Origin of the sequence: Streptomyces sp. NPDC050485, assembly GCF_044458185.1 — a bacterium.
Taxonomy (GTDB): Bacteria; Actinomycetota; Actinomycetes; order Streptomycetales; family Streptomycetaceae; genus Streptomyces.
Genome location: NZ_JBITHR010000010.1, coordinates 244,067 through 290,402 on the forward strand (window position 1 = coordinate 244,067; position 46,336 = coordinate 290,402).

Genomic DNA, 46,336 nt, shown 5'->3' on the forward strand with positions numbered 1-46,336 from the left:
CCCGCCGCGTCCTCGTCGCTCACCACCGGCGGCCGCAGAAACCCGGCGGTGACGGCCTTCAGCCAGTCGGTGTACTCGCCGTCGGTGATGGTACGGACGTCAATGTGCTGCTCGGCCGGGGCGCTCATATCGCCCACGCTAAGCGGCCCCCGCGCGGAATGTCGCCCCAATTTCCCCGACGCCCCGGCTCAGAACACCGCCCGGTTTCCCCCGGAGCCCCCGCTTGGGACGTCTAGAACATCGCCCGGATTTCGCCGACCACGGCGGCCCCGCCGAGCAGCGGTGCCCGGCCGATCCGGTCGACCACCGGGCTGTCCACGCCCAGGAGTTGGAGCGCGCGGGCCAGGATCGGGCCGAGCGAGCGGATCGCGCCGTCGTCGACCTTGAAGGCGAGCGCGCGGCCGTCGGGCAGGGCCACCGCCTGCACCGCCTCCGCGCCCATCTTCGACAGCGCCCCCGGCACCTCGCGCATCAGCCAGGTGTCGGGCCGCCGCGTACCGGCCACGTACTCGGGGTGAGCCCGCATCGCGGCGGCGACCCGGCCCTCGGGCGAGCCCGCCTCGGCCGTCGCGAAGGTACGGAAGGCGCGGGCGAGCCCGGTCAGGCTGATCGCCATCAGGGGCGCCCCGCAGCCGTCCGTGCCGACCACGGAGACCGGCTCGCCGGCCGCCGACTCGACGCAGTCGTGGACCAGCCGCTGGAGCGGGTGCGCCGGGTCGAGGTATCCGGCCAGGTCCCAGCCGTTGAGCTTGCAGGCCGCGAGCATCGCCGCGTGCTTGCCCGAGCAGTTCATGGTGAGGCGCTCGCGGATGTGGCCCGCCGCCAGGTACGCCTCGGCCTCGGCCGCGTCCAGCGGCAGGTCGGGCGGGGTCTGGAGGTCGTCCGGGGTCAGGCCGTGCTCGGCCAGCATCGTACGTACGAGATCGAGGTGGAAGCCCTCGCCCGAGTGGCTCGCGGCGGCGATGGCCAGGCGCTCGCCGGACAGGTCGAGGCCCGCCCGCAGCACGGCGGCGGCCTGCATCGGCTTGTTGGAGGAGCGGGGGAAAACGAGCGCGGCCGGGTCGCCGAGCGCGAGCTCGACACTGCCGTCGGCCGCAAGCACCACCAGCGAGCCCCGGTGACGGCCCTCGACGAACCCGGAACGTACGACTTCGGCGAGGACCGGGGGTATCGGGGACGTCGAGGACACGGCGGTCATGGGGTGCGGCCTTCCGGGCAGGTGACCTGCGCCGGAGGGTTCGCTTCCGGACGGGCGGGTCAGATGAGCAAATCGTCTACTTGTGCTTCCCCATCACGGTACCTGCGGGCGATCTCGGCACTGCAATCGTCGGCGGTCCGCTGGACCTCCTTGCGGCACCGCGAGACCTGCTGCTCGTAGCGGATCAGCCGCCCGGTCGCGGTGTGCAGCTCCTCGTCCGTGCGGGCTGCCAGATCGGAGAGCTCGACCTCGGCGTCCATCTCGGCGGCCAGCCGCCGGTACTCCTCGCTGCGCGGCGCGGACAGCGTGACGTGCCGGGCCGAGGCCCGGTGCGAGGAGGGCGCGTCCGTGAGGATCTCGGCGAGCCGCTCCACCACCGGTGCCTGCGGCCCGGTGCGCCGGGCCAGCTCGGCCCGCAGGATGTCGATCCGGCCGTGCAGCAGCCGCCGCACATAGCTGAGGTCGGCCTCGTCGCGCTGCGACTGCCGCCGCAGCGTGCGCAGCTCGACGAGGCGGAGCGCGGCCATGTCGTGGTCGCGCTGGGGCGGCAGGGCGTGACCGGTCCGCTGCACGGGAGGCCGCACGGCGGTACGCGGGTTGGTCCGGGTCAGCGATACGGGACCGGGCGACTGCCCGGCGCCTGGTGTGCTCATGGGTCTTTCCGTCCCCTCGACCGGTGCTCGGGGTCCCCCGGGCCCCAAGGGCCGAGGTGTGCACCGCCTGTACGCATCGTGCCACTCCGGATGCGCACGTGCAGGTGCACTGCACCCGTTCAGCCGCTCGGAAAACGAACTCGTCTGTGGCATAGGTTGGGGCGCATGCGAGCGGTGGTGCAGAGGGTGGACGGCGCGAAGGTCGTCGTGGCGGGCGAGACGGTCGGCGAGATCACCGGCGAGGGCCTGTGTGTGCTGGTCGGGGTCACCCACGGGGACACCTCGGACAAGGCGGCGCAGCTCGCCCGCAAGCTCTGGTCGGTTCGCATCCTTGAGGGCGAGAAGTCCTGCTCGGACGTGAATGCGCCCTTGCTGGTGATTTCGCAGTTCACTCTCTACGGGGACGCCCGCAAGGGGCGCCGCCCCACCTGGAACGCGGCCGCCCCGGGCGAGGTGGCCGAGCCCCTGGTCGACGAGGTGGTGGCCCAACTGCGGGCGCTGGGCGCCCAGGTGGAGACGGGCCGGTTCGGCGCGGACATGCGGGTGTCACTGACGAACCACGGCCCGTTCACGGTGCTGGTGGAGGTGTGAGCCGTACGGCTCGACCACGACCAGGCCCGTTCACGGTGCTGGTCGAGGTCTGACCACCCGGCGGCCCTACGGCTCGACCACGACTTCCTGGGCAGCGGCGGTCTTGCCCGCGAGCAGCTCCGCGTCCACCGGAACGTTCCGCTTCACCAGCGCGAGCGCGATCGGGCCCAGCTCGTGGTGGCGGGCCGAGGTGGTGACGAAGCCGAGCTGGCGGCCCTCCTCACCGTCCGCCGCGAGCCGGACCGGCGTGCCGCGCCCGGGCAGCAGCACCTCGCTGCCGTCCAGGTGCAGGAAGACCAGGCGGCGCGGCGGCTTCCCCAGGTTGTGGACCCGGGCGACCGTCTCCTGGCCCCGGTAGCAGCCCTTCTGGAGGTGCACGGCCGAGCCGATCCAGCCCACCTCGTGCGGGATCGTCCGGTGGTCTGTCTCGAAGCCGAGCCGCGGCCGGTGCGCCTCCACCCGGAGCGCCTCGTACGCCAGGATCCCGGCGAGCGGGCCGGCCTCGGCGGCGTACTCCTCCAGGTCGGCGCGCGGCAGGAACAGGTCGCGTCCGTACGCCGTCTCGCGCACGACCACCCCGTCCGGCACCTCGGCAATGGACCCGGCGGGCAGGTGGACGACCGCGAACTCCCCGGTGCGGTCGGCGACTTCGACCCGGTAGAAGAACTTCATCGACTCCAGGTAGGCGATCAACTCGCCCTGCGTGCCGGGCTCGACGTGGATCCACACCGTCGTGCCGTCGTCCACGAGGTACAGGGCGTGCTCGACGTGCCCGTGCGCGGAGAGGACAAGGGCTTCGGTGGCCTGCCCGGCGGGCAGCTCGCTGACGTGCTGGGTGAGCAGCAGGTGCAGCCAGCTCAGCCGGTCGTCGCCGGTGACGGTGACGACACCGCGGTGCGAGAGGTCGACGAGACCGGTGCCGGCGGCCAGTGCGCGCTGCTCGCGGAACAGGTCGCCGTAGTGCGCGGCGACGTCTTCGTCAGGCCCTTCGGCGGGGACGGCGCCGGGCTGGGACAGCAGGGGGCTCTTCATGTACGCAAGCCTACGACTCGGTGATCGCGGCCTTCCCGGCACAGGCCTTGCAGCGCCCGAAGATGGCGAAATGCTTCATGTCCGTATCGAAGCCGAAGGTGTCCTTGAGCTTCGCGGTGAAGTCCGCGGCCACCGTCACATCGGCCTCGATCACCTGGGTGCAGTCGCGGCACACCAGGTGGATGTGGTGGTGGCGGTCGGCCAGGTGGTACGTCGGGGCGCCGTGGCCGAGATGGGCGTGCGAGACCAGACCCAGCTCCTCCAGGAGCTCCAGGGTCCGGTACACGGTGGAGATGTTCACGCCGCCCGCCGTCTTCCGCACCTGGGTGAGGATGTCGTCGGGCGTCGCGTGTTCGAGTACGTCGACGGCCTCAAGCACGAGCTGCCGCTGGGGGGTCAGCCGGTAGCCGCGCCTGCGGAGGTCGCTCTGCCAGTCGGTGGTCACCACGCTCCCAGTGTAGGAGTGATCCGCGCCACGCCTACGGGATGCGGGCGATCCGCCTACTTGAAGAAGGCGATTCCGTCGTCCGGGAGGTCGCCGAGGCCCCGCGCCATCTCCGCGACCTGCTCCGGCGTGACGACCTTCTTCAGGTGCGCCGACATGTACGGACGGAGCTCGACCTCGGGGGTCGCCTTCTCGCCGACCCACATCAGGTCGCTCTTGACGTAGCCGTAGAGCCGCTTGCCGCCGGTGTACGGGCCGGAGGCGCCGGTGCGTGCCACGGCATCCGTCACCAGGTCGATCTGCGGCTTCTGGTGGGCGAGGTCGCCGTACCAGATCTCCACGATGCCCTGGTCGCGGACCATGACGACCTCGACCTTGCGGTCCTTGTCGATGCGCCAGTAGCCCGACTCGGACTCCAGCGGCTTCACCTTCTTGCCCTCGGCGTCGAGGATCCAGGAGTGCGAGACGTACTCCAGGAAGTCGCGGCCGTCGTGGGAGAAGGTCACGGACTGCCCGAAGTTCGCCTTCTCGGCGCCCGGGAAGTCGGTGACGCCGGCGCCCTCCCAGGTCCCCAGGAGGAAGACGAGGGGCACGAGGTCGGGGTGGAGGTCGGACGGAATCTCGATCATGAGGCTGCGATCTCTTCGTTGCGGGGAGGGGTTAGCGCTGACCCTGGTAGAGCTTCTTGACGGCCAGAGCCGTGAAGGCGAGGACGCCGACGCAGACCAGAACAAGAAGGGTGGAGAAAACAGCCTCAAGCACGGGGGGCTCCTCGCATGAGCGGGTGTAGGGGCGGTCAGGGCCGGCCCCCAGCCTAATGGGTGGGGGGCGGGCTCTCGCTGTGAGGTACGCCGCCGGCGGGGTAGGGGCGCGGGGCGGGCGGGGCGGGGCGGATTACAGTTCGGCCCATGCCGAAGCAGAAGCTCGTGATCAAGGTGACCGCCGGTGCCGACGCGCCCGAGCGGTGCTCGCAGGCCTTCACCGTCGCGGCCGTCGCCGTCGCCAGCGGGGTCGAGGTCTCCCTGTGGCTGACCGGCGAATCGTCCTGGTTCGCCCTGCCGGGCCGGGCCGCCGAGTTCCAACTCCCGCACGCCGCGCCGCTGCCCGACCTCATCGAGTCGATCCAGGCGGGCGGGCTGATCACCCTGTGCACCCAGTGCGCGACCCGCCGGGACATCACCGAGCAGGACGTCCTGGACGGCGTACGCATCGCGGGCGCGCAGGTCTTCGTGCAGGAGATCATGGGGGACGGCGTACAGGCGCTCGTGTACTGAGGTTCCGATCCGCTGCTAATGGCGCTTCTTGCCGTCCAGCTCGTCCCACCACTCGTCGGACTTCGGGTCGCCGGAGGGGTCGTCCCACCAGCGGTCGTCGGGGCCGCGCCGGTTGGCGACCATCGCGGCGACGGGCGGGATCACCATGGCGACCACGCACATCCCCACCGCCACCGGGACCGACCACAGGCGCACGAAACTCCAGGCGGACACGAAGAGCAGGATGCAGCCGCCCATCATCCAGAAGTAGCCGCGCCGGCGCCGGGCGTACATAAGTCCAGCGTACGACCGGAATGCCCGGCCGGAAACGGCACGGAGGGCCGCACCCCATTCCAAGGCGTCCAACCCCCGGGGTGCGGCCCTCCGGCCGGTACAGCGGTGCCGTCGGTCAGACGGCGATGGCGACCTCCGCGAGGCCTCCGGTCTGGGCGACGACGGTACGGTCCGCGGTGCCGCCCGGCACCAGGGCGCGCACGGTCCAGGTGCCCTCGGCCGCGTAGAAGCGGAACTGGCCGGTGGCCGAGGTGGGCACCTCGGCGGTGAACTCGCCGGTCGAGTCCAGCAGGCGCACGTAACCGGTGACGGGCTCGCCGTCGCGGGTCACCTGGCCCTGGATGGTGGTCTCACCGGGCTTGATGGTCGAGGCGTCGGGGCCGCCGGCCTTCGCTCCACACATGGGTTCTTCCTTACGGTCTACGGTCGGGTGGTGTGCGGGGGCTGATCGCCCGGGTTACTTGTTGGCGCCGAGCTCGATCGGCACGCCGACGAGGGAGCCGTACTCGGTCCACGAGCCGTCGTAGTTCTTGACGTTGGTCTGGCCGAGCAGCTGGTGCAGCACGAACCAGGTCAGGGCCGAGCGCTCGCCGATGCGGCAGTACGCGATGGTGTCCTTCGCCAGGTCGACCTGCTCGTCCTCGTAGAGGGCCTTGAGCTCGTCGTCCGACTTGAAGGTGCCGTCGTCGTTGGCGTTCTTCGACCACGGGATGTTGCGGGCGGACGGGACGTGGCCCGGACGCTGCGACTGCTCCTGCGGGAGGTGCGCCGGGGCGAGCAGCTTGCCGGAGAACTCGTCGGGCGACCGCACGTCGACCAGGTTCTTGCTGCCGATCGCGTTCACCACGTCGTCGCGGAAGGCACGGATGGAGGCGTCCTGCGGCTGGGCCTGGTAGTCGGTGGCGGGCCGGTTCGGGACCTGGTCGCCGTCCACGAGGTCGCGGGAGTCGAGCTCCCACTTCTTGCGGCCGCCGTCGAGGAGCCTGACGTCCTGGTGGCCGTAGAGCTTGAAGTACCAGAAGGCGTAGGAGGCGAACCAGTTGTTGTTGCCGCCGTACAGGACGACGGTGGTGTCGTTCGCGATGCCCTTCTTCGACAGCAGGGCCTCGAAGCCGGCCTGGTCGATGAAGTCGCGGCGGACCGGGTCCTGGAGGTCCTTCGTCCAGTCGATCCGGATCGCGTTCTTGATGTGGTTCTTCTCGTACGCCGAGGTGTCCTCGTCGACCTCGACGATGGCGACCTTCGGGTCCTCGATGTGGGCCTCGACCCAGTCGGCGTCTACCAGGACGTCGCTGCGGCTCATGTTGATCTCCTCCGGGGCAGTCTGCGGGGGGTGGTGCGGGTGTGCGGGTACGCGTCCGCGGCGCGCGTACGCGGCACGGGGTGGCCCAGATGACGCCCTGATCACGGTCAAAGGGCCCGGGGAATGCGGGAGTTGAGCGTCCCGCTCAGAAGGGGCGACAGAGCATGGCGGCGACGCGGCACAGGTCTACTGCCCGCCGCTTCGTGAGGTCCGCCTGTCGCTTCATGCGTCCGATCGTAGGGAGGCATACCGGGGCGTGTCACCGGCGTGTCGCATCCTGAGACACGATCATCCACATACTGGTACGCCCGCCGACCCGGGGCATCCCCGGCCCCCTCCCGGGGTGGGGGGTTCGGGGTCTGCATCTGCCCTGCGGACGGGGGTGTCTCACGATGCGGGCGGGCGGGGGCGTGGAGGGCGTTTTCCCACCCGCCCGCCCGTGACTCGGGGTTGGGAAGGCTGACCCCTGGGGCTCCGCCCCCGGACCCCCGCTCCTCAAACGCCGGAGGGGCTGGATTTGGCTGAGCTGGCCCTTTCCGCCCAACCGGGACGACGGGCCGCTGCCCAAGGGCATGGGGGCGCAGCCCCCAGGAAGGGGGTCGTCAGCCCGCCAGGCGGACCTCTGTGCCCTCGCCCGAGAACCGCAGCCCCGCCTCCGTCGCCGTCACCTTGTTCAGCTTGATGCTCGACGGCATCCCGGCGATCTTCAGGTCGTAGTCGACGGCCTTGCGCAGGCGCTGGTCGAACCCCGGCACCGGCAGCTGCGGCAGCGCCTCCGCGCGGAGCTGTACCGAGCCCGAGCCGGTCAGGCTCACCGTGCTGTACGCCGACACCGTCCGCCCGGCCAGCAACGCCTTGATCGTCGGCGGCAGCGTCACACCCTGGCCCTCAAGCAGGTCGGTGAGCGGGCCGGTCACCTTGACCTGGCCCTTGGCCGCCCGGTCCGCGCCCGCGTATTCGACCGTCGCCCCCTTGGGCGCCGCCTTCGAGAGGTCGGCGTACGAGATCTGCGCCGCCCCGACCGCGCGCCCCGCGACCGCCGAGGAGAAGCTGCTGTCGATCCGTACGGAATGCAGCTCCGCCGTCACCTCGGTGACGTTGACCGAGTGGCCGCCCGCGGTGGCGGTGACCCCGGACAGCGACACGTCGACCTCGTCCAGTTCCTTGCCCAGGACCTGGGTGAGGAAGGGAAAGCCCTTGATGCTGACGTCCGGCGTCGACCCGAGCCGCTGACTGCTCTTGATCTTGTCGGCCGTCTTGGACTCGGCGATGTTCACCGCGATCCGGTCCACGGCGACGAAGATGCCGCCGAGAACCACCGCGATGATCAACAGTATTCGCAGTGCGCGCATTACGTACGTGTCCCCCAACCGTCGGCCGTCGAACGTCGCGACCGTCGATGTCGTGTCGATGTCGATCGGTTTTGATCAATTCCGGAATCCGGAAAGACGATCGCGAGCCTAGCTCCGGTTCCCTACCCGACGGCGCGCCCGATGAGATAGAGCACAGGGACGGCCGCGGTGAGCGGCAGGGCGACGCCCGCCGTCAGGTGGACGAACCGGGACGGGTAGTCGTACGAGGCGACCCGCAGCCCGATCAGCGCACAGCCCCCGGCCGCGAGGCCGAGCAGCGCACCGCTCGCGCCGATGCCGGTCAGGCCGCCCACCGCGATGCCCGCGCCCGCGGCCGCGAGCAGCGCGACAGCCACGGAGGCGCCCGACGGCAGCGGCAGCGCCCGCGCGAGGGCGGCGACGGCCACGGCCACGGCGCCGACGGAGACCGCGTGCGGCGGCGCGGCGAGGTAGCCGCCCGCCAGGATCGCGAACGCCGCCGAGGCGACGGTCGCCATCAGCCCGTACATCCGCTCGTCGGGGTCGGCGTGCGACCGCAGTTGGAGTACGAGGGTGAGCAGCACCCAGACGCCGAGCGTGCCCAGGATCGCGGCGGGCGCGTGCTCCCGGCCGAGCGCGAGGAGCGCGACATCGGCGACCAGGCCGCCCGCGAAGGCGAGCGCGATCCCCTGCCGGGCCGGCCACATCCCGTTCAGCCGGAACCAGCCCGCCGCCGTCACGGCCTGGAGCAGGATGAGCGGCACGACCAGCGCGTACGCGCCGAACGCCGCCCCGGCCGCGAGCAGCAGGCCGAGCACCGCGGTCAGCGCGGCGGGCTGCATTCCGGGCGCGATGACCGGCGAGCGGCCCTCCGCGCGGGCCCGCTGGGCGTCGGTGACGCGGGCGTTGCCGACGGTGGTGGGCGAGCTGTACGCCGGGCCCTGCGCAGACGCGCCGACCGGCTCGGGCGACCCGTACGCCGGGCCCTGAACGGGCGCGGGGGCGGGAGCGGACATAGGCGCGGGCGACTGTGCCATCGGCATCTCGGGCGGCAGCGGCACCGACGTGGTCCCCGCGCCGTGCTGCGGCGGCAGGTACGCCGCCTGCTCGCCGCCCTGCTGCCAGGGCTGCGCGTGCCGCCCCCGGCTCTGGGCGGGCCCGGCCGGGTGCTGCACGGGCGGGATCACGGGCTGGTACTGGGTGTCCCAGGTCTGCCCGTCCCAGGTCTGCGTGTACTGCTGCTGGTCCTGGTACGGCTCGTACGGGAACGGCGGCTGGGGCTGCACGGGCTGCCCGTACTGGTCGTACTGCGGCTGCTGCTGATACGGGTACTGCTCGCTCATGACGTGGGGGTCACCCTCCTGCGAACGGCGGGAGCACCTCGACCGTGCCGCCCTCGGCAAGGCGTACGGTCTCATGGTTCCGCTTGCCGACGGGGTCACCGTCGACCAGGAAGGAACACCTCTGCAGTACGCGCGTCAGCTCCCCGGGGTGCCGTTCGCGCACCGCGTCGAGTGCCTCGGCCAGCGTCCCGGCGGTGTACGGCTCCTCGGCGACACCGGCGGCGGACTTGGCCGCGGCCCAGAAGCGGATGGTTCCCGCTGCCATGGTGAGGCTCCTTTCGTCGCCCTCCATGATGGGCTACGCGGCGGGCCGGGCGGCCGTCAGCCAGCCCGCGATACGGGTGAGCAGCGCCTCGTCGGCCGCGTTCTCGGCGTGGCCCATGCCCGGCTCCAGCCACAAGTCCGCAGGTCCGGCGGCCGCCAGCATGCGCGGGTGGTCGACTGGGAAGTACGGGTCGCGGTCGCCGTGCACGATCAGCAGCGGGGTCGGCGCGATCAGCGGGACGGCCTCGACGGGCGAGAGCGGCACCGGGTCCCAGTCCTCGGGATGGATCCGGGTGGCGAAGCCGAACCGGCCGACCAGCCGTCCGGCGCGCCGGGTCACCAGCCAGTGCACCCGCCGCATCGCGGGCGTACCGCGGTAGTACCAGCGGGCGGGCGCGCTGACCGCGGCCACTGCTTCCGTGCGCCCCCGCGCGCTCCCCCTGTGCGTCGCCGCGTGCCGCAGGACCACGGACCCGCCCATCGAGAAGCCGACGGTCACCACGCGCCCGTACCCGAGTGATCTCGCCCACTCGACGGCCGCCGCGAGATCGAGCACCTCGCGGTCGCCGACGGTGGAGCGGCCCGCGGACTTCCCGTGCCCGCGGAAGGAGAAGGTCACCACGGCTGCGTACCGTGCGAACACGTCTGCCGCCCTTCGTACGGCGGGCCGGTCGGCCGATCCGGTGAATCCGTGCGCGACCACGATCGCGGTGTCGGTGGCACCCGTACGGCACGGTTCATAAACCGCCTCGATCCGGACACCGTCAGAGGTACACAGGGTTGCGCGCCGGGGTCCAGGAGTGATCGAGGAAACAGCTGAAGTGTGAAATCGGTCCTCTGCCCCGGAACTCATGTGGGCTATTCTCCTAGGCAGAGGATCCGGGCAACGCAGCCCCCGGGTCCTTTTGTGTTTCCCCGTCGTTGTTACGGATGGGTGAACAAACGCTCACAAAGGAACTGCACCCGGGGCGTGGGGGCAGGACCGACAGCAGTAACCGTACGAAGCAGTGCCGCAACGCCCCCGGGCTCTTGAGGAGCAGGGGGGACCCCCTCCGCAGGGACCGAGGAGGAACCGACGTTATGGGCGAGCGAACCGTGCACGATCCGAAGACACCGATGATGCTGACCCAGGCATGGGGACACCCCCCGCTCAAGCGAAGCCGCGAGCTTGGGGGCGGGGCGCGATGAGCTCTCTGCTGCTCCTGACCAATGCCCTTCAGCCGTCGACGGAGGTGCTCCCCGCCCTCGGCCTGCTTCTGCACAGCGTGCGGGTGGCCCCCGCCGAGGGCCCGGCCCTGGTCGACACCCCTGGTGCCGACGTCATCCTGATCGACGGCCGCCGCGACCTCCCCCAGGTCCGGTCGCTGTGCCAGCTGCTCCGCTCCACCGGACCGGGCTGTCCGCTGGTCCTGGTCGTCACCGAGGGCGGTCTGGCCGCCGTCACCGCCGACTGGGGCATCGACGACGTGCTGCTCGACACCGCGGGCCCGGCCGAGGTCGAGGCCCGGCTGCGGCTGGCCACCGGCCGCCAGCAGATCACCTCGGACGACTCCCCCATGGAGATCCGCAACGGCGACCTGTCCGTGGACGAGGCGACGTACAGCGCGAAGCTGAAGGGGCGGGTCCTCGACCTGACCTTCAAGGAGTTCGAGCTGCTCAAGTACCTCGCGCAGCACCCGGGCCGGGTGTTCACGCGCGCCCAGCTGCTCCAGGAGGTCTGGGGCTACGACTACTTCGGCGGCACCCGCACGGTCGACGTCCACGTACGGCGGCTGCGGGCCAAGCTGGGCCCCGAGCACGAGTCGCTGATCGGTACCGTCCGCAATGTCGGATACCGCTTCGTGACGCCGGAGAAGGTCGAACGCGCGGCCGAGGAGGCCAAGGCGCGGGCGGTCGTGGACGCGGCCACCGCCGAGGCGAAGGAAGCAGCGGTCCGCTCCCAGAAGCAATAGGGCGGAGGGGTTGGGCCAAGCGGGTAGGTCACACGTAGGGTACGACCTGCGATAAGGCCTGCCCAGCGGGTGGTCACCCCGCGTAGACTGCCGCGCGTGGCCAAGGTGACGCGGGACGATGTGGCGCGACTGGCGGGTACTTCGACCGCGGTCGTGAGCTACGTCATCAACAACGGACCCCGGCCGGTCGCCCCGGCCACGCGCGAGCGTGTCCTCGCCGCGATCAAGGAGTTGGGGTACCGGCCCGACCGGGTCGCCCAGGCGATGGCCTCGCGCCGCACCGACCTCATAGGCATGATCGTCCCCGATGCGCGGCAGCCGTTCTTCGCGGAGATGGCACACGCCGTCGAACAGGCCGCCGCCGAGCGCGGAAAGATGGTCCTGGTCGGCAACTCCGACTACCTGGACGACCGCGAGGTGCACTACCTGCGGGCCTTCCTGGGCATGCGGGTCGCCGGTCTGATCCTGGTCAGCCAGGGCCCCAGCGAGCGGGCCGCGGCCGAGATCGACGCCTGGGACGCCCGGGTGGTGCTGCTGCACGAACGCCCCGAGGCCATCGACGACGTGGCGGTCGTCACCGACGACATCGGCGGCGCCCAGCTCGCCACCCGCCACCTCCTCGAACACGGCCACGCGTACGTCGCCTGCCTCGGCGGGGTCGAGTCGACCCCGGCCGTCGGCGACCCGGTGGCCGACCATGTGGAGGGCTGGCGCCGGGCCATGCTGGAGTCGGGCCGCTCGCTGGAGGGCCGGCTCTTCCAGGCCCCGTACAACCGGTACGACGCGTACAAGGTGGCGCTGGAGATCCTGGCCGGGCCCGAGCGGCCGCCGGCCATCTTCTGCTCGACCGACGACCAGGCGATCGGGGTGCTGCGGGCCGCCCGCGAGCTCCGCATCGACGTGCCGGGCGAGCTCGCCGTGGCGGGCTTCGACGACGTCAAGGAAGCGGCGCTGACCGATCCGCCGCTCACCACGATCGCCTCCGACCGGCCCGCCATGGCGCGGGCCGCCGTCGATCTGGTCCTGGACGACGGGCTGCGGGTGGCGGGGTCGCGCCGGGAGCGGCTGAAACAGTTCCCCTCGCGGCTGGTCGTGCGCCGCTCCTGCGGCTGCGGATAGGCTGCGCCGCAGACCGGGAGGCGTTTCCCCGCCCTCCCCCGAGCTCTTGAGGAGCAGGGGGACCCCCACCCCGTTGCGCGGAGTTGGAGGGGGAAAGATTCTTCTGGGGCTGCGCCCCAGACCTCCCTCGCGACGCTCCGCCAGCCGTGAACCCCGCGCCTTTATTTCGGGCAAACGCGGTTCTGCCGGGCTTCTTAACCGGTCTTCAGACTGCTCTCATGATGCGTCGCGATGGTCGGAGACATGACCGAGAGCCCCCGCCACAGCGGCGAGTACCCCGAGCAGCAGCCGAACCACTCTTCTGAGTCCTGGCAGCGAGCCAAGGACGACGCCCGGCGAGAGGCCGAGGCCTACGCGGCCGCCTACCCGCCGCCGCCCCCGTACCAGCCGACCGCCCCCCTCACGACCGGCCCGGGCACCACCGTGTGGCCGGGCAGCGCGTCCGGCCACCCCGAGACCGCCGGGTTCCACGGGGGCGGCGACGGCAGCGGGGCCGGCCACCACCTGGCCGGGGCGGACGCGGGCGCACCGAAGCCGCCCCGCGCCAAGCGTTCGGTCGGCCTCCTCGCCGCCGTCGCCATCATCGCCGCAGCCATCGGCGGCGGTACCGCCAGCGTGGTCGAGCACTACGTCAGCAACGACGGCACCAGCGTGGCCTCCGGCGTCAGCGGCACCAACGCCGCCAACAGCACCAACGGCACCGTCTCCGGCGTCGCCAAGGCCGTCATGCCGAGCATCGTCGAGATCAACGCGACCTCCGGCTCGGGCGCGTCGACCGGCGCCGGCGTGATCATCACCTCCGGCGGCGAGGTCATCACCAACAACCACGTCATCGCGGGCGCGAGCCAGATCAAGGTGAAGCTCAGCAACGGCAAGGCGTACACCGCGAAGGTCGTCGGCACCGACCCCGACAAGGACCTCGCGCTGGTCAAGCTGGACGGGGCGAGCGGCCTCAAGCCCGCCAGTCTCGGTGACTCCGGCAAGCTCGCGGTCGGCGACCAGGTCGTCGCCATCGGCTCCCCCGAGGGCCTCACCGGCACCGTCACCAGCGGCATCGTCTCCGCCCTCAACCGCGATGTCACCGTCGCCAAGGAGCAGGGCAACCAGGGCCAGGGGCAAGGACAGGGCCAGGGGCGCGGGAACGGCGGCTGGCCGTTCGAGTTCGGCGGGCAGCAGTTCAACGGCGACACCGGGTCCTCGAAGACCACGTACAAGGCGCTCCAGACCGACGCCTCGCTCAACCCGGGCAACTCCGGCGGCGCGCTCATCGACATGAACGGCAACATCATCGGCATCAACTCCGCGATGTACGCGCCGAGTTCGGGCAGCGCGGGCGGCTCGTCGGCCGGCAGTGTCGGGCTCGGCTTCGCCATCCCGATCAACACCGTCAAGTCCGACCTCGCCAGCCTGCGCGGCGGCGGCAGCGGCGGCGCCAGCACCGGCGGCAACAGCAACCAGGGCGGCAGCGGCTCCGGGAACGGCTTCGGCGGCAGCTACTGACCCGCGCGGGGCCGTCAGGGTCTGTCCCGCGGATCTTGTCTGGGACGCGCGGCCCTGGCACGCCCACCAGCATCGAAGAGCTGAGCCGCATCGCGGGCGACCAGATCCGCCGGACAGACCCTAGCCGCCCCGCGCCCCGCCGTCCGCGTGCGAGGCTGATGTCACCGAGCCGAAGAGAAGCAGAAGAAGGAACCCGCTCATGAGCCCCGCCGAGGACGACCCGCAGCGCATCCTGATCGTCGACGACGAGCCCGCCGTCCGCGAGGCGCTCCAGCGCAGTCTCGCCTTCGAGGGGTACGGCACCGAGGTCGCCGTCGACGGACTCGACGCCCTCGCCAAGACAGAGGCGTACCGCCCGGAGCTGATCGTCCTCGACATCCAGATGCCGCGGATGGACGGCCTGACCGCCGCCCGCCGGCTGCGCGCCGCCGGCGCCACCACGCCCATCCTGATGCTGACCGCGCGCGACACGGTCGGCGACCGCGTCACCGGGCTCGACGCGGGCGCCGACGACTACCTGGTCAAACCCTTCGAACTGGACGAACTCTTCGCCCGTATCCGGGCGTTGCTCCGCCGCAGCTCGTACGCCGTGGACACGGGGGCGGCCGGGCGGGACGAGGCCAACGTCCTCACCTTCGCGGACCTGCGGATGGACCTGTCGACGCGGGAGGTCAAACGCGGCGGCCGGGTGGTGGAGCTGACCCGCACCGAGTTCACCCTCCTGGAGATGTTCCTGGCCCACCCCCGCCAGGTGCTGACCCGCGAGCAGATCCTCAAGGCGGTCTGGGGCTTCGACTTCGAGCCGTCGTCCAACTCCCTCGACGTGTACGTGATGTACCTGCGCCGCAAGACGGAGGCGGGCGGCGAGCCCCGGCTCGTGCACACGGTGCGGGGTGTGGGATACGCGCTCCGGCCGGGCGGCGCGGAGTGAACCGTCTGGTCCGGCGGTACCGCTTGATGCCGCTCCGCTCCCGCCTCGCCATGCTGGTCGCGACGGCGGTCGCGGTGGCGGTGGCGGCGGTGTCGGTGGCGTGCTGGCTGATGACCCGCGCCCAGCTGCACGCGGAACTCGACACGACCCTGCGCAACAGCAGCGCCCCCACCGAGTCGGTGGATGCCGCCCTGCGGAACTGCCTTGGCCCCGGCGGCAGTTCCACCGGCGCCGGGCAGCGGTACAGCTTCGCCTACATCCAGGTCGTCCTGCCGGACGGCACGCGCTGCCTGGCACCGAACTCGCAGCCCGTGAAGGTGCAGCGGCAGGACATCGCGGTGGCCGAGGGCCCGCGGGGGGACACGCTGCACGACGGCTTCACCGACAGGGGCGAGGCCGTACGGGTCCACACGGTGCGCGAGCGCCTGCCCGGAGGGGTCGGTTCGATCGGCGTCAGCGTCTCCCGCCCGCTCACCGAGATCGACGCGGCGCTCAACCGGCTGGCCGTCCTGCTGCTCGGTCTCGCCGGGATCGGGGTGCTCGGCGCGGGCGCGGCCGGCCTCTGGGTCGCGCGGACCGGGCTGCGGCCGGTGGACAAGCTGACCGGGGCGGTCGAGCACGTGGCGCGGACCGAGGACCTGACCGTCCGCATCCCCGTCGAGGGGGAGGACGAGATCGCCCGGCTCTCGCGTTCCTTCAACGCGATGACCGCCGCCCTCGCCTCCTCCCGCGACCGGCAGGCGCAGCTCATCGCGGACGCCGGGCACGAGCTGCGCACCCCGCTCACCTCGCTGCGTACCAACATCGAGCTGCTCGCCAGGAGCGAGGAGACCGGGCGGGCCATTCCGCCCGCCGACCGCAAGGCGCTCATGGCGTCCGTCACCGCCCAGATGTCCGAACTCGCCTCTCTCATCGGCGACTTGCAGGAGCTGTCCCGGCCGGACGCGGTCCGCGAGGGGCCGCTGGAGGTCGTCGGCCTGCACGACATCACCCGGATCGCGCTCGACCGGGCCCGGCTGCGCGGCCCCGAGCTGACGATCACGGCGCAGCTCGCGCCCTGGTACGTACGGGCCGAACCGGCCGCGTTGCAGCGGGCGGTCGTGAACGTGCTGGACAACGCCGTGAAGTTCAGCCCGCCGCGCGCCACGGTCACGGTCACCCTGGACCGGGGCATCCTGACCGTCCGCGACCACGGCCCCGGCATCCCCGCCGATGAACTCCCGTACGTCTTCGAGCGGTTCTGGCGCTCCCCGTCGGCCCGCGCGCTGCCCGGCTCCGGGCTCGGCCTGTCGATCGTGGCCCGTACGGTGCAGCACGCGGGCGGCGAGATCAGCCTCGCCCCGGCCGACGGCGGCGGCACGGCGGCCACCATCAGGCTGCCGGGGGCGCCGACCCCTCCCCCCGAGCTTCGAGCAGGTTAGCCAGCGCGCGAAGCCCGGCCACGATCTCCCGCCCGCCCGGGGCGTGCTCGGGATCGGTGAGCCACTGGATCATCACGCCGGACATCAGCGCCAGGTGTACGGAGCCGAGGGTGCGCACGTCCGCGTCCTCGACCGCGTCCTCGGGCCCGCCGGTGAGCTGGGCGGTCACCCCCCGCCGCCCCTCGCGCTGTCCAACGGCGAGGATCTCGCGCAGTTCGGGCGAGGTCTGGGCGTGCACGAAGGCCTCGACGCTCGCGAGCCACAGCCAGCGGTGGCTCTCGTAGGTGCTGATCGTGCCGTCCCACAGGGCCGCGTACCGCTCGGCGGCCGAGCCGTCCCGGCCGTCCGGCCCGCCGCCCAGCGCGCCCCATTCCTCGATCGCCGCGATCAGCGCCTCGTTGAGCAGGGCCTCGCGGGAGCCGAAGTGGTAGCCGATGGCGGCCATCGACACCTTCGCGGCGGTGGCGATGTCGCGCACGGTGGTGCGCAGATAGCCCTTCTCCTCCAGGCAGCGCCTGGCGCCGGCCAGCAGATCCTCACGGTTTCCCATGTCAGGGATGGTAACCAGCCGCCTTGCACAATCGCCTTATACAAACGTATTGCGCGCTTGCCCAAATCCTGCGTACAGTCATGTCCGCCACCAAACGAGGGAGCCGGACACCATGGACCGCCACGAGATGACGACCGCCGACGGACGCCGCCTGTCCTACCTGGACTTCGGCCCCGCCGACGGCCGCCCGCTGCTCGCCCTGCACGGCCACCTCTCGGAGGGCGCCTCCTTCGCGGACCTCGCGGCCGAACTCGGCCCCCAATGGCGGGTGATCGCACCCGACCAGCGCGGCCACGGCGACTCCGACCGGGCCGCCGACTACACCCGGGCCGGGTACGTCGCCGACCTCCTCGCGCTCCTCGACCACCTGGGCCTGGACCAGGTCGTCGCCCTCGGCCACTCGCTGGGCGCCATCAACGCCTACCACCTGGCGGCCGAACACCCCGCGCGCGTCACGGCGCTGGTCAACACCGACGCCCCGGTCGACCTGCCGCACCTGGACCCGGGCCCCTTCGCCTTCCTCGCCCGCTTCCCCTACACGGCCGCCAGCGAGGCCCAACTCATCGCCGCCACCGCCCCGTTGGGCGCGCTGACCGCCGCCACGATGCGCCCGCACCCCGACGGCGTACGGCTGGCCTTCCACCCGCAGGACACCATCGACTCCGAGAACCTCGTGCACGGCGACCACTGGGCGGCCTGGCTGGGCAGCGACTGCCCCGCTCTGCTGATCCACGCCGCCCGCAGCCAGGCGCTCCCGGCCGAGCAGGCCCGCGCGATGGCCGAACGCCGGCCGCGCACCACCGCCGTCACCCTGGACACCGACCACTTCGTACAGCAGCAGGACCCGAAGGGCTTCGCGGCGGCGGTACGGGACTTCCTCGCCACGCTGTGAGATCCACGCTCTGAGATCCACCCCGCGCGGAACGACGGCCGCGCGGACCCGGATCCGCGCCCGCCCCATCCGCGCACCGCCCCGCCGTACCCTCGTAGACATGACAGACGCAGCCCTCCCCGCCCCGGCCTCGCGCGACATCCAGACGCTCGACGAGCTCAGCCACTCCCAGGCCCAGGCCGTCCTCGACCTGCTCGCCGAAGCCGCCCGCGGCGACGGGCAGCAGGCCGTTTCCGAGCAGGGGCGGCTCCAGTTGCGCGGCGGGCGGCGCGAAGGCGTCCGGCATTTCCTGCTGACCACCAGCGGCGTGCTCGCCGGGTACGCCCAGCTGGAGGACACCGACCCGGTCGAGGCGCCCGCCGCCGAACTCGTGGTGCACCCCGCGCACCGCGGCCACGGGCACGGGCGCGCGCTCGGCAGCGCGCTGCTCGGCGCCACCGGCAAGCGGCTGCGGGTCTGGGCGCACGGCGGGCACTCCGCGGCCCGCCACCTCGCGCAGGTCCTCGGCCTCACCCTGTTCCGCGAACTGCGCCAGCTGCGGCGCCCGTTGAGCCCGCTCGACATCGCGGAGCCGGTCTGGCCCGCGGGCGTCACCGTGCGCACCTTCACGCCGGGCGACGACGACGCGGCCTGGCTCGCCGTGAACGCCGCCGCCTTCGCCCACCACCCCGAGCAGGGCTCCCTCACCCAGCGCGACCTGGACGACCGCAAGGCCGAGCCGTGGTTCGACCCCAAGGGCTTCTTCCTCGCGGAGCAGGACGGCGAGATCGTCGGCTTCCACTGGACCAAGGTGCACACGGCGGAGCAGCTCGGCGAGGTGTACGTCCTCGGGATCCGGCCGGACGCGCAGGGCGGCGGCCTCGGCAAGGCCCTCACCGCGACCGGTCTGCGCCACCTCGCGGCCGAGGGCCTGCCCACCGCGATGCTGTACGTCGACGCCGACAACACCGCGGCGCTCAAGGTGTACGAGCGCCTCGGCTTCACCACCCACGAGGTGGACCTGATGTACCGCGCGGAGTCCTGAGCCTCCTTCCCCTTGCAGCAACCCGGCCGCCGCCGCATCCTGGGTGGCGGCCGCGCGCGCCGCGCACCGCGGCCCCCGGCCGACGCCCGGGGGCCCGGGTTCGCTTGCCCGCACGTCATGTCCTCGTAACCGGCCATTCAGACACGCTTGCGACGCTCACACAATGAAGCCGCCGGCGCCCGCCACCCGGAACGGAACTGTTCCCCCGCCCAGATCCTCCAGGGCGCTCACTCCCGCACTCTCCGACGCGCTGGACGCACCCGGCACGCGGAACAATGGGTACATGAGCCAGCAGCCCAGCGCCGAGGTCCCGCTCCAGCCCGCCCAGCCGTCCGTCGGTTCCATAGCCGCGCACCGGCCGCACACCCTCGCGGCCGCCGTCTCCGACCTGGAACCGGACATCGACGCCGATCTGGACTCCTACGTGGACGAGAGCGAGGGCGAGGAGCTTCCCTCGGGCCGCTTCCTGGACCGCGAGCGCAGCTGGCTCGCGTTCAACGAGCGCGTCCTGGAGCTGGCCGAGGACCCGGCGACCCCGCTCCTCGAACGGGCGAACTTCCTGGCGATCTTCGCCTCGAACCTGGACGAGTTCTTCATGGTCCGGGTGGCCGGCCTCAAGCGCCGCATCGCGACCGGCGTCGCCACCCGCTCCGCCTCCGGCCTCCAGCCGCGCGAGGTGCTCGACCTGATCTGGACCCGCTCGCGCGAGCTCATGGCCCGGCACGCCGCCTGCTACCAGCAGGACGTGGCCCCGTCGCTCGCCGAGGAGAACATCCACCTGATCCGCTGGCCCGAGCTCACCGAGAAGGAGCAGGCCCGGCTCTTCACCCTGTTCCGGCAGCAGATCTTCCCCGTGCTCACCCCGCTGGCCGTGGACCCCGCGCACCCCTTCCCGTACATCTCGGGACTCTCGCTCAACCTCGCCGTGGTCGTCCGCAACCCGGTCTCCGGGCACCGCCACTTCGCCCGGGTGAAGGTGCCGCCGCTGCTCTCCCGGTTCCTGGCGGCCTCGCCGCAGCGCTACGTCCCCCTTGAGGACGTCATCGCCGCGCACCTGGAGGAGCTCTTCCCCGGGATGGAGGTCCTCGCGCACCACATGTTCCGGGTAACGCGCAATGAGGACCTGGAAGTTGAGGAGGACGACGCGGAGAACCTGCTCCAGGCGCTGGAGAAGGAGCTCATGCGGCGCCGGTTCGGCCCGCCGGTCCGCCTGGAGGTCGAGGAGTCCATCGACCCGTACGTACTCGACCTACTGGTACGGGAGTTGAAGATCTCCGACGCCGAGGTGTACCCGCTGCCGGGGCCGCTCGACCTCACCGGGCTCTTCGGGATCTCCGCGCTCGACCGGCCGGAGCTGAAGTTCCCCAAGTTCGTCGCGGGCACCCACCGCGACCTCGCCGAGGTCGAGTCCGCCTCCGCGCCCGACATATTCGCCGCGCTGCGCGAACGCGACGTGCTGCTGCACCACCCGTACGACTCGTTCTCCACCTCGGTGCAGGCCTTCCTGGAGCAGGCCGCGGGCGACCCGGACGTACTCGCCATCAAGCAGACGCTGTACCGGACTTCGGGCAGCGACTCGCCGATCGTGGACGCGCTGATAGACGCCGCCGAGTCGGGCAAGCAGGTGCTCGTCCTGGTGGAGATCAAGGCGCGCTTCGACGAGCAGGCCAACATCAAGTGGGCGCGGAAGCTGGAGGAGTCCGGCTGCCACGTCGTCTACGGCCTGGTCGGCCTCAAGACGCACTGCAAGCTGTCCCTCGTGGTGCGCCAGGAGGGCGACCTGCTGCGCCGCTACTCGCACGTCGGGACCGGCAACTACCACCCCAAGACGGCCCGCCTGTACGAGGACCTGGGGCTGCTCACCGCCGACCCGCAGGTCGGCGCCGACCTCTCCGACCTCTTCAACCGGCTCTCCGGCTACTCCCGCCGCGAGACCTACCGGCGCCTGCTCGTCGCCCCCAAGTCCCTGCGGGACGGCCTGATCGCGCGGATCAACAAGGAGATCGCCCACCAGCACGCCGGGCGGCCCGCCTACGTCCGCATCAAGGTCAACTCGATGGTCGACGAGGCCGTCATCGACGCCTGCTACCGGGCCAGCCAGGCGGGCGTGCCCGTCGACGTCTGGGTCCGCGGCATCTGCGCGATCCGGCCCGGCGTCACCGGGCTCTCCGAGAACGTACGGGTCCGGTCGGTCCTCGGCCGGTTCCTGGAACACTCGCGGGTCTTCGCCTTCGGCAACGGCGGCGAGCCCGAAGTCTGGTTCGGCAGCGCCGACATGATGCACCGCAACCTCGACCGACGCATCGAGGCACTGGTCCGGGTCGCCGACCCGGCCCACCGCGCGGCCCTGAGCCGGCTCCTGGAGACCGGGATGTCGGACACCACCTCATCCTGGCACCTGGGCGCCGACGGGAACTGGACCCGGCGTGCGACCGACGCCGAGGGCCAGCCGCTGCGGCACGTACAGGAGATGCTGATAGACGCCCGGAGGCGCCGGCGTGCAACGCCCTGAGAACATCCCGGGACCCCAGGCGGCGGGCGAGGTCCTGGCCCCCTACCTCCACGCGCAGGCGGGGGAATTCCTGCGCAGCCTCCGCCTCCACCGGGAGGCGGGGCCCGACAACCACTCCACCGAGGAGGCCGCCCGCGCCCTGCGCGCGGCCGCCCGCCGCATCAGCGGCACCCTCCACACCTTCCGCCCGCTCCTCGACGGGGTGTGGGCCGACCAGCTGCGTGCCGAACTCGCCTGGCTGTCAGGCACGTTGGCGGCCGAGCACTCCCTGGCGGCCCGGCTCACCCGGCTCCTGGACGCCCTGCACCGGCTCTCCGGCAGCCAGGTGCCGCCGCCCCGCGGCGACACCGGCTCCCTCACGGTGGGCGCCGCCCGCGCCGGGGCGCTGCTCGACCGCCAGCTGACGCTGGCCCGCACCCGGGCCCACTCGGCGACGCTCCAGGCGCTCGGCTCGTCCCGGTTCCACGCCGTGGCGGACGCGGTCGCGCTGCTGGCCAGCGAGGTGCCGCTGGCGCCCGCGGCCACCGCGCACGCCGCCGAGGTGCTGGCGCCGCCGGCCCTGGACGCGGAGGACCGCCTTGAGCGGGCGGTGGCCGCGCTGCCGCTGGCCCGCGCTGCCCATCCGTACAACGCGGAGGCCCTGGTCCAGCAGAGCGAGAGCCAGGACAGCCCCTGGCACCAGGTGCGATTGCTGCTGCGGCTGCACCGGTACGCCCAGGACGTGCTGCACCACGGGCTCGGCGACGGCCTGCCCCCCGAGCGCCTGCTGGCCGCCGGCCGGGCCCTGGACCGGCACCGGGACGCCGCCGAGGCCGCCTCGGCGGCCGCCGCCGCGGCCCGCACCCCCCGGATCGCCCCGGCCACCGCGTACGCGCTCGGCGTGCTCCACGCCAACCAGCGGCACGAGGTGGAGGCGGCCCGCTTCGCCTTCCAGCGCGTCTGGCAGCCTGTGGCGGTGACGACAGCACCCTCGGCGACCACGGCCGCACCATGAGCACCGCACCCGACGGGACCGTCCTCGCGGCGGGGTGCGTCCTGTGGCGGCGCGCCACGTGGGGCGACGGCGGGCTTGAAATCTGCCTCGTGCACCGGCCGAAGTACGACGACTGGTCCCACCCCAAGGGGAAGCTGAAGCGGGGCGAGGGGCCGCTCGCGGGTGCGCTTCGGGAGGTACTCGAAGAGACTGGGTTCGCGTGCCGGCCCGGCACGCGGCTGCCCACCGCCCACTACACGGACTCCCAGGGCCGGCCCAAGCGGGTCGACTACTGGGCCGCCGAAGCGGGCGAGGGCCGCTTCACCGCGTGCGCCGAGGTCGACCGGCTGCTCTGGCTGCCCCCGGCGGCCGCCCACCACCGCCTCACCCAGCCGCGCGACCGCCAGCTGCTGCTGGCCCTGCTCGACAGGCTCCACCAGGCCTGACCCCGGGGCGCACTCCGGCGGCCGTATCCGTTCCGTACGCCAGCTGAACACGAACCGGTAACGGTCGGCACCGCACTGCCCGCCACGGTTCACCTCCCGTTAACTCTCTCCCGCAGGCCGCTTCACCTGTTCTGTCTAATTTCGGCCTTACACGGTGCACGGCACCCCGCCCTCACCGCCCATCCACGCACGCCGCCGTACAACGAACGGAAACCGGCGGCTCCCGGAAGGAACACCCGAAAGTGAAGCTTCAGCGCAAGAACCGGCTCCGCGCCACCGCCCTCGGCGTCATCGCCGTGTCCAGCGCCCTGGCCCTCACGGCGTGCGGCAGCGACAACAACAGCGGCGGCGGGACCACGGGCGGCACCGGCGGCACGGCCTCCGGGGCGGCCTCCAACGTGAAGTGCGACGGCGCCAAGGGCCAGCTCCTGGCCTCCGGCTCCTCCGCGCAGAAGAACGCCATGGACCTCTGGGTCAAGAACTACATGGCGGCCTGCAAGGACGCGCAGATCAACTACAAGTCCTCCTCCTCCGGCGAGGGCATCGTCGCCTTCACCCAGGGCACGGTCGGCTTCGCGGGCTCCGACTCGCCGCTCAACGCGCAGCAGGTCGCGGACTCCAAGAAGGTCTGCACCGGCGGCGGCCAGGGCATCAACCTCCCGATGGTCGGCGGCCCGATCGCGATCGGCTTCCACGTCGAGGGCGTCGACAGCCTGGTCCTGGACGCCCCGACCCTCGCCAAGATCTTCAACGGCAAGATCACCAAGTGGAACGACGAGGCGATCGCCAAGCTGAACCCGAGCGCCAAGCTCCCGGACCTGGCGATCCAGGCCTTCCACCGCTCCGAGGACTCCGGCACCACCGAGAACCTCACCAAGTACCTCAGCGCCACGGCCAAGGCCGACTGGTCGTACGCGCCCGCCAAGAAGTGGGCCGCCCCCGGCGGTCAGGCCGCGTCCGGCTCGGCCGGTGTCGCCGCCCAGGTCAAGCAGACCAACGGCGCGATCGGCTACTTCGAGCTCTCCTACGCCTCCTCCCAGTCGATCAAGACCGTCGACATCAACACCGGCGCCTCCGCCCCGGTCAAGGCCACCTCGGCGAACGCCTCGACCGCCATCGCCGCCGCGAAGATCGCCGGCACCGGCAAGGACCTGGCGCTGAAGCTGGACTACACGACCAAGGCCGACAACGCGTACCCGATCGTCCTCGTGACGTACGAGGTCGCCTGCGACAAGGGCAACAAGCCCGCCACCCTCGCCGCGGTCAAGTCCTTCCTCTCCTACACCGCCGGCGCCGACGGGCAGAAGCTGCTCACCGACGCCAGCTACGCGCCGATCCCGGCCGAGATCAACTCCAAGGTCATCGAGACCGTCAACTCGCTCTCGTAGAACGACAGTTGAGCCGCCGGGCCGAAGACCCGGCGGCTCGCGTGGGGCGGGGGCCCCGATCCGGCCCCCCAGCCACACCATCCGGTGCACCGCCGCCAGGGGACCCACCAGGTCCCCGCCCACAGACCGGAAAGACCATGGCTTCTTCCATAGCAACCGACACACCACCACCCGCCGCGCCGGCCCGCCGCAAGCAGTCCACCGGCCGCGCGGGCGACAAGATCTTCCTCGGGCTCTCCCGGGGCTCCGGCATTTTCCTGCTGGTCGTCATGGCGGCCATCGCCGTCTTCCTCAGCGTCCGGGCCGGCATCGCGATCTCGGCGGACCAGGGCAACTTCCTGACCACCTTCGACTGGAACCCGGCTGGCAGCCCGCCGGTGTTCGGCATCGCGGTCCTGCTCTTCGGTACGGTCGTCAGCTCGGTCATCGCGATGGCCATCGCCGTGCCGATCGCGGTCGGCATCGCCCTGTTCATCTCGCACTACGCGCCGCGCAAGCTGGCCGCACCCCTCGCGTACGTCGTCGACCTGCTCGCCGCCGTCCCGTCGATCGTCTACGGCATCTGGGGCGCCCTGTTCCTGGTGCCCTACCTCGGCGGGCTCAACGACTGGCTCGACAAGTACATGGGCTGGACCTACCTCTTCCAGAAGACCGAGGTCGGCGTCGCCCGCTCCATCTTCACCGTCGGCATCCTGCTAGCGATCATGATTCTGCCGATCGTGACCAGCGTCAGCCGCGAGGTCTTCCTCCAGGTCCCGCGCATGAACGAGGAGGCGGCACTCGCCCTCGGCGCGACCCGCTGGGAAGTCATCCGCCTGTCGGTGCTGCCCTTCGGCCGCTCGGGCGTGATCTCCGCCTCGATGCTGGGCCTCGGCCGCGCGCTCGGCGAGACGATGGCCGTCGCCACCGTCCTGTCCCCGAGCTACCTCATCTCGCTGCACCTGCTCAACGCGGGCGGCGGCACCTTCGCGCAGAACATCGCGGCGAAGTTCGACGAGGCCAACCAGCTCGGGCGCGACGCCCTGATCGCCTCCGGCCTCGTCCTCTTCATCCTCACCCTGCTGGTGAACGGCGCCGCCCGCATGATCATCGCGCGCCGCAAGGAGTACTCGGGGGCCAACGCGTGAGCGCCCCGCTGTCCCGGGTGACACCCCCCGGAACCCACCGAGACCTCCGCCCCGAAGGGAGCCCCGCATGAGCGCTGCGTTCTCCCGGGGGACAACCCCCGGACCCCCGGCCGCAGCCCGCCGGGGCCTCCCCCACCCAAACCTCCGCCCCGTCGGCCGAGCCTCCGAAGGGAGCCCCGCATGAGCCACGCAGCCGTACAGGAAACCCGGCCGGCCACCCCGGCCCCCCGCAAGGGCAGCCTCAGCCACCGCGCGCTGCCCCGCTGGGCCGGCGCCGGATTCGCGGTCGCGGCCCTCGCCCTCGCCGTCGGCATCGGCCTCGCCTTCGACCTGCAGAGCAAGGTCCAGTGGGGCCTGATAGCCGCGCTCCTGTTCATCCTCATCTCGTACGCGGTCACCTCGGCCGTCGAGAACAAGCGGCAGGCCAAGGACCGGGTGGCGACCTCCCTGGTCTGGGTCTGCTTCATCCTCGCGGTGATCCCGCTGTTCTCCCTGCTGTGGACGACGATCAGCCGCGGCAGCAAGGTCCTCAACGGGTACTTCCTGTCCCACTCGATGGCCGGCGTCCCCGGCTTCGAGGCGGGCGGCGGTGTCTACCACGCGCTGATCGGCACCCTGGAGCAGGTCGGCCTGGCCACCCTGATCTCCGCGCCGCTCGGCCTGCTGACCGCGGTCTACCTGGTCGAGTACGGCAAGGGCGCGCTCGCCAAGGCCGTCACCTTCTTCGTGGACGTGATGACGGGCATCCCGTCGATCGTCGCCGGTCTCTTCATCCTCACGCTGATGCTGATGTTCCAGCTGGAGCCCTCCGGCTTCATGGGCTCGCTCGCGCTGTCGATCCTGATGATGCCGGTCGTGGTCCGCTCCACCGAGGAGATGCTCAAGCTCGTACCGAACGAGCTGCGCGAGGCCTCGCTCGCCCTCGGCATACCGAAGTGGCGCACGATCCTGAAGGTGGTCATCCCGACCGCGCTCGGCGGCATCACCACGGGCGTCATGCTCGCGATCGCCCGCATCGCCGGTGAGACCGCCCCGATCATGCTGCTCGTCTTCGGCAGCCAGCTGATCAACACCAACCCCTTCTCGGGCGCCCAGTCCTCGCTCCCCTTCTACATCTGGGAGCAGTACCGGGTCGGCAGCGACGCGTCGTACGACCGCGCGTGGGCGGCCGCCCTGGTCCTGATCGCCTTCGTCATGATCCTCAACCTGGTGGCCCGCGGCATCGCCCGCTGGAAGGCCCCCAAGCACGGTCGCTGACGCGGCCATACCAGCGACCCTCCTCGCCCGCTCGAAAGAAGCAGTGATTGTTATGGCCAAGCGAATCGACGTAAGCGGACTGTCCGCCTACTACGGCGCCCACAAGGCGATAGACGACATCTCGATGACCGTCGAGCCGCGCTCCGTGACCGCCTTCATCGGCCCGTCCGGCTGCGGCAAGTCCACGTTCCTGCGCACCCTGAACCGCATGCACGAGGTCACCCCCGGCGGCCGCGTCGAGGGCAAGGTGCTCCTGGACGACGAGAACCTGTACGGCTCCGCCGTCGACCCGGTGGCGGTCCGCCGCACGGTCGGCATGGTCTTCCAGCGCCCCAACCCGTTCCCCACCATGTCGATCTTCGACAACGTGGCGGCGGGCCTGCGCCTGAACGGCAAGTTCAAGAAGTCCGAACTGGCCGACGTGGTGGAGAAGTCCCTCAAGGGCGCGAACCTCTGGAACGAGGTCAAGGACCGCCTCAACAAGCCCGGTTCGGGCCTCTCCGGCGGCCAGCAGCAGCGCCTGTGCATCGCGCGGGCGATCGCGGTGGAGCCGGACGTGCTGCTCATGGACGAGCCGTGCTCCGCGCTCGACCCGATCTCGACCCTCGCCATCGAGGACCTGATCGGTGAGCTGAAGGAGCGCTTCACGATCGTCATCGTGACGCACAACATGCAGCAGGCGGCGCGCGTCTCGGACCGTACGGCCTTCTTCAACCTCGCGGCGGTCGGGCAGCCCGGCAAGCTGATCGAGATCGACGAGACCGAGCGGATCTTCTCCAACCCGTCCGTGCAGGCCACGGAGGACTACATCTCGGGCCGCTTCGGCTAGGCCCGCCCCAGACGTCTGCGGTGCTGCATGGCGGTGCCACCGCAAGACGAAGGGCCCGCCCCCTGCAACCCAGGGGGCGGGCCCATTTACGTTTCCTGGGGCTCCGCCCCAGACCCCGCTCCTCAATCTCCCCCAAGGCCCAAAGGGCCAGGGGGGACCCCCATGAGGGGCTTGATCTTGGGCGGGTCAGCCGAAGGCCAGCCGCACCACGAGATAGCTGGCCGCAGCGACCAGCGCCGCCGCCGGCATCGTGATGAACCAGCCCAGGATGATGTTCTTCGCGACACCCCACCGCACCGCGTTGACCCGCTTCGTCGCCCCCACACCCATGATCGCCGAGGTGATCACATGCGTCGTGGAGATCGGCGCCTGGTACAGGAACGCCGAGCCGAACATGATCGAGGCACCGGTGGCCTCGGCCGCGAACCCCTGCGGCGGATCCAGCTCGATGATCTTCCGCCCGAGCGTCCGCATGATGCGCCAGCCGCCCGCGTACGTACCCAGCGACAGCATCGCCGCACAGGTGATCTTGACCCAGATCGGGATCTCGTCCCCGGCGGACTGCACATCGGCGATGGTCAGCGCCATCACCACCACACCCATGGTCTTCTGCGCGTCCTGGAGGCCGTGGCCGAGCGCCATGCCGGCCGCCGAGACGGTCTGCGCGATACGGAATCCGCGCTTGGCCTTGTGCGGGTTGGCCTTGCGGAACATCCACAGGATCGCGCACATCACGAGGTAGCCGACGAGCAGACCGACCACCGGCGAGACGAACATCGGGATGACGACCTTGTCGAGCACCCCGGACCAGTAGACCGTGGTGCCGCCCGCGAGCGCCGCTCCGACCATGCCGCCGAACAGGGCGTGCGACGACGAGGACGGCAGCCCGAAGTACCAGGTGACAAGGTTCCAGATGATCGCGCCGACCAGCGCGGCGAACAGGATCCCCATCCCCTTGTTGCCCGCGGGCGTGGAGATGAGCCCCTCGCTCACGGTCTTGGCGACCCCGCTGCCGAGGAAGGCACCGGCGAGGTTCATGACGGCGGCCATCGCGAGCGCGGCCCGCGGCGTCAGGGCCCGCGTCGAGACCGAGGTGGCGATCGCGTTCGCGGAGTCGTGGAAGCCGTTGGTGTACGTGAATCCGAGCGCGACCGCGATGGTGACGATCAGTGCAAAGGTGTCCACGGAGGTCAGGACTCCTTGACGGCGATGGTCTCCACCGTGTTCGCCACGTGCTCGAACGCGTCCGCAGCCTCTTCGAGTACGTCCACGATCTGCTTGAGCTTCAGCACCTCGATGGCGTCGTACTTGCCGTTGAAGAGGTGGGCGAGCAGCTTGCGGTGGATCTGGTCGGCCTGGTTCTCCAGGCGGTTGACCTCGATCCAGTACTCGGTCAGGTTGGACATCGTGCGCAGGTTGGGCATGGCCTCCGCGGTCAGCACGGCCGCCCGGTTGAGCACCTCGATCTGCTGCTCGACGCCCTTCGGCAGCTCCTCCACGTTGTAGAGGACGACGAGGTCGACGGCCTCCTCCATGAAGTCCATGATGTCGTCGAGGCAGGAGGCGAGGTTGTAGATGTCCTCGCGGTCGAAGGGCGTGATGAACGAGGAGTTCAGCTGGTGGAAGATCGCGTGGGTGGCGTCGTCCCCCGCGTGCTCCGCCGCCCGCATGCGCTCCGCGATCTCGGCCCGGGACGCGGAGTCCGCTCCGAGCAGTTCCATGAGGAGCTTCGAGCCCGTGACGATGTTGTCCGCGGATGCGGAGAACATGTCGTAGAAGCTCGTCTCCCTGGGGGTCAGACGAAAGCGCACGTGGGGTCCTCGGAGTGCTTGGGATTCGGTCAGGCTGATGCTAGGCGCATCATCCGGCCACGGCTAACCGGCGTTCTTCAGTGTCGCCCATCAGGCACAGTGATCAGCACGGGCCCCCGCCGGGGAATCCGCAAATTCGGTACCATATACCCACGAGGGGTATCAAGCCCCTTGCCGGGCTTGGCAGAAACCAGACCCGGCAGACAACGGGAGGACGCGATGACGACCACCGAGGCGGCCGGCCCCCCGGTCGAGAACCCCGTGACCGGTCACGAGCACGGCGTGCACGGCTACCACAAGCAGAAGGACGAGCACCTCAAGCGGCTGCGCCGCATCGAGGGCCAGATCCGCGGCCTGCAACGGATGGTGGACGAGGACGTCTACTGCATCGACATACTCACCCAGGTCTCCGCGTCCACCAAGGCCCTGCAGTCCTTCGCCCTCCAGCTCCTGGAGGAGCACCTGCGCCACTGCGTGGCGGACGCCGCGGTGAAGGGCGGCGACGAGATCGACGCGAAGGTGGAGGAAGCGACGAAGGCCATCGCGCGCATGATGCGGACGTGAGCGGTACGTAGGTGTGTGGCGCGGCAGGGTGCACGAGCAACCCGGGCCCGCGCCCGGCACCCCGAAAGGCCCCCGCAACCTCCGGGGGCTACGCGCGAGCGGCCCGGTCAGCCGACCTCGACCCCGCCGCCCGTCCCGCAGGCTCGCGGAACTACCCGCGGCCGGCCGGGCCTTCCGGGGGCCGGGCGGGCTGCACCACGTTCAGTACTTCGTCGATCAGGTCCGGGCTCAGCCGGTCCCCCTCCGCGGCCGATGCCGCGATCATCAATTCACCGCACAGCTCGATCTCGACGAGGGCCACGTGGTCCTGGACGGTCGCACCGCGAAGCGAAGCCACGCACATCACCTCTTCCTCGACCTCTTCTCGCCGTCGCCTGTTCTGCTGCTCGTCTGCCGCTCTCGTATGCCGCTCTCGTCGTCGGCTTCCTAGCGTAGGGAGAGGAACACGGACCGCGCATGGCACGGACGGACCATTTCCGCCACCACCGCCCCACCTGAGGGGGCCATATCTGGCCGAGTTACGACTGGATCTTCCCGTCGAAGATGTCCCGCCCGTCCGGCAGCCGTACACTCACCGCCGCCCCGAACCCGTACAGCAGCGTGGTCGAGGCGACCGCGACGGGCCGGCCGTCGTTCATGTAGCTGAACTGCTGCCGCACCTTGCGCAGCCGCCCCTCCGCATCGACGTACGCGTCGAACGGAACCGCCCCCCTGGAGAACCCTTTCGCCACCCTCGCGGGAAGCGTCGCGCTCCCCCGGTAGTGCCGCACCTTGCCCCCGGCCAGATCCTCCTCGCCGACGTACGCCACGCCCTGGGCGCCGCGTAGGAGTTCGGCGGCGGCGTACGGGTCGGTGGCGCCGCCGGTGACCAGGTTCCCGTCGGCGAGCGTGGCGGTGTTGATTCGTACCCATTTGTCGGCGGGCACCCCGGCGCCGCGGTTCTTCATGTAGAGCGCGCCCGGCGCGAGGAGCTCGGTGATCGGCCGCTGACCGGCCGCCTCGGCAGGCGAGTTGGGCAGCACCAGCGTCAACTGCCCCGTCCTGCGCTTGAAGTCGTACGTTCCCTCGCCGCGGATCGTCACCCGGGTGCCCCCGGTGGCCATCTCCATGGAGGTGGTGGCCCGCGAGCTCCCCGCCGCCACCAGCCGGTCGGCCGCCGTCCGCACCGCCGCGGCCGGGTCGCCCGCGGCCCCGCTCGTGACCCCCGCACTGGCTCCGCCGCAGCCGGCTGCCGTCGCGATCACCCCGCACACCAGAGCGGCGGCCAGCACCGCATCCGCTCGCCCGGCTCCGTGCCGTCGCATCACCATCGCCGCCAAACCCCCAACGCCCAGCTGGATTTGCCGTACCGCCTAACGACCGCGGTACTGCCCCCGTCACGCCCGCAGTACGGTGGTGAGGTGCCCCACCAGACCACCATCACGGAGCGCGGCAGCTTCGCCATAGCCCGTTGCTCCTGCGGCTGGGCAGGCCCAGCCCGAAGAAGCCGCGACAAGGCTCGGACCGACGCCCAGGTCCACACCACCCCGGCCTCCCCCAGCCACTGACCCCGGCAAGATCCAGCCCCTGACCCCGGCAAAATCAAGCCCCTCCGGCGATTGAGGAGCGGGGGTCCGGGGGCAGAGCCCCCGGTTCGGGAAGGGGCGGGGTGGGGAAGAAGCCAGCGCAGCGCACCCCCCACCCCTCCGGGAGCCCCCATGCGCCGCCGCACCCTCCTCACCGCAGCCGCAGCAGCCCCGGCCACCCTCACCGCAGCCACCGCATGCAGCGGCACCTCGAAGGACAAACCACCCCCACCCCCTGGGACCGCCTCCCCACCCCCCACCTGGCCCGCCCTCGCCCGCTCCCTGGACGGCAAACTCATCCGCCCCGGCGACGCCGACTACGCGACCGCCCGCCAGCTCTACAACACCCGCTTCGACAGCCAGCGACCCGGCGCCATCGCCTACGTCGCCCACGAGGCAGACGTACAGGAATGCCTCGCCTACGCCCGCGCCACCCGCACCCCCGTCGCCGTCCGCAGCGGCGGCCACGACTACGCCGGGTGGTCCTCCGGCACCGGCCGGCTCGTCATCGACGTATCCCGGCTGAACCGCGTGGACGCCGACGGCACCATCGGCGCGGGCGCCCGCCTCGTCGACGTCTACACCGAGCTGGCGAAGAGCGGCCGGACCATACCCGGCGGTTCCTGTCCCACCGTCGGCATCGCGGGCCTGGCCCTCGGCGGCGGCCACGGCGTCACGGCCCGCGCGTACGGGCTGACCTGCGACAGCCTGACCTCCGTCACCCTCATCACCGCCGATGGCCGGAAACTGACGGCGAGCGAGCGGCGGCACCCGGATCTCTTCTGGGCCCTGCGCGGCGCGGGGAACGGCAACTTCGGGGTGGTCACCGGCTTCGGCTTCCGTACGCACGAAGCCCCCCAGGGCGTCACCGCGTATCTGACCTGGCCCTGGCGGCAGGCCGAGGGGGTGATCGAGGCGTGGCAGGAGTGGGGGCCGGACCAGAGCGACGACATATGGTCCGCCGCGCATCTGGCTGGGGCGGCCGGCGGGGGCACCCCGACGGTGAACGTCGCCGCGTTCTCGATCGGCCCGTACGGCGATCTGCGCAACGCGCTCGACCGCCTCGCCGACCGCGCGGGCGCCCCCGCCGCCTCGGTGTCCCTGCACCGCACCGGCTTCCAGGACGCGATGCTGCGGTACGCGGGCTGCTCGGCGTTCAGCCGGTCCCAGTGCCATCTGCCGGGCGCCACCCCGGGCCGCACCCCGCAGGGCGTGCTCCAGCGCGAGACGTACGCCGCCCGCTCCGACTTCTGCACCGAGCCGCTCCCCGCCGAAGGCATACGCCAACTCCTCACCTGTACCGAGGAGTTCACCCGCATCGCGGCCTCGGACAACGGCGGCGAAGGCACCGTCGTGCTCACCGCGCTTGGCGGCGCGATCAACCGGGTCGCCCCGGACGCCACGGCGTTCGTCCACCGCACCTCGCGGGTGCTCGCCCAGTACATCGCCTCGTGGCGGCCGGGCACCTCTGGCGCCACCCAGCAGTCGTGGCTCGCCCGCACCAGCGACGCGCTGCGCCCCTACGCCTCGGGAGCGGCGTACCAGAACTACGCCGACCCGTCCCTGACCGACTGGCGTACGGCCTACTACGGCGCGGCCGCACCGCGCCTGGCCCGGCTCAAGCAGCAGTACGACCCGGCCAGGCTCTTCGACTTCCCGCAGGCGCTGTGACCGGGCCGGTCACGCCGCGAGGTCGCGCTCCTCGGACTCCGGCCGCTCGACCGCGCCGGGCGCGGCCGTAACGACCGTCAGCGCTTTGCGCGAGTGCACGAGCAGGCCGAGCCGCGGTGAGCGGGCGACGGCCGCGACGACCGGGGTGAGCAGCAGTTGGGCGAGCGGGGCGAGCAGCAGCGCGACGGCGGTGCCGAGCGCGAAACCGCCCACGACATCGGTCGGGTAGTGCACGCCCATATAGACCCGGCAGAAGCCTTCGAGCAGGGCGAGGCCGAGCGCGATCAGGCCGAACTTCCGGTTGGCGACGAAGAGTCCGGCCCCGATGGCCATGGCGATGGTGGAGTGGTCGCTGACGAACGAGAAGTCGGACTTGCCGGCGATCAGCACGTCCAGGCCCTGGTGGTCGACGAACGGCCGCGGCCGATGCACGAAGCCGCGGATGGGGATGTTGACGAGGACGGCGATGGCGGCGGCCAGCGGCCCCCACACGATCCCGGCGACGGACGCGACCGCCGACCGCCGGTCCTCCCCGCGCCGCACGCTCCACCAGCACCACAGCACGGTGAGCACGAGGGCGAGCAGGATCCCGTACTCACCGATGAACGCCATGACGCGGTCGAACCACGACGGGGCGTGCTTGGCAAGCCCGTTGATGTCGTAGAGCAGGCTGACATCGGGATTCGCTCCGTCGAATGCGAGTCCAGCCATGCTGCGGCCCCTTGCCTTGTCTTGCTACCAACCCCCGTGGTCAGTACGTGCATCAGTCACTGTCCAGGAAACGCCCTCGGTGGCCGCCGCGTTCCACTCTCCACTGAATGATCACTGTGACGTTATCGAAGAGTGACGAATCGCCGCAGCTCAGGGCCTTGGCTTCACGGAGAGTTCCAGCCATCGGCAGACCTTGTTCAAGCCGCCGGTTTGAACGTGGGCAGCGCCGCCGCGCCGTCCTTGGTGACCCGGGTCGCGCCGAAGTAGTCGGGTGCGTCGATCTTGTCGAAGCGGATGACGGCGCCGGTATAGGGGGCGTTGATCATGTACCCGCCGCCGACGTACAGGCCGACGTGGTGGATGGCCCGCGAATTGCCGAGGTCGGTCGAGAAGAACACCAGGTCGCCGGGGAGGAGTTCGTTCCGCGCGGGGTGCGGGCCCGCGTTGTACTGGTCGTTGGCGACGCGCGGCAGCGTGATCCCGACGGTCTGGTACGCGGCCTGCGTCAACCCGGAGCAGTCGAACCGCCCCCCTTGGTCGGGCGTGCCCTCCCCACCCCACAAGTAGGGCGTCCCGAGCTTCTGCTGAGCGAAGTAGATGGCCCCGGCCGCCTGCTGGGAAGGCTGCACCCGGCCGACCGGCCGGGCGAAGCTCTTTTCGAGGGAGCGGATGGTCTTCACGTAGCCCTGGGTCTCGCTGATGCTCGGGACGCCGCCCGCCTTGATGACGCGATACGCGCCCGCGTTGTAGGCGGCGAGCATGTTGTCGGTCGTGTCCCCGGGTACGTCCTTGACGTATTTGGCCAATTCGCAGTCGTACGAGGCGGCTGACGGAATGGCATCGGCGGGATCCCAGATGTCCTTCTTGCCGTCACCGTTGCCGTCGATGCCGTGGGTCTCCCACGTGCTCGGGATGAACTGCGCGATGCCGCGCGCGTCGGCGGCGCTGACGGCCTTGGGGTCCCAGCCGCTCTCCTGGTAGAGCTGGGCGGCGAGCAGCGCCGGGTTGAGGGACGGGCAGAGGTTGCCCCACTTCTGGACGATCGCCTGGTAGGCCGCTGGTACCGCCCCCTTGGCGAGCCCCACGGCCGAGCCTCCGCCCAGGCCCGACGCGATCCCGGCCGCAGCCGAGTACGTGCCGACGACGAGCAGCGCGACGAAGCTCAGGCACAGCCCGAGCCCGATCCCGCCGACCAACCAGACCTTGCGCACCCCTCAACCCTCCCCCATCCGGGCGGGATTCACCGCCGATTCGCCGGAGTGGCGCGGATCAGCCCACCTTGAAACCGGTGCACACGATCGACGCGTACTGCTTCGGTCCCTGCACGTGCTCGATGAGCATCGTCCAGTCCCCGGGGTCCTTGCCCACGTCGATCGCGGGATGCGGCTTCCCCATGATCGTCTCGGTGAAGTCGTCCGGATAGGTGAACTCGACCCACTGGCCAAGGCCCTTGGTGAAGAGGTCGACGGGCTTGCTGGCGTAGCCGAGCGCGAGGTTCTGCTGGAACATGCCCGCGCTCGGGGCGCCGGTGTCCGGATCGATCGCGTGCGGCGACTTGACGACGATGGAGACGAGGTAGGGCGCCGTGAGGCCCGTCGCGTACGACTTCACCATGAAGCCGACCTTGAGCTTGCCGTTGAACACTTCCCTGTGCTCGGAACTGCCGAGTTCGGTCACTTCGGCCAACGGGAAGTTCGGGTTGATCCGCTCTTCGGCGGGCAGCCCGCAGCTCTTCGACTGCGAGCTCCAGTAGTCGCGCGAGGGGTTGGTCTGCTCGATGTACCCGGGCGTGCCCACCGGCTTCGAGGCCCCGCCGGTGACATCCGCGCTCGGCATGGGCCCCGGCGAACCGGACGCGGCCGTCGAGGCCGAGGGCGCGCTCCCGGCCCGCGCCTCACCGCCGCCCCCACTGTGGTCCGGCAGCCACCACACGACCCCGGCCCCGACCAGGCCGAGCACCAGAGCGACCCCGGCCGCCGCGAGCCACGGCTTGGAGCGCCGCACCTGCGGGGCGGACAGCGTGGTCGGCACATAGGTGGCGGCGGGCGCCGCGCCCGGCGCCGCGGTGGGCAGATCGTGCACCGACACGGGAGTCGGCTGCGTCGTCGGGTACGCCGGCGCCGCCTCCCCCTGGGTCACCAGGGGCCGGTAGAACGGGTCTTCCACCAGCGTCGAGTCCACCCCGCACGCCGCGATCACGTCGGCCGCGCCGGGCCGGGCTGCCGGATCCTTGGCGACGCACGCCCGGATCAGCCCCGCAAGCCCCGCCTCGACTCCCGCGACGTCGATGTCCTCGTGCACCGCCCGGTACGACACCGCGTCCATCGGCCCCGACCCGAACGGCGCCCGCCCCGTTGCCGCGAACGCGATCGTGGCGCCCAGGGCGAACACATCGGCCGCAGCCCCCACCTGATTGCGCATCAGGACCTCAGGTGCCGTGAACCCGGGCGTGCCGGGCGCCAGGCCCGTCTGCGTCAGGGCCGTGTCCGTCGCACCCTTCGCGATGCCGAAGTCGATCAGCTGCGGGCCCTGGGGCGACAGGATCACGTTCTGGGGCTTGAGGTCGCGGTGGGTGACCCCGTACGCGTGGACGCTCGCCAGGCCCTCCGCCAGCGCGGCGAACAGCCGGCGGCAGGTGTCGGCGGGGAACGCGCCCCGCTCGCGCACCGCATGAGCGAGCGTAGGCCCGGCGACGTACTCCGTCGCCAGCCAGTACGGCGCCGCGTCCAGCGACGCGTCGATCAGGTTCGCGGTGTACGCGCCGCGCACCGCCCGCACCGTCTCCGCCTCGCGCCGGAAGCGGGCCAGGGCCTCCGGGTGGTCGGTGATCTCATCCTTGATCACCTTGATGGCGACCAGGCGGCCCCCCGGCGACCGCCCGAGGTAGACCATCCCCATCCCGCCCGCCCCGAGTCGGGCGAGCACCGCATACGTACCGATCCGTTCCGGATCCTGCTGAGGCCTGAGAGCATCCACCGCTCAACCCTGCCATGTGACCGTGCTCAGTCACATCCGGGGTCCGAGTCGTGATCACGGCAGGAGGCACGCGCAGGCGACGGCCCGACTCGACGTCACTTCCACCGCGCTGTTGGAGGGTTCAGCCATGGGGGTCGGGGTGGGCGCCGGGGGCGCCACCGGCTTCGGGTCGCCCGCCGACTCCGCCAGCTGGTACAGCGACTTGGTGTGCTGGCCGAAGACGATGCTGTACGAGACGTCGGGGTCGTCGCCGCCGAACTGGTACCCGCCGATCACCCCCGCGACCGCCCCGCCCGCGACGACCCACGGGCTGCCGCTGGTGCCGCCGGGGAAGTTCGGGCAGTCGACGCGCTGCTGCTTGTCGCCGTCGGCGTTCGCCGTGTTCGTACAGACCTGCGGGGCCTCGCTGTCGCCCGGGTAACCGGTGACGGTGACCGGCTGCCCGGTCGCACGGCCCGCGAGCAACGGGGCGCCGCCCACCGCGTCCTCGACCTTCTTGCCGCCGTCCGAGCCGGGCCCGAGCACCGCGAAGGCGACGTCGCTGTCCTGGTCGCCGTCCTCGTTCCAACTGTCGTCCGCGTACACCGACGCCACCGGCCACGTCCCGTACGGCGCCGTCCCGTCCCGGTACGCGGGTACGAACACGGCCTTGCCGCCCTCCGATTCGTCCGGGGGCAGACAGTGCGCGGCGGTGACGATGAGGTCGTGGCCCGAACTGTGCACCACCGACGCGGTGCAGTAGTGCCCGCCGTCGAGATCCCCCTTGAACAGCGCGCCCACCCGGGCGTTGGCGGTCGTGGCCGGCGCCGTGGTGGTCAGGTCCCGCTCGCTCGCGTCGCGGTCCCCGTACATCGGTATGACCATGAGGACCGCCACCGCCGACAGCGCGCCGAATCTTCCGCGCTTGGCGGAGAACTTCATCCCGGAGATGCCAGTGCGCTTCATCGGGGCGACTCCTGGTGGTCGGCGGGCCTGCGACGGACTGCGAACACTGTGACTCTCTCGGGCCCGGCTGAGAACGACCATGAACCTTTTCTGAGAAGTTTCTATGAACCGGCCCGTCGCACTCCGCCCGCTGTCCGCCCCGTACCCGCGTCACCGGGCGACGACACGACAAGCGCCCCAAGGGTGTAACAACGACAGTCATTGCCCGGAGTCACTCTGCGTGATACACAGAGTGACCATACGCGTTTTCGCATTCAACCGGTTCACCGCAGGTCAGGGCGGTGGTGCCGGTTCAGCCGTGCGGGGGCGGGTAAAGAGAGGCGCCAAGGCGTCCTACGCCGACGGTTTCATCAGCGAAGATAGAGCCTGACCCATGCCGTCCGGCAAGGGGTTCGAACTACCCGACAGGGGCGGTGAGTTACATGTACCTGGCAGCCGGAAAAGGCGACATCACCACCATCATCGGCGGAATCGCCCCCAACTGGGGGCCGTTCGGGACGCTCGGCAACGAGGCCCGCATCATGGTGGAGGTGGTGATGGCGGTCGCCATCCTCCTCTGTCTCGGCATCGCGGTCTGGGGCGCGGCCAAACAGCGGATCGGAGCGACGGCGCTGCGCGACACCTTCAGCGCCGAACAGGGCAAGGGCCTGATCGTGGCCGGCCTGACCGGAGTGTTCATCATCGGCTCACTCGGCACGCTCTTCACCATCGTGTACGGCATGGCGGTCTGACTCTCCGTCAGCCCGCCCCGCTCCCCCTCCGCATCCCCTCACACCACCCGTCCGTCGTGCCCACCGGCAGAGGTTGCGTCTCCCTGATGTCGAGTCACCACACCGCGCCCGCGCGGGAGCCAGCACGGCTACCGTCGTACTACTACTTCGCGGATCCGCATACGGTCGAGGGGGCGCAGGCGGCATGAGTTTCGACGACGATCCGGGCCACGGCGGCGGCGACCCGGCCGGCGACCGCTTCAGCACGCTCGGCGGCACCCGCCAGACCCGCACCCGCCTGCCCGAGGGCACCGGCGACGTGTACGGCGGCGCCCGCCGCCCCCAGCGCAACTCCCGCTCGCTGGTGATGGTGGTCGGCGTCGTGGTCCTGCTGATCGCCGCGATCGCCTTCGCCAACCGGGGCAACGACTCGGGCTCCTCCTCGGACACCCAGGCCCCGAAGAACCCCGACACCCAGTCGACCGCGGCCACCGGCACGAAGCCAGTACCGGGCAAACAGGGCGGCATCGCGTCGGGCTTCGCGCACGATGAGCAGGGGGCGCAGTCTGCCGCCTCGAACTACGCGGTAGTGCTCGGGTCCACCGGGGTGTTCCAGAAGGACAGCCGTCACCGCATCGTGGACTTGATCTACACCAGCGAGGCTGCCGCCAGCCTGAAAGGCCCTCAGGATGGTGCGTATTCAGCCGACTTCCTGAAGAAGCTCGGTCTGGATGCCCAGGGCAATCCGCCCCAAGGCAATACGTTCGTGTCCCGCACCATCCCGGTAGGCACCAAGGTGCAGAGCTACAGCGGGGACAACGCAAAGATCGCGGTCTGGTACACCGGCCTCATCGGAATGTCCGGTCCGGGCTCGACCGATCCGGTACGCACCACGTGGAAGACCTGGACCTTCGATCTGAAGTGGTCCAACAACGACTGGAAGATCGCCACCGACAGTCAGACCGACGGGCCCGCCCCTGTCCCCGGGGACGTCGCGGCGTCCAGCGCCGACGTCATCAGCAAGGCCGTTGAGGAGTACGGAGGCTTCACCTATGCCAGGTAGTCCTCGCCCCCGCGCCCGCACGCTCGCGGGGTTGTTCGTGGCCTTGCAGACCACAGCGGTGCTGCTCGCGACCCGCGCCGTAGCGGCCCCTTCACCCACACCGACGCCGACACCCACGCCGAGTGCCAGCAACAACCCCTGCGACCTCCTGATCGGCCCGGCCAAGCAATACTGCCAATCCGGTAACGGCAAGGCCACCACCCCACCGGGAGTGGACCCCACCCAACCCGCCGACCCCCTCACCTCCCTGGCAAAGGGATGCGGTGACGCCGCCGCCTGGATCGTCGGGAAGTTGTCCGGGGCGGTGAAGGCGACGGCCACCGTCGACTTCACCAACCCCAGCTTCCGCACCCAGTACGCCGTCGTCTTCGCCGCCGCCACCTTCCTCACCCTCGTCCTGTGGCTGCTCGCCGTGGCCAAGCGCGCCATCCGCGGGGTGCCGCTGTCGACCGCGATCTCCGAGGCCGTCGGGTTCCTCTGGCTGACCGTGCTCGCGTCCGCCTTCACCCCGCTGATCCTGTACACCGTCGTCTCCGCGACCGACGCCGTCACCGAAGCCATCGCGAACGCGACCGGCAACCAGTCGGACGTCTTCTTCGGCTCGTTCTCGAACGCGCTCAAGAAGGGCACGGACATCGGCGGCGGCCCGATCATGCTGATCGTCGTCGCCCTGGTCTCGATCCTCGCCGCGGGCATCCTCTTCCTCGAACTCGTCGTCCGCGCCGCCCTGTTGTACGTCGGCGCCCTGCTCGGCACCGTCGTGTACGCGGGGCTCGTCGACAAGAACATGTGGGGCCACGTCCGCCGCTGGGCGGGCATCATGATCGCCGTGATCATGGTGAAACCGGTCATCGTCGTCGTCCTGGGCCTGGCCGGAGCCCTGTCCTCGGGCAAGGGGCCGGACTCGTTCTCGGCCGTCGTCTCGGGCCTGGCCATCATCCTGCTCGCCATCTTCGCCTCGGCGATGATCTACCGCTTCGTGCCCGGCTTCGGCGACGAGATCGCCTCGGCCCGTACCAACCGGAAACAGGCCACCGACGGCTCGCAGGCCGCCGCCCTCATCTCCTCACCCGCCGCTCTCGTCTCGCAGGGCATCAAGACCCACAGCGGCCGGGGCAACCAGGGGGGCGGGGCCGCCCAGGCCCGCCCCGCGAACTCCGTGTCCGGTGGCATGGCCGCCCACAGCAGCCGGGGTTCCGGCGGCGGGGTCGGCGGCGGAACTGTCCCCTCCGCCGCACCTCCGCCGCGCAGCGGCTCCGGCCCCACGGCCGGCACCCCGCACACTCACCGCCGCGACACCGGCGGCACCGCAGGTAACAAGAACACTGGAGGTGGAGGGCGTTGACGACCCAGTCCCAACCGGTCGCGCCCCGCCGTACGTATCTGATCGGCCGCGCCCGGCCGTCGGCCGTCGTCGGCAAGAACCGCGAGACCGGCGAGATCGTACTGATCATCGGCGGCGCGTTCCTCGGCATGATGTGCGGACTGCTCGTCCCCGTGCTGTCCCTGCGGATCGTGCTCCTGATGGGCTTCCCTTTCCTGGCCCTCGCCGCGGTCTACCTCCCCTACCGGCGCCGCACGTTCTACAAGTGGTTTGAAATCAACCGCAGTTACAAGCGCTCGCTGCGGCGCGGCACCGCCTACCGCTCCAGCGCGGCAGAGGCGGGCGTACGCTTCGACGGCCGCGAGGTCGAGATCGGGCCGCCGCCCGGCATCGGCCACATCAACTGGCTCGCCGCCCCCTTCGGCCCGGACGAGATCGCGGTCCTGCTGCACGCGGACCGGCGCACGGTGACCGCGGCGATCGAGATCGAGGGGCCGGGCGTCGGCCTGCGCGACTCCGAGGACCAGGAAGCCCTGGTCGACCGCTTCGGCACGCTGCTCAAGCATGTCGCCAACGGCGACGGCTTCGTGACGAGGCTTCAGATGCTGGCCCGCACGCTCCCCGCCGACCCCGACGCGCACGCCAAGGACGTCGCCCAGCGCGGTGACACCAAGGCACCCGGCTGGCTGATGGAGTCGTACGACCAGCTCCAGTCCATGGTGTCCACCTCCAGCGAGCAGCACCGCGCCTACCTCGTGGCCTGCATGCAGTACAGCCGTGAACTCGCCGCCGAGGCCCACGCGATGGCCCGCGCGGCCCACCCGCAGGCGGGCCGCAAGCTCGACCGCGACGCGGGCCTCGCGGTCGTGATGGCCCGCGAACTGACCGACATCTGCGCCCGGTTGGCGGAGGCAGACATCCGGGTACGCCAGCCGCTGGGCCAGAGCCGGCTCGCCTCGCTGGTGCACTCCATGTACGACCCGGACCACCCCATCGACCACATCCAGGCGATGACCAAGCGCAATGCCTGGCCCGCCGAGCTCGACGCCGTGGAGCCCACCTACCTCCAGGCCAAGACCCGGGAGTCCTCGACCCGGGCGCCCTGGTGCCACTCCACGGCGTGGGTGAAGGAGTGGCCGATGACCCCGGTCGGCGTCAACTTCCTCGCCCCGCTCCTCGTCCACACCCCGGATGTGATCCGTACGGTCGCCGTCTGCATGGACCTCGAACCGACCGAAGTCGCGATTGAGCGAATGCTCACGGAAAAGACCAACGACGAGGCCGAGGCGTCCCGTGCGGCCAAGATGAACCGCACCGTCGACCCGCGCGACATCGCCGCCCACGGCCGCCTCGACCAGCGCGGCGAGGACCTCGCGAGCGGCGCCGCGGGCGTCAACCTGGTCGGCTACATCACGGTGTCCTCGCGTTCACCGGAGGCGCTGGCCCGCGACAAGCGGACGATCCGGGCCTCCGCCGGCAAGTCGTATCTGAAGCTGGAGTGGTGCGACCGCGAGCACCACCGGGCCTTCGTCAACACCTTGCCGTTCGCGACCGGCATCCGCCGCTAGTTGAGAGGCAGTACCGCCATGCGAGATCCGCTGTCTCTCGTCACCGACGCCTTCACCGCCCTGCTGTTCGGCAAGGTGGAGACCACCCGGCTGCCCGTCCGCACCTCCACGGGCCAGGCCCAGGCCGTCTACCTGCCGACCGCCGCCCCCGGCCTCGGCGACTCCGGCGTGATCATCGGGCGCGAGGTGTACAGCGGCAAGGGCTACATCTACGACCCCTTCCAGCTGTACGGACAGCAGCTCCCGGCCCCGCACTGGCTGGTGCTCGGCGAGTCCGGCAACGGCAAGTCGGCGCTGGAAAAGACGTACGTACTACGGCAGTTGAGGTTCCGCGACCGGCAGGTGGTGGTGCTGGACGCGCAGGGCGAGGACGGCGTCGGCGAATGGAACCTCATCGCGCGCGAGCTGGGGATAACTCCCATCCGGCTCGACCCGATGACGGCGATGGACGGCGGCATCAGGCTCAACCCCCTCGACCCGGCGATCACGACGACGGGCCAGCTCGCCCTGCTTCGAACGATCATCGAAGTTGCGATGGGACACGGCCTGGACGAACGATCAGGTTTCGCTCTCAAGGTCGCGCACGCCTACGTCAACACCACGATCACCGACCGCCAGCCGGTCCTGACCGACATCGTGGACCAACTCCGCCACCCCGAGGCCGAGTCGGCGGAAGCGATGAACGTCGACATAGACGACGTACGGGCGTGGGGCCTGGACGTCGCCCTGGTGTTGGACCGCCTGGTCGACGGCGACCTGCGCGGAATGTTCGACGGCCCGACCACGGTGGGCATCGACCTGGACGCACCCCTCATCGTCTTCGACCTCTCCCACATCGATCGAAATTCGATCGCGATGCCGATCCTGATGGCGATCGTCGGCGTATGGCTGGAGCACACCTGGATCCGCCCCGACCGGAAGAAGCGCATCTTCCTCGTCGAGGAGGCCTGGCACATCATCAACAGCCCGTTCGTGGCGCAGCTCTTCCAGCGGCTGCTGAAGTTCGGCCGCCGGCTCGGCCTGTCCTTCGTGGCGGTGGTCCACCACCTCTCGGACGTGGTGGACGGCGCGGCGGCGCGGGAAGCGGCGGCCATCCTCAAGATGGCCTCGACCAGGACGATCTACGCCCAGAAGGCCGACGAGGCGAGGGCGACCGGCCGGGTACTCGGCCTGCCGCGCTGGGCCGTCGAAATCATCCCGACGCTCACCCCGGGCATCGCGGTGTGGGACGTCAACGGCAACGTCCAAGTGGTCAAACACCTGATCACGGAGCAAGAACGCCCCCTCGTCTTCACCGACCGGGCCATGACGGAGTCCGCGGCGACGGACGACGTCCTCGCCGCGGAACTGCACTCCCAGCTCGACACGGAAACGGAACGCCGAGCAGCACGCATGGAGCAACAACTCGCCGACGCGCCCGACTCGTCCGAGTCCACGGTGGCCTGAAATGAGCGGAACCGGCGCCCCCCGGGCCAACCAGCGCGGCATCCCGGACGCCCTCCTGGTCGGCCTTCTGGCCTTCCTCCTGGGCCTGACGGTACTGGTGTGGACGGCCACGGGCCTGGGCGGCCTCTTCGCCCACGGCTCCTGGCCCCCAGGCGTCTCCTTCACCCACAGCCCCCTGGCTCTGCGCGCCCTGATCGCCTCCCCTCACGACCTCCCCTCCGCCTGGCCCGACACCCCACCAGGCTCCCTCTCGGGCTACGGCCTCTTCTGGGGCCTCCTCATCGGCGAACTGCTGGCCCTGGTAGTCCTGACGATCTTCATCCTGGGGACGTTCACTCGGTGGAGAGCGGTACGAGCGAGAACGCGGGGGGCCACAAGGACCCCCACCCGGCACGCTGCGGGCGATCGTTCCATGCCCCCCGCTGTGGGCAGTCGTTCCGCAGGGCGATTGGGGTCTCCCCTGGTCGAGCGGAGCCGAGACCTTGGGGAAGGGTGGGCACAACGAACCCCGGACGCCGGAACCCCGGTCCCCGCCCCACACCCCGAGCAACCTGCCACCCCGGAACCGGAACCCGCCCCAGCCCTGGCAACGGAACCCGCGCCGGCCCCCACCCCGGTGGAGCAAATCCCCACCCCCCGCCTGCTCTTCGGCCCCCCAGAATCCCGCAGAACCCCCGCCCTCCAGGCAATCCAGGACGCAGCGGGCCCCGCCCTGGTGGTCACCTCAGACCCCACCCTGTGGGCAGAAACAAAGGACGCCCGAGCAAAGCTCGGCCCCGTACACCTCTACGACCCGACCCACCGCTGCGACACCCCCGCCCGCCTCCACTGGTCCCCCACCACCGGCTGCGAAGACCCCGACACCGCAGCCGCGAGAGCGGCCGCGCTGCTGGCCCCCGTCCGCCCCCGCGCCCGCATGGACACCGCCATGGCCGACACCGCGGAAATGCTCCTACGCAGCTGGCTGCACGCCGCCGCGCTGGAGAGTCGCGACGGCAAGGCGACGAAGCAGCTGCACCGCTGGGCCCAGGGAACGGCCGTACAAGAGGCCGTACGCATCCTCCGCACCCACCCCAAGGCGCAGAGCGGCGCCGCCGGCCTCCTGGAGTCCGCACTCACCGCATATCCCGAACGCCGTGAAATCGCCCAGCAGTTGACGGCCCGAGCCCTGGCCTGCCTCTCCTCGATCCACATCCGCGACGCCTGCACACCCAACCGAGCGGATTCACTCGCGCTGGAATCATTTGTGAACGAGGGGGGCACTCTCTATCTGGTGGGTGAAGCGATCGAGGACCCCCGGTCCGATCCCGCCGCGATGCCCCTGCTCACGGCACTCGCCTCAGACGTGGTCGAGCGCGGCCGCCGCATGGCCGAACGGTCATCTGACGGTCGCCTCGACCCACCAATGACACTCGTCCTGGACGACGTCGCCGCCGTGGCTCCGCTCCCCCTGCTGCCGGAGCTGCTGTCGACCGGCCAGGACCGAGGCCTCCCGACCCTGGTCCTGCTCCGCTCCCCCGAACAGGCCCGAGCCCGCTGGACCGAAGCCCTGACGTGAGACCCGTACGACCCGGGCGGCACGACTGACATCACAGGGCAGGGCGGCTAAGGCCGCACGACCGCCATCTCGAAGTCGACGCCGCCCGCATCACCGTTCAGCGGCACACTCATGCCGGTCGGTACGAAGCCGATCTTCCGGTAGAAGCCCTGGGCCCGGGGATTGTCCTCGTGCACATAGAGCCGGATCCGCTCGATGGCCGGCTCCTCCAGCGACCATGCCCATTCCATGGCGGCCTCGAAGAGCCGCTCGGTCAGGCCGACCCCACGGTGCTCGGCCCGTACGAACACACCCACCAAGTGCGCCTGCGGAGAAGCGATTTCGATACCGAAGATGTCCTTGGCCCCGACCTGCTCCACCAGCACGACCACCGTGCCGACCAGCTCTCCGTCAGGTGCTTCGGCCACGAACTGCCGGGCCGAAGTGCCGTGCGAAACCCGGGCCGTCCGCTCCTGCCAGAACGAGTCCGGGCGCTCCAGCGCCTGCTCGGTGGTTTCGAGGAACGCGACGGGCGCGGCCGGATCGGCCAACGCCACCAGCCGCAGCTCCTTCATCCGCTGCCATTCATCGGCGCGTACCGGGCGAATCAGATAGTCCATGCGCTCATGCTGGCCAGCACGCTGACCAGCCGCAAGGTGTTTTACTGCACGGCCTTGGACGGCCAAACCGCCCCGGAACGCAGAAAAGCCCCGCACCATAAAGGTGCGGGGCTTTCCCCAAAATTTGTTCGGCGGCGTCCTACTCTCCCACAGGGTCCCCCCTGCAGTACCATCGGCGCTGAAAGGCTTAGCTTCCG

Annotated in this window: 48 protein-coding genes (1 of these 48 only partly in view); 24 read left to right on the forward strand and 24 right to left on the reverse strand. The window is 70.9% G+C overall.

Going from position 1 to position 46,336, the window contains the following annotated elements:
* The 3 genes from ACIBK6_RS22100 to ACIBK6_RS22110 form a co-directional block, all read right to left on the reverse strand.
* Positions 1-128, reverse strand: partial view of a GNAT family N-acetyltransferase gene (locus ACIBK6_RS22100; RefSeq protein ID WP_399053001.1) — the start only. 1,129 nt of this gene lie to the left of the window's left edge; only the first 128 of its 1,257 coding nucleotides appear in the window; the start codon lies at positions 126-128; the stop codon falls past the left edge of the window.
* A 104-nt stretch (positions 129-232) separates the two neighbouring features.
* Complete coding sequence (locus ACIBK6_RS22105; RefSeq protein WP_399053002.1) at positions 233-1,198, reverse strand: asparaginase; 966 nt, start codon at positions 1,196-1,198, stop codon at positions 233-235.
* A 59-nt stretch (positions 1,199-1,257) separates the two neighbouring features.
* Positions 1,258-1,851 carry an ABC transporter substrate-binding protein gene (locus tag ACIBK6_RS22110; protein ID WP_399053003.1) on the reverse strand — a complete coding sequence of 198 codons (594 nt, stop codon included), beginning with the start codon at positions 1,849-1,851 and terminating at the stop codon, positions 1,258-1,260.
* A gap of 165 nt (positions 1,852-2,016) precedes the next feature.
* Here ACIBK6_RS22110 and dtd point away from each other — a divergent pair, with 165 nt between their 5' ends.
* Positions 2,017-2,442 carry a D-aminoacyl-tRNA deacylase gene (gene dtd / locus ACIBK6_RS22115; RefSeq protein WP_399053004.1) on the forward strand — a complete coding sequence of 142 codons (426 nt, stop codon included), beginning with the start codon at positions 2,017-2,019 and terminating at the stop codon, positions 2,440-2,442.
* Positions 2,443-2,508: 66 nt separating this feature from the next.
* Here dtd and ACIBK6_RS22120 read toward each other — a convergent pair whose 3' ends face one another.
* Genes ACIBK6_RS22120 through ACIBK6_RS22130 form a run of 3 tightly spaced genes read right to left on the reverse strand, consistent with a single transcriptional unit; the run spans position 2,509 to position 4,548 of the window.
* Positions 2,509-3,474: a YgfZ/GcvT domain-containing protein gene (locus tag ACIBK6_RS22120; RefSeq protein ID WP_399053005.1), complete on the reverse strand. Its 966-nt coding sequence runs from the start codon at positions 3,472-3,474 to the stop codon at positions 2,509-2,511.
* A 10-nt stretch (positions 3,475-3,484) separates the two neighbouring features.
* A complete protein-coding gene (locus ACIBK6_RS22125; protein WP_399053006.1) occupies positions 3,485-3,922 on the reverse strand; it encodes a Fur family transcriptional regulator in 438 nt (145 codons plus the stop codon).
* A 53-nt stretch (positions 3,923-3,975) separates the two neighbouring features.
* Positions 3,976-4,548: an FABP family protein gene (locus ACIBK6_RS22130; protein ID WP_399053007.1), complete on the reverse strand. Its 573-nt coding sequence runs from the start codon at positions 4,546-4,548 to the stop codon at positions 3,976-3,978.
* 279 nt (positions 4,549-4,827) lie between these two features.
* Here ACIBK6_RS22130 and ACIBK6_RS22135 point away from each other — a divergent pair, with 279 nt between their 5' ends.
* A complete protein-coding gene (locus ACIBK6_RS22135) occupies positions 4,828-5,193 on the forward strand; it encodes a DsrE family protein (protein ID WP_399053008.1) in 366 nt (121 codons plus the stop codon).
* A 15-nt stretch (positions 5,194-5,208) separates the two neighbouring features.
* Here ACIBK6_RS22135 and ACIBK6_RS22140 read toward each other — a convergent pair whose 3' ends face one another.
* The 8 genes from ACIBK6_RS22140 to ACIBK6_RS22175 all read right to left on the reverse strand — a co-directional run bounded on the left by ACIBK6_RS22140 (position 5,209) and on the right by ACIBK6_RS22175 (position 10,560).
* Positions 5,209-5,538, reverse strand: a complete 330-nt coding sequence (locus ACIBK6_RS22140; protein ID WP_399053010.1) for a DUF3099 domain-containing protein — start codon at positions 5,536-5,538, stop codon at positions 5,209-5,211.
* A gap of 43 nt (positions 5,539-5,581) precedes the next feature.
* On the reverse strand, positions 5,582-5,869 hold the full coding sequence (locus ACIBK6_RS22145) for a DUF1416 domain-containing protein (protein ID WP_054232391.1): 288 nt from the start codon (positions 5,867-5,869) through the stop codon (positions 5,582-5,584).
* 54 nt (positions 5,870-5,923) lie between these two features.
* Entirely contained in the window at positions 5,924-6,769 is an 846-nt protein-coding gene (locus ACIBK6_RS22150; RefSeq protein ID WP_399053011.1) for a sulfurtransferase, read from the reverse strand.
* Positions 6,770-6,914: 145 nt separating this feature from the next.
* The gene (locus ACIBK6_RS22155) at positions 6,915-6,995 is read right to left on the reverse strand and encodes an Ms5788A family Cys-rich leader peptide (protein ID WP_350751515.1); all 81 of its coding nucleotides are present in this window, start codon (positions 6,993-6,995) and stop codon (positions 6,915-6,917) included.
* A gap of 376 nt (positions 6,996-7,371) precedes the next feature.
* Positions 7,372-8,121 (reverse strand): DUF2993 domain-containing protein, encoded by a 750-nt coding sequence (locus ACIBK6_RS22160; protein WP_399053012.1) that lies wholly within the window; start codon positions 8,119-8,121, stop codon positions 7,372-7,374.
* A 122-nt stretch (positions 8,122-8,243) separates the two neighbouring features.
* On the reverse strand, positions 8,244-9,443 hold the full coding sequence (locus ACIBK6_RS22165) for a hypothetical protein (protein ID WP_399053013.1): 1,200 nt from the start codon (positions 9,441-9,443) through the stop codon (positions 8,244-8,246).
* A 10-nt stretch (positions 9,444-9,453) separates the two neighbouring features.
* Positions 9,454-9,708, reverse strand: a complete 255-nt coding sequence (locus ACIBK6_RS22170) for a MoaD/ThiS family protein (protein ID WP_399053014.1) — start codon at positions 9,706-9,708, stop codon at positions 9,454-9,456.
* 33 nt (positions 9,709-9,741) lie between these two features.
* A complete protein-coding gene (locus ACIBK6_RS22175) occupies positions 9,742-10,560 on the reverse strand; it encodes an alpha/beta hydrolase (protein WP_399053015.1) in 819 nt (272 codons plus the stop codon).
* 331 nt (positions 10,561-10,891) lie between these two features.
* Between ACIBK6_RS22175 and ACIBK6_RS22180 the strand changes: the two genes are divergently transcribed.
* The 5 genes from ACIBK6_RS22180 to ACIBK6_RS22200 all read left to right on the forward strand — a co-directional run bounded on the left by ACIBK6_RS22180 (position 10,892) and on the right by ACIBK6_RS22200 (position 16,630).
* Positions 10,892-11,659, forward strand: coding sequence for a response regulator transcription factor (locus ACIBK6_RS22180; RefSeq protein ID WP_399053016.1), 768 nt, complete (start codon positions 10,892-10,894; stop codon positions 11,657-11,659).
* 96 nt (positions 11,660-11,755) lie between these two features.
* Positions 11,756-12,778: a LacI family DNA-binding transcriptional regulator gene (locus tag ACIBK6_RS22185; RefSeq protein WP_399053017.1), complete on the forward strand. Its 1,023-nt coding sequence runs from the start codon at positions 11,756-11,758 to the stop codon at positions 12,776-12,778.
* A 243-nt stretch (positions 12,779-13,021) separates the two neighbouring features.
* A complete protein-coding gene (locus ACIBK6_RS22190) occupies positions 13,022-14,278 on the forward strand; it encodes a S1C family serine protease (protein WP_399053018.1) in 1,257 nt (418 codons plus the stop codon).
* A 199-nt stretch (positions 14,279-14,477) separates the two neighbouring features.
* The gene (locus ACIBK6_RS22195; RefSeq protein ID WP_399053019.1) at positions 14,478-15,209 is read left to right on the forward strand and encodes a response regulator transcription factor; all 732 of its coding nucleotides are present in this window, start codon (positions 14,478-14,480) and stop codon (positions 15,207-15,209) included.
* A 26-nt stretch (positions 15,210-15,235) separates the two neighbouring features.
* Positions 15,236-16,630 carry a sensor histidine kinase gene (locus tag ACIBK6_RS22200; protein ID WP_399053020.1) on the forward strand — a complete coding sequence of 465 codons (1,395 nt, stop codon included), beginning with the start codon at positions 15,236-15,238 and terminating at the stop codon, positions 16,628-16,630.
* On the opposite strand, the gene ACIBK6_RS22205 is transcribed toward ACIBK6_RS22200, so the two are convergent.
* A complete protein-coding gene (locus tag ACIBK6_RS22205; RefSeq protein ID WP_399053021.1) occupies positions 16,581-17,180 on the reverse strand; it encodes a TetR/AcrR family transcriptional regulator in 600 nt (199 codons plus the stop codon). The genes ACIBK6_RS22200 and ACIBK6_RS22205 overlap by 50 nt on opposite strands.
* A 112-nt stretch (positions 17,181-17,292) precedes the next feature.
* Between ACIBK6_RS22205 and ACIBK6_RS22210 the strand changes: the two genes are divergently transcribed.
* From ACIBK6_RS22210 to pstB, 9 genes are all read left to right on the forward strand, one after another.
* Complete coding sequence (locus ACIBK6_RS22210; protein ID WP_399053022.1) at positions 17,293-18,072, forward strand: alpha/beta fold hydrolase; 780 nt, start codon at positions 17,293-17,295, stop codon at positions 18,070-18,072.
* A 100-nt stretch (positions 18,073-18,172) separates the two neighbouring features.
* Positions 18,173-19,096 (forward strand): mycothiol synthase, encoded by a 924-nt coding sequence (mshD, locus tag ACIBK6_RS22215; RefSeq protein WP_399053023.1) that lies wholly within the window; start codon positions 18,173-18,175, stop codon positions 19,094-19,096.
* A 283-nt stretch (positions 19,097-19,379) separates the two neighbouring features.
* On the forward strand, positions 19,380-21,608 hold the full coding sequence (locus tag ACIBK6_RS22220) for an RNA degradosome polyphosphate kinase (protein ID WP_399053024.1): 2,229 nt from the start codon (positions 19,380-19,382) through the stop codon (positions 21,606-21,608).
* Positions 21,595-22,602, forward strand: a complete 1,008-nt coding sequence (locus tag ACIBK6_RS22225) for a CHAD domain-containing protein (RefSeq protein WP_399053025.1) — start codon at positions 21,595-21,597, stop codon at positions 22,600-22,602. Before ACIBK6_RS22220 ends, ACIBK6_RS22225 begins: the two co-directional genes overlap by 14 nt.
* Complete coding sequence (locus ACIBK6_RS22230; protein WP_399053026.1) at positions 22,599-23,027, forward strand: NUDIX hydrolase; 429 nt, start codon at positions 22,599-22,601, stop codon at positions 23,025-23,027. Before ACIBK6_RS22225 ends, ACIBK6_RS22230 begins: the two co-directional genes overlap by 4 nt.
* A gap of 242 nt (positions 23,028-23,269) precedes the next feature.
* Positions 23,270-24,415: a phosphate ABC transporter substrate-binding protein PstS gene (gene pstS, locus ACIBK6_RS22235; protein ID WP_399053027.1), complete on the forward strand. Its 1,146-nt coding sequence runs from the start codon at positions 23,270-23,272 to the stop codon at positions 24,413-24,415.
* A 137-nt stretch (positions 24,416-24,552) separates the two neighbouring features.
* The gene (gene pstC / locus ACIBK6_RS22240) at positions 24,553-25,542 is read left to right on the forward strand and encodes a phosphate ABC transporter permease subunit PstC (protein WP_399053028.1); all 990 of its coding nucleotides are present in this window, start codon (positions 24,553-24,555) and stop codon (positions 25,540-25,542) included.
* A gap of 180 nt (positions 25,543-25,722) precedes the next feature.
* Positions 25,723-26,799, forward strand: a complete 1,077-nt coding sequence (gene pstA, locus ACIBK6_RS22245) for a phosphate ABC transporter permease PstA (protein WP_399053029.1) — start codon at positions 25,723-25,725, stop codon at positions 26,797-26,799.
* A gap of 52 nt (positions 26,800-26,851) precedes the next feature.
* Positions 26,852-27,628 carry a phosphate ABC transporter ATP-binding protein PstB gene (gene pstB / locus ACIBK6_RS22250; protein WP_399053030.1) on the forward strand — a complete coding sequence of 259 codons (777 nt, stop codon included), beginning with the start codon at positions 26,852-26,854 and terminating at the stop codon, positions 27,626-27,628.
* 186 nt (positions 27,629-27,814) lie between these two features.
* Here pstB and ACIBK6_RS22255 read toward each other — a convergent pair whose 3' ends face one another.
* On the reverse strand, positions 27,815-28,813 hold the full coding sequence (locus tag ACIBK6_RS22255) for an anion permease (RefSeq protein ID WP_399053031.1): 999 nt from the start codon (positions 28,811-28,813) through the stop codon (positions 27,815-27,817).
* Positions 28,814-28,818: 5 nt separating this feature from the next.
* Positions 28,819-29,439 (reverse strand): DUF47 domain-containing protein, encoded by a 621-nt coding sequence (locus ACIBK6_RS22260; RefSeq protein ID WP_053729022.1) that lies wholly within the window; start codon positions 29,437-29,439, stop codon positions 28,819-28,821.
* 219 nt (positions 29,440-29,658) lie between these two features.
* Here ACIBK6_RS22260 and ACIBK6_RS22265 point away from each other — a divergent pair, with 219 nt between their 5' ends.
* A complete protein-coding gene (locus tag ACIBK6_RS22265) occupies positions 29,659-30,003 on the forward strand; it encodes a metal-sensitive transcriptional regulator (RefSeq protein ID WP_399053032.1) in 345 nt (114 codons plus the stop codon).
* A 151-nt stretch (positions 30,004-30,154) separates the two neighbouring features.
* On the opposite strand, the gene ACIBK6_RS22270 is transcribed toward ACIBK6_RS22265, so the two are convergent.
* Both ACIBK6_RS22270 and ACIBK6_RS22275 read right to left on the reverse strand, forming a co-directional pair.
* Positions 30,155-30,346, reverse strand: a complete 192-nt coding sequence (locus ACIBK6_RS22270; protein ID WP_399053033.1) for a hypothetical protein — start codon at positions 30,344-30,346, stop codon at positions 30,155-30,157.
* A 175-nt stretch (positions 30,347-30,521) separates the two neighbouring features.
* Positions 30,522-31,313: a hypothetical protein gene (locus ACIBK6_RS22275; protein WP_399053034.1), complete on the reverse strand. Its 792-nt coding sequence runs from the start codon at positions 31,311-31,313 to the stop codon at positions 30,522-30,524.
* Positions 31,314-31,700: 387 nt separating this feature from the next.
* On the opposite strand from ACIBK6_RS22275, the gene ACIBK6_RS22280 reads away from it, so the two are divergent.
* Entirely contained in the window at positions 31,701-33,239 is a 1,539-nt protein-coding gene (locus ACIBK6_RS22280) for an FAD-binding oxidoreductase (RefSeq protein WP_399053035.1), read from the forward strand.
* A gap of 9 nt (positions 33,240-33,248) precedes the next feature.
* Here the strand turns inward: ACIBK6_RS22280 and ACIBK6_RS22285 are convergent, their stop codons facing one another.
* The 4 genes from ACIBK6_RS22285 to ACIBK6_RS22300 form a co-directional block, all read right to left on the reverse strand.
* On the reverse strand, positions 33,249-33,950 hold the full coding sequence (locus ACIBK6_RS22285) for a phosphatase PAP2 family protein (protein WP_399053036.1): 702 nt from the start codon (positions 33,948-33,950) through the stop codon (positions 33,249-33,251).
* 197 nt (positions 33,951-34,147) lie between these two features.
* The gene (locus ACIBK6_RS22290; protein WP_399053037.1) at positions 34,148-35,161 is read right to left on the reverse strand and encodes an NlpC/P60 family protein; all 1,014 of its coding nucleotides are present in this window, start codon (positions 35,159-35,161) and stop codon (positions 34,148-34,150) included.
* Positions 35,162-35,219: 58 nt separating this feature from the next.
* Entirely contained in the window at positions 35,220-36,926 is a 1,707-nt protein-coding gene (locus ACIBK6_RS22295; protein WP_399053038.1) for a serine/threonine-protein kinase, read from the reverse strand.
* Positions 36,927-36,980: 54 nt separating this feature from the next.
* Entirely contained in the window at positions 36,981-37,871 is an 891-nt protein-coding gene (locus ACIBK6_RS22300; protein WP_399053039.1) for a trypsin-like serine peptidase, read from the reverse strand.
* 422 nt (positions 37,872-38,293) lie between these two features.
* Between ACIBK6_RS22300 and ACIBK6_RS22305 the strand changes: the two genes are divergently transcribed.
* The 6 genes from ACIBK6_RS22305 (at position 38,294) to ACIBK6_RS22330 (ending at position 45,540) form a co-directional block, all read left to right on the forward strand.
* Positions 38,294-38,602 carry a hypothetical protein gene (locus tag ACIBK6_RS22305; RefSeq protein WP_053729027.1) on the forward strand — a complete coding sequence of 103 codons (309 nt, stop codon included), beginning with the start codon at positions 38,294-38,296 and terminating at the stop codon, positions 38,600-38,602.
* A gap of 184 nt (positions 38,603-38,786) precedes the next feature.
* Positions 38,787-39,644 (forward strand): hypothetical protein, encoded by an 858-nt coding sequence (locus ACIBK6_RS22310; RefSeq protein ID WP_399053040.1) that lies wholly within the window; start codon positions 38,787-38,789, stop codon positions 39,642-39,644.
* A complete protein-coding gene (locus tag ACIBK6_RS22315) occupies positions 39,634-40,989 on the forward strand; it encodes a hypothetical protein (RefSeq protein WP_399053041.1) in 1,356 nt (451 codons plus the stop codon). The genes ACIBK6_RS22310 and ACIBK6_RS22315 overlap by 11 nt, the downstream gene beginning before the upstream one ends.
* Positions 40,986-42,536 carry an SCO6880 family protein gene (locus tag ACIBK6_RS22320; RefSeq protein ID WP_399053042.1) on the forward strand — a complete coding sequence of 517 codons (1,551 nt, stop codon included), beginning with the start codon at positions 40,986-40,988 and terminating at the stop codon, positions 42,534-42,536. Before ACIBK6_RS22315 ends, ACIBK6_RS22320 begins: the two co-directional genes overlap by 4 nt.
* 18 nt (positions 42,537-42,554) lie before the next feature.
* Positions 42,555-43,982, forward strand: coding sequence for an ATP-binding protein (locus ACIBK6_RS22325; RefSeq protein ID WP_399053043.1), 1,428 nt, complete (start codon positions 42,555-42,557; stop codon positions 43,980-43,982).
* A gap of 1 nt (position 43,983) precedes the next feature.
* Positions 43,984-45,540, forward strand: coding sequence for a type VI secretion protein (locus tag ACIBK6_RS22330; RefSeq protein ID WP_399053044.1), 1,557 nt, complete (start codon positions 43,984-43,986; stop codon positions 45,538-45,540).
* 47 nt (positions 45,541-45,587) lie between these two features.
* On the opposite strand, the gene ACIBK6_RS22335 is transcribed toward ACIBK6_RS22330, so the two are convergent.
* Positions 45,588-46,139 (reverse strand): GNAT family N-acetyltransferase, encoded by a 552-nt coding sequence (locus tag ACIBK6_RS22335; RefSeq protein ID WP_399053045.1) that lies wholly within the window; start codon positions 46,137-46,139, stop codon positions 45,588-45,590.
* Between the last annotated feature and the right edge of the window lie 197 nt (positions 46,140-46,336).

What these genes read in the sequence shown, in the direction of transcription:
- ACIBK6_RS22205 (WP_399053021.1), bottom strand. Translation starts at nt 17,180, where the DNA reads ATGGGAAACCGTGAGGATCTGCTGGCCGGCGCCAGGCGCTGCCTGGAG.
- ACIBK6_RS22330 (WP_399053044.1), top strand. Translation starts at nt 43,984, where the DNA reads ATGAGCGGAACCGGCGCCCCCCGGGCCAACCAGCGCGGCATCCCGGAC.
- ACIBK6_RS22110 (WP_399053003.1), bottom strand. Translation starts at nt 1,851, where the DNA reads ATGAGCACACCAGGCGCCGGGCAGTCGCCCGGTCCCGTATCGCTGACC.
- dtd (WP_399053004.1), top strand. Translation starts at nt 2,017, where the DNA reads ATGCGAGCGGTGGTGCAGAGGGTGGACGGCGCGAAGGTCGTCGTGGCG.
- ACIBK6_RS22230 (WP_399053026.1), top strand. Translation starts at nt 22,599, where the DNA reads ATGAGCACCGCACCCGACGGGACCGTCCTCGCGGCGGGGTGCGTCCTG.
- ACIBK6_RS22155 (WP_350751515.1), bottom strand. Translation starts at nt 6,995, where the DNA reads ATGAAGCGACAGGCGGACCTCACGAAGCGGCGGGCAGTAGACCTGTGC.
- ACIBK6_RS22170 (WP_399053014.1), bottom strand. Translation starts at nt 9,708, where the DNA reads ATGGCAGCGGGAACCATCCGCTTCTGGGCCGCGGCCAAGTCCGCCGCC.
- ACIBK6_RS22190 (WP_399053018.1), top strand. Translation starts at nt 13,022, where the DNA reads ATGACCGAGAGCCCCCGCCACAGCGGCGAGTACCCCGAGCAGCAGCCG.
- ACIBK6_RS22150 (WP_399053011.1), bottom strand. Translation starts at nt 6,769, where the DNA reads ATGAGCCGCAGCGACGTCCTGGTAGACGCCGACTGGGTCGAGGCCCAC.
- ACIBK6_RS22180 (WP_399053016.1), top strand. Translation starts at nt 10,892, where the DNA reads ATGAGCTCTCTGCTGCTCCTGACCAATGCCCTTCAGCCGTCGACGGAG.
- ACIBK6_RS22135 (WP_399053008.1), top strand. Translation starts at nt 4,828, where the DNA reads ATGCCGAAGCAGAAGCTCGTGATCAAGGTGACCGCCGGTGCCGACGCG.
- ACIBK6_RS22105 (WP_399053002.1), bottom strand. Translation starts at nt 1,198, where the DNA reads ATGACCGCCGTGTCCTCGACGTCCCCGATACCCCCGGTCCTCGCCGAA.
- pstA (WP_399053029.1), top strand. Translation starts at nt 25,723, where the DNA reads ATGAGCCACGCAGCCGTACAGGAAACCCGGCCGGCCACCCCGGCCCCC.
- ACIBK6_RS22325 (WP_399053043.1), top strand. Translation starts at nt 42,555, where the DNA reads ATGCGAGATCCGCTGTCTCTCGTCACCGACGCCTTCACCGCCCTGCTG.
- ACIBK6_RS22305 (WP_053729027.1), top strand. Translation starts at nt 38,294, where the DNA reads ATGTACCTGGCAGCCGGAAAAGGCGACATCACCACCATCATCGGCGGA.
- pstC (WP_399053028.1), top strand. Translation starts at nt 24,553, where the DNA reads ATGGCTTCTTCCATAGCAACCGACACACCACCACCCGCCGCGCCGGCC.
- ACIBK6_RS22280 (WP_399053035.1), top strand. Translation starts at nt 31,701, where the DNA reads ATGCGCCGCCGCACCCTCCTCACCGCAGCCGCAGCAGCCCCGGCCACC.
- ACIBK6_RS22300 (WP_399053039.1), bottom strand. Translation starts at nt 37,871, where the DNA reads ATGAAGCGCACTGGCATCTCCGGGATGAAGTTCTCCGCCAAGCGCGGA.
- ACIBK6_RS22220 (WP_399053024.1), top strand. Translation starts at nt 19,380, where the DNA reads ATGAGCCAGCAGCCCAGCGCCGAGGTCCCGCTCCAGCCCGCCCAGCCG.
- ACIBK6_RS22310 (WP_399053040.1), top strand. Translation starts at nt 38,787, where the DNA reads ATGAGTTTCGACGACGATCCGGGCCACGGCGGCGGCGACCCGGCCGGC.
- ACIBK6_RS22285 (WP_399053036.1), bottom strand. Translation starts at nt 33,950, where the DNA reads ATGGCTGGACTCGCATTCGACGGAGCGAATCCCGATGTCAGCCTGCTC.
- ACIBK6_RS22120 (WP_399053005.1), bottom strand. Translation starts at nt 3,474, where the DNA reads ATGAAGAGCCCCCTGCTGTCCCAGCCCGGCGCCGTCCCCGCCGAAGGG.
- ACIBK6_RS22195 (WP_399053019.1), top strand. Translation starts at nt 14,478, where the DNA reads ATGAGCCCCGCCGAGGACGACCCGCAGCGCATCCTGATCGTCGACGAC.
- ACIBK6_RS22265 (WP_399053032.1), top strand. Translation starts at nt 29,659, where the DNA reads ATGACGACCACCGAGGCGGCCGGCCCCCCGGTCGAGAACCCCGTGACC.
- ACIBK6_RS22175 (WP_399053015.1), bottom strand. Translation starts at nt 10,560, where the DNA reads ATGAGTTCCGGGGCAGAGGACCGATTTCACACTTCAGCTGTTTCCTCG.
- ACIBK6_RS22145 (WP_054232391.1), bottom strand. Translation starts at nt 5,869, where the DNA reads ATGTGTGGAGCGAAGGCCGGCGGCCCCGACGCCTCGACCATCAAGCCC.
- ACIBK6_RS22315 (WP_399053041.1), top strand. Translation starts at nt 39,634, where the DNA reads ATGCCAGGTAGTCCTCGCCCCCGCGCCCGCACGCTCGCGGGGTTGTTC.
- ACIBK6_RS22210 (WP_399053022.1), top strand. Translation starts at nt 17,293, where the DNA reads ATGGACCGCCACGAGATGACGACCGCCGACGGACGCCGCCTGTCCTAC.
- pstB (WP_399053030.1), top strand. Translation starts at nt 26,852, where the DNA reads ATGGCCAAGCGAATCGACGTAAGCGGACTGTCCGCCTACTACGGCGCC.
- ACIBK6_RS22130 (WP_399053007.1), bottom strand. Translation starts at nt 4,548, where the DNA reads ATGATCGAGATTCCGTCCGACCTCCACCCCGACCTCGTGCCCCTCGTC.
- ACIBK6_RS22165 (WP_399053013.1), bottom strand. Translation starts at nt 9,443, where the DNA reads ATGAGCGAGCAGTACCCGTATCAGCAGCAGCCGCAGTACGACCAGTAC.
- ACIBK6_RS22335 (WP_399053045.1), bottom strand. Translation starts at nt 46,139, where the DNA reads ATGGACTATCTGATTCGCCCGGTACGCGCCGATGAATGGCAGCGGATG.
- ACIBK6_RS22270 (WP_399053033.1), bottom strand. Translation starts at nt 30,346, where the DNA reads ATGTGCGTGGCTTCGCTTCGCGGTGCGACCGTCCAGGACCACGTGGCC.
- ACIBK6_RS22275 (WP_399053034.1), bottom strand. Translation starts at nt 31,313, where the DNA reads ATGGTGATGCGACGGCACGGAGCCGGGCGAGCGGATGCGGTGCTGGCC.
- ACIBK6_RS22200 (WP_399053020.1), top strand. Translation starts at nt 15,236, where the DNA reads ATGCCGCTCCGCTCCCGCCTCGCCATGCTGGTCGCGACGGCGGTCGCG.
- mshD (WP_399053023.1), top strand. Translation starts at nt 18,173, where the DNA reads ATGACAGACGCAGCCCTCCCCGCCCCGGCCTCGCGCGACATCCAGACG.
- ACIBK6_RS22160 (WP_399053012.1), bottom strand. Translation starts at nt 8,121, where the DNA reads ATGCGCGCACTGCGAATACTGTTGATCATCGCGGTGGTTCTCGGCGGC.